The following is a 57,671-nucleotide window of genomic DNA, read 5'->3' as shown; positions in this document are numbered from 1 at the left end:
CGAGGGTGCCGGCATCGCAGCCGATCAGCAGGCCGCCCGGGAAGTGCATGCGGGGCAGGGCGTGCCAGCCCCCCTTGGTGATGGCGCGGGCGCCATAGCTGATGCGTTCACCCCCTTGCAACACGCCGGCGATAAGCGGGTGATGCTTGAGGCGCTGGAATTCGTCGAACGGGCTGAGCCAGGGATTCTGGTAGTTGAGATCGACAATCAGCCCGACCGCCACCTGATCCCCCTCCATGTGATAGAGATAGAAACCGCCGTGACTATTGCCGCCCCCCTGCTTGCCAAGGGGCCAGCCACTGCCGTGCAGCACCTGTCCCGCTTTGCCTTGCCCTGCAGGCAGTTGCCACAGCTCCTTGAAGCCGATGGCATAGTGCTGGGGCTGGGCAGGGCTTGCCAGATTGAATGCGGCGATCAGCTGCTTGCCGAGATGGCCGCGGGCCCCTTCGGCAAAGAGGGTGTAGCGGCCGAGCAGCGCCATGCCGGGCACATGATCAGCTTTTGGATTGCCCGCCCGATCCAGCCCCAGATCGCCGGTGATCACCCCCTTGACCCGGCCCGCTTCCATGATAAGTTCGCTGGCGGTAAATCCCGGGTATATTTCGACTCCCAGTTTTTCCGCCTGTTGGCCGAGCCAGCGGCAGAGATTGCCCAGACTGACCACACGGCAACCCTCATTGTGCATCCGGGGTGGCACCGCCCAGGCGGGGAGTTGCAGGGAACGATGCTCGCTTTGCAGCAGATGCACCTGATCGTCGCTGACCGGCACGCCGAGCGGCGCTTGCTGCCAGCCATCCGGCAGCAGCTCTTGCAAGGCGACGGGATCAAATAGGGCGCCGGAGAGCAGATGGGCGCCAATTTCCGCTCCCTTCTCCAGCAGACAGACAGAGAGAGTGGCATCCTGCTGTTTCAGGGCGATGGCTGCACTGAGCCCCGCCGGACCGCCGCCGACGATGACGACATCAAATTCCATTGCTTCCCGTTCCATCTTGCCTCTGCGCTCTGGTTGGCCTAGGGTAATGCTGGTAGTTTACGTAAACGTAAAGCTGTTGTAAGTAAAACTGAGCAAGAAAAAGCAAAAAATCAGGGAAGAGCGTACTGCAACAAACGCAGAGGCACACTAATGAATTCAATCCAAAGAGACGAGGCATGACCCCATGAAGCTGCTGGTCGCGATCAAACGGGTAGTCGACTACAACGTCAAGATCCGGGTGAAGGGAGACGGCTCCGACGTGGAGCTGGCCAATGTGAAGATGGGGATCAACCCCTTTTGTGAAATTGCGGTGGAGGAGGGGGTCAGGCTGCGGGAAGCCGGGGTTGCCAGCGAACTGGTGGTGGTGACCTTTGGCCCGGACGCTGCCGCCGAGCAACTGCGCCATGGGCTGGCGCTGGGGGCGGATCGGGCGCTGCACTATATAACCGGTGAGAGTGTCACCGATGAGACGCTCGCCCCGCTGACTGTCGCCCGCGCCTTGCACAAGGTGTGTGAGCAGGAGCTGCCGGATCTGGTGCTGCTCGGCAAGCAATCCATCGATTCAGACAACAATCAGGTGGCCCAGATGCTGGCTGCCCTCAATGATTGGCCGCTGGCGACCTGCGCGTCAGCCCTCAAGGTGGAAGCGGGGGAGCTGCTGGTGACCCGCGAAATCGACGGTGGCCTCGAGACCCTGGGCATGCCGTTGCCTGCGGTGGTGAGCGCCGATCTGCGTTTGAATGAACCGCGCTTTGCCTCGCTGCCCAACATCATGAAGGCCAAGCGCAAGCCGCTTGATAGCGCTCCGTTCTCGACACTCGCCGTTGAGGTGGCCAACCAGACCCGTTTGCTCGGGGTGATGGCGCCGCCAGCCCGCAGCGCCGGGATCAAGGTGGGCTCGGTGGACGAGCTGGTGGACAAACTCAAACACGAAGCGAAGGTGCTGCCATGAGCGTGCTGATCATTGCCGAACATCATCAGGGCCATCTGGCCGACAACGTGGCACAACTGGTCACCGCCGCCGGAGCCATCGGCGGTCAGGTTGACCTGCTGTTGCTGGGTCAGGGGCTGACCGAGGCGGGTGAACAGGCGGCAGCCCTCAGCGGCGTCGACAAGGTGTTGCTTGCCGAACATCCCCTGCTGGCCGACGGGCTGCTGGATGGGGTGGACAAGCTGCTGGCCAGCTGGTGCGAAGGTTACAGCCACTGCCTGATGGCGGCGAGCACCATGGGCAAGGCGCTGCTGCCACAGGTAGCGGCTCGGCTCGGGGTGGAGATGCTCTCCGAGGTGACGGCTATCGAGAGCAGCGACACCTTCCTGCGCCCCATCTATGCGGGCAATGCCATTGCCAGAGTGGCAAGCTCGGCGCCCGTCAAGGTGATGACGGTGCGGGCCACCGCGTTTGCAAAGGCGGCGACGGGCGGGCAGGCTCTCATCGAACGCTTGGCCGTGCCCGAATTCGCTGGTCGTACCCGGTTGGTCGAGCGCCGCGCGGTGCGCTCCAGCAGGCCCGAACTGACCGCCGCCCGGGTGGTTGTCTCCGGCGGCCGCGCCCTTGGTTCCAAGGCGCAGTTTGCCCTGATTGAGGCGCTGGCCGACAAGCTGGGCGGCGCCGTGGGGGCATCGCGAGCCGCCGTTGATGCAGGATATGTCGCCAACGATCTGCAGGTGGGGCAGACCGGCAAGGTGGTGGCGCCCGAGCTCTATATCGCGGTCGGCATTTCGGGGGCCATCCAGCATCTGGCGGGGATGAAGGAGTCGAAAGTGATCGTGGCCATCAACAAGGACAGCGACGCCCCCATCTTTCAGGTGGCGGACTACGGGCTGGTGGGGGATCTCTTCACTCTGCTGCCGGAGCTCACCGCCAAACTGTAAATTTGTCAGAAATGGCTGAGCTGTGGTCGTTTATGCGCTCTGCCCGCCATTTCTGTGCATGTTCCCTGCAAGCCCTGACCCGTTCAGGGCTTTTTCTACTGCAAGGGGGAGGCAGAATGACGGTAAAAGGTTGAGCCAGCTCCCAAAAAGCCTTTGATCCGCTGGCTGCTCTTGTGTAAAACCTGACAAGTCATCGATTACTCTCATCCACTCACGGAAAGCGTCATGAGCAAACAGATTTACAACTTCTGCGCCGGCCCCGCCATGCTGCCGGTTGAAGTCATGGAGCGCGCCCAGCGCGAATTTTGTAATTTTCAGGGGCTGGGAGCCTCGGTCATGGAGCTTTCCCATCGTGGCAAGCCCTACATGGCGGTGGCCGAGAAGGCCGAAGCGGATCTGCGCGAGCTGCTGGCGGTGCCGGACAACTACAAGATGCTCTTCATGCACGGTGGCGGCCGCGGTCAGTTCTCCGCCGTGCCCATGAACCTGCTGGGCGGCGCCAACAAGAAGGCGGACTTCCTGCTGACCGGCGTCTGGTCCCAGAGCGCGGTGGATGAAGCCAAAAAGTATGGCGATATCCAGACCTTCCAGGGGGTTGCCAAGAACGAGCAGGGGATCTCTCACCTGCTGCCGACCCCGGCGTTTCGCGCCGATGCGGCTTATGTTCACTACTGCCCGAACGAAACCATTGATGGCATCGAGATGTTCGACATCCCGGCTACCGGCGAGGTGCCGCTGGTAGCAGATCTCTCCTCCACCATTCTCTCCCGTCCTCTCGACGTGAGCCGCTTTGGCATCATCTATGCCGGTGCCCAGAAAAATATCGGGCCGTCCGGGCTTGCCATTGCCATCGTGCGCGATGACCTGCTGGATCAGGCCAGAGCCGATGTGCCCTCGATTTTCGACTACAAGCTCACCGCCAAGAACGACTCCATGTTCAACACCCCGCCCACCTACGCCTGGTATCTGGCCGGTCTGGTGTTCGAGTGGCTCAAGGAACAGGGTGGCCTTGAGGCGATGGAAGCGCGCAACAAGGAGAAGGCCGACTTTCTCTATGACTATATCGATCAGTCGAACTTCTACGGCAATCAGGTGGATGTCAGCTGCCGTTCGCGGATGAACATCCCGTTCCAGCTGAAAAATGCCGAGCTGGACAAGCAGTTCCTGGCCGAATCGGAAGCGGCTGGCCTGCTTGCCCTCAAGGGGCACCGCATCGTTGGTGGCATGCGTGCCAGCATCTACAACGCCATGCCGCTGGAGGGAGTGAAGGCCTTGGTGAGCTTTATGGATGGTTTTGCCAAGCGCCACGGCTGAGAAGAGAGTACTCACATGCTTGCTGGCGGCCTCTCGTGACAACTCGTGAGCCGCTTCCAGCTATTGCAGTGATTCAAGACGCCGGGGATACCCCGGCGTCTTTTTTTCAACAGAACCAGCTCGCTGGCGTTTGCCGTGCGATTTCCCCTGAAAGTGCCCTTGCCGAGCGGGACGCAGGCTGTTAACGTCCGGACAGGCGTTTATTTTTGAGATAGCACAGGAAGTCTATGAATTCGTTGCGTTTGGAACCCATTTCTCGTGTGGTCGGTGAGGTCAATTTGCCCGGCTCCAAGAGTGTCTCTAACCGTGCGCTGCTGCTGGCGGCGCTGGCTCGTGGCACCACCCGTCTGACTAACCTGCTCGACAGCGATGACATTCGTCATATGCTGGCTGCGCTGACCCAGCTCGGGGTCAAGTACAAGCTCTCCGCCGACAAGACCGAGTGTACCGTGCAGGGGCTGGGCCGCAGCTTTGCGGTGAAAGAGCCGGTCAATCTGTTCCTCGGCAACGCCGGTACCGCCATGCGACCGCTGTGCGCCGCGCTGTGCTTGGGCTCCGGTGAATATACTCTGGGCGGCGAGCCGCGCATGGAAGAGCGTCCCATCGGCCATCTGGTGGATGCCCTGCGTGAAGCGGGTGCCCATATCCAGTACCTGAAACACGATGGTTATCCGCCGCTGGTGGTGGATGCCAAGGGGCTGTGGGGCGGCGATGTGCACGTCGATGGCTCCGTCTCCAGCCAGTTCCTGACCGCGTTTTTGATGGCGGCGCCGATGGCGGCCGGTGATACCCGGATCCACATCAAGGGGGAGCTGGTCTCCAAGCCTTACATCGACATCACTCTGCACATCATGAAGCAGTTCGGGGTGGTCATCGAGCACGACAACTACAAGCTGTTCTACATCAAGGGCAACCAGACCTACATCAGCCCGGGTGACTTTCTGGTGGAAGGAGATGCCTCCAGCGCCTCCTACTTCCTCGCGGCGGGTGCCATCAAGGGCAAGGTACGGGTCACCGGTATCGGCAAGCACAGCATTCAGGGTGATATTCACTTTGCCGATGTGCTGGAGAAGATGGGCGCGCGCATCACCTGGGGTGATGATTTCATCGAGGCGGAGCAGGCGCCGCTGCACGGAGTGGATATGGACATGAACCATATTCCCGATGCGGCCATGACCATCGCGGTTGCCGCGCTGTTTGCCGAGGGGCCGACCTCCATTCGCAATATCTACAACTGGCGGGTGAAGGAGACCGATCGTCTGCACGCCATGGCGACCGAGCTGCGCAAGCTGGGCGTCGAAGTGGAGGAGGGGCATGACTTTATCACCGTGACCCCGCCGACCCAGCTCAAGCATGCCGAGATCGATACCTACAACGATCACCGTATCGCCATGTGCTTCTCGCTGGTGGCGCTGTCGGATACCCCGGTCACCATCAATGATCCCAAGTGCACCTCGAAGACCTTCCCGGATTACTTCGACAAGCTGGCCAGTATCAGCCAGCGTGGCTGATCACTGACAAACCCGTCATCACCGACGCTTCGGGCCCGCGCTGAGCGGGCCTTTTTGCCTTCCTCACCAGCATCGTCATTTCTCCTAGCATCATTTCAATAACTTGCAAGATTGCCATATAAAATAGTTTTGTGATTGCTGTAATTTCCTATTTACACATGCCCTGTCGCGGGCTATGTTGAGATTTCCTAATCGCAGTCATCTAGCAGGAAGCCTTGTCATGCAGCATCAAACCGACGACGTTCGTATCAGTGAAATCAAAGAGTTATTACCTCCGGTTGCGGTGCTTGAGAAGTTTCCGGCTACCGAGGTGGCCTCGTCCACCGTTTTTGAATCCCGTCAGGCCATTCACAATATCCTGGCTGGCGAAGATGATCGTCTGCTGGTGGTGATTGGTCCTTGCTCCATCCATGATCCGGTTGCCGCGCTGGAGTACGGCAAGCGCCTCAAGGCGTTGCGCGACGAGCTGAAAGGTCAGCTGGAGATCGTGATGCGGGTCTACTTCGAAAAACCGCGCACCACAGTGGGCTGGAAGGGGCTGATCAACGATCCGTACCTCGATAACAGCTGCAAGATCAACGACGGTCTGCGCATTGGTCGCAAGCTGTTGCTGGATCTCAACGACATGGGGCTGCCGACTGCCTCCGAGTTCCTTGACATGATCACCCCGCAATATGTGGCGGATCTGATGAGCTGGGGCGCGATCGGTGCCCGTACTACCGAATCCCAGGTACACCGCGAGCTGGCCTCCGGTCTCTCCTGTCCGGTGGGCTTCAAGAACGGCACTGACGGCACCATCAAGGTTGCCATCGATGCCATCGGTGCCGCCAGTGCGCCGCACCACTTCCTGTCGGTCACCAAATACGGTCACTCCGCCATCGTGGCGACCCGCGGCAACCCGGACTGTCACATCATTCTGCGTGGTGGTCGTGAGCCGAACTACAGCGCCGCCCACGTGGACGAGGTGGTGAAGGGGCTGGAGAAGGCCGGTCTGCCCCAGAAGGTGATGATCGACTTTAGTCATGCCAACAGCAGCAAGCAGTTCAAGAACCAGATGCTGGTGGCCGAGGATGTGGCCGGCCAACTGCGTGCCGGCAGCAAGGCGGTGTTTGGTGTGATGGTGGAGAGCCATCTGGTGGAAGGCCGTCAGGATCTGGTGGAAGGGTGTGAACTCACCGTCGGCCAGAGCATCACCGATGCCTGCATCGGTTGGGCCGATACCGAAGTGCTGCTGCGCAACCTGGCGGATGCCGTTGCAACCCGTAACGCCCGCTAAAGACCGGATTTCGCAGTCGCAGTGACAAAGAGAAAGTGATAACCAGAGGCCGCTATTGCGGCCTCATCTATTCGTGTTGCGGGGCTTAAGGCTCAGGGCAGGGCATCGGGCCGGAAGCTGGCGCGGATCTGCGGCACCAGGCTTGATGGGTCGAACCCTTTCTCCTCGCCCAGCACCGGATGGAGCAGGGGCTTCTCTTCGATGGGGGTGATATCCCCCGCCAGCAGCTGGCGGGTGGCCTGACCCATCTGGTAGAGCTGGCGCACCGGCGCAAACTGGGTCGCCAGATTGAGGGGATCATCGGCGCGGGTGAAGGCCATCATGGGGATCTGGTAGGTGGCATCGCGTGCCGGCTTGTCACCGTGAATCCCCTTGCCGGCGGACATCAAAAACGGCTGGTGATCGCCAAAGGCCACCACCAGATAGTGCTTGTCCGACTGGTCGAGGGTCTTGAGCAGCCGCTCCAGCGAGGCCATGGCATCCACCACCCCGGTGTAGTAGGTGTTGAGCAGCTGGGTGTCACTCTCGCTCTGGTTCGGGCAGGCGCCGCTGCGCTCCTGCCCCTGATAGCGGGGGCCATCGAAGGGGCCGTGCCCCTGCATGGTGACCGCATAGGCAAACAGCGGTTTGTCATCCTGTTCGCTGCGCTTGAGCAGGTGGTCGATCAGCGCATCATCGGAGATATAGAGTCCCTTGTGCTCAAGGGTGGTGAAGCGTGTGTCGAACCAGCGCTCCTCATAGCCGAGCGCCGGGATCGCCTTGGCGCGGCCCCAGAATTTTTCCACATAAGGGTGGGCGAACAGGGTCTGGTAGCCGCTCTGTCTGGCGCTCTGGGCCAGCCCCGGCACCTGCTGCGAGAGGTAGTAGTAGGGCACCACCCCTTGCTTGAGCAAGCCCACCGGCAGGCCGGTGTTCATCTCGAACTCCGCCAGCACCGTCATGCCGCCGGTGGTGGGGGAGTGGATGGTTTTTTGCCACTGCTGCACGCTGGCGGGCAGGGAGAGGGTGGGAGCCGGGGCGCAGATCCGCCCCTTCCAGTCGAGCCAGAGCGACTCATATTGCAGTACGATCACCAGATCCCAGCGCGGCGCTATGCCCTGGGGCGGATAGCTCAGCTGCGGGGCCAGCTCGTTGATCTGCAAGGGGTAGCGAAACACGCTGCCGCTTTGCAGCATCTCGTCCACCAGATTGAACAGATAGAGGCCAGGACCTGAGCGGATGATGTCCCTGTGGTAGTTGACCGCACGGTCCACGTAGCGAATGTTGGCCCCCAGCAGCTTGTTGCCGGTCTGGGTGGCAAAGACGCACAGGGCAAAGAAGGCGACGGTGGCGGCGGCTGTGCGCAACACCCAGCGCGACAGGGCAAAGCGCCAGCAGAGAAACAGTGCCAGTAAAACGGTGAAGATGGGCAGGATGGGGTGCTGGTCGAGCAGGATCCGCAGCAGCGCCAGCAGGTTGCCAAAATCGTCCCCGCCGAGCGGCACGCCGTAGATGGCGATCTTCATAAAGTTGGCCAGCAGACCTATGCCTGACAGCGCGGTAAAGACCAGCCCCATATAGAGGTTGAAGCCCGCCAGTGCGCAGAGGCTCCAGCCCAGCACCATGCTGCCCCAGGCCAGATAGTAGTGCTCCGGCCGAAAGCCTGACCAGAGCAGAAACTCCCCCAGCTTGAACACCACGAAGCCGTGCAGCAGCACGAAGGTGAGGTTGCCGAGCAGCAGGCTGCCGATGATCCGCCAGCGCAGGCTGCGGCGCAGCTTTGGCAGCACCGTTTTGAGCACGGCGGCGCTCAGGGCCAGCACTAGGGTCAGGCTCACCACCAGATAGGTGAGGTTGAAGCCCTGCTCCGGCAGGGTTTGCAGGATCTGGCTGAAATCACCGCTCTCGGGGCGATCCTTGAGCAGCAGACCGATGCGCAGCTGATAACGGCTGGCCAGTGCATCGTCCGGTGCGCGCAAGGTGCTGTTGAGATCCAGCGAGCAGCGGTTATTGCGGCACACCTGACGCTTATCCACCGCTTGACTGAGCTGGTCGATCCGCTCCCCCTTGTCGTTGAGCAGCTCCACTCGCACCTTGTCCCCCGCTTGCAGCGGCCCCCGCAACAGCCACTGGCTGCGCACCACCAGATAGAGGCCGCGGCTGTCGCTTTTATAGAGCAGGGCGTGGCGGGTGAGGGTGGCCAGCGGATTGTCGGCGGGGCCCAGCACCAGCGGTTGGGCACGGCCCAGCCAGCTGCCGGGATTGATCAGCGGTAATAACAGAGTCAGCAGCAGCAATCCGCCCAGCAGGGCAAGCAGCCCAGAGGGCAGACTCAGGGCACGGGGGCGGCCTGAGGAGGGGCGATTCATATAAGCTCATCCTTTGAGCGAGTAAGGGAGAGATCGTTCATCCGCATAGAGTTTGACCCGATGGTGCGGGCCTTGTTTCAGCTTGTCAATTTAATGACCACTTAATGAATATTTGGTTACAGCTCAACCTTGCAAATTGTGATCCCGATCGAGGGGTTGTTCGGAATATGTGATGAAAGCGTCATCATGGGGTTTTGCCACTGGCTTGGGAGGGAGCTGCTGTTTAGTCTCTCGATAGCGACTGGAGGTACATGTATGAATCCCAAAGTGATGGCACGTCAGGCCAGATTGCTGCGCATGCTGGAGAGCAAGGAAGAGATCCGGATCGGACGCGAGCGCGACTGCCCGCTGCCGCTGGCCCAACTGGTCAAGCTGAAGGATACTCATCCCGCAGTGGTCAAGGTCTATCGCCACGGTCTCACCGCCGAGGTGTTTCACCTCAAGGTGGAGGGGCATCACTGGTGCCTCAAGCGGCGACGTCAGGATTCACTGGTGGCCAACCTCGATGGCAAGACCGCCTTTCTGACCGAGCTGGAGCGGCGGCGTGAAATCGAGGCGCTGCGCGAGCTGCATCCCACCGTCCTCTCCCACGTGGTTTGCACCAGTTTCGGCTCGGCGCGGGCCGGGGTACTGGTCTCCCCCTGGTTGCGGGGTGTGCCGGTCCATCAGCTCAACGAACGCAATCTGGCCCAGATTCTGGAGGTGCAGGGTGAGCTGGCCCGCTGGGGCTGGTTTGACTGGGACCCGAGTCCGGGCAACCTGCTCGATGATGGCGAGCAGATCTGCGTGTTCGACTTTGGCTATATGTGGACCTTCGATCCCCGCTTTGAATACAACTCCAACGGTCTGGTCGATCCGCAGTTCCATGTACCGGAGCGGCTGGAGACCCGCACCCTCTCTGGACTCTGGCTCGATGAGGCCGATCCTCTGCCGCAATTTCGCTACTGGCGTGAACTCTGCCTCAAGTGGGTCAAACGGGAGATCCACCACCTGATCCGCGAAGGGGCCAGCGCGCCCGTGCTGGCCCGCCTGCACGCCCTGCAGGGGGAGTGGAGCGCCGCGCTGGTGAGCGACGAGGCGCTGGTTGCCAACTGGTGGCGGGACATGTATCGCAGCCACCGGCTCGATGTGGCCGATGATCTGAGCGGCCAGAGCTGCGGCCCGCTCACCCTGCGTCGCCTCGACTGGCTGATGCAGGCGGTGACGGATCACTATTCGCTGCTGGTGGACAATCTCTCGCCTCAGGAGACGGAGCTGGGCCAGACCGGGCTGCTGGCCCGCTTACAGCAGCTGCGCCGGGAAGCCGTCGCCTGTCAGTTGCCAGCCACCAGCCTTGCCTGAGCCAATACCTTTGCGGAGTACAAATGAACAGGGCGCCGTGTTGGCGCCCTGTTGCATGGCCGGAATTGCCTCGCGGTGAGGGTCAGTCCAGCAACTCCTGATGGAGGCGGTTGACGATATTGCCCGCCTCGCTCTCCTTGACCAGGAAGCAGAGGTTGTGGGCGCTGGCGCCGTAGCAGATCATCCGGATGTTGTGCTCGCGCAGGGCGTCAAAGACCTGACTGCCCACCCCGCTCACTTCGCTCATCCGGTTGCCGATGAGCGCCACCAGTGCCAGACCGGTTTCCACCTCCACCTTGCAGAGCTGGCCCAGCTCGGCCAGTACCTTGTCGCTCAGGATCGGTTCGCCGTTACTCTGGCTGCCGGTGTGATCCAGCGTCAGTGACACGCTCACCTCCGATGTGGTGATGAGATCGACCGAGATGCGGTGACGGGCCAGAATGCCGAACACTTCGGCCAGAAAGCCGTAGGCGTGGAACATGTTGAGGCTGTGCAGGGTCACCAGCACCTGCTGGCGGCGCAGGGCGATGGCGCGAAACAGCGGGCTTGAATCTGTGCTGGCGCGGATCCAGGTACCACCGGCGGCAGGATCCCTGGCGGAGCCGACAAACACCGGAATGTTCTGGCGCACCGCCGGTTGCAGGGTGGCGGGGTGCAGCACCTTGGCGCCGAAAGTGGCCATCTCGGCTGCTTCGACAAAGCTGATTTCAGGAATGGGGCGGGCGCGGGTGACGAGGCGCGGATCCGTGGTGTAGATGCCGGGCACATCGGTCCAAATCTCGATACTGGCGGCATCGAGCGCTTCGGCGAGCAGGGCCGCACTGTAGTCAGAGCCGCCGCGCCCCAGCGTGGTGGTGCGGCCATCGCCATCGGCACCGATAAAGCCCTGGGTGATGATGAGGCTGTCGCCAAGCTGCGGGCCCAGCGTCTGCTGGCAGAGGGTACGGGTGGTGGCCAGATCGACGGTGGCCTTGCCAAAGCGGCTGTCGGTGCGCATCAGCTGGCGCACATCCTGCCAGTGGGCCTTGACGCCGCGCTGGCGCAGCAGCTCGGTAAAGAGGCGGGTAGACATCAGCTCGCCGCAGGCAATGAGGCGATCGGCCAGCTCCGCATCGGTATGCTGGTGAGCTTGCTGGGCCATGAGGCGAATTTCGTCCAGCTGGCCATGAATGAGGGCGCTCACATCAACGGGGTTGCCGAGATCTGCCAGAATGGCCTGCTGGATCCCGGCCAGTTTGGCCAGCTGCTCGTCGCGGCCCGCTTCGTCCAGCTCCCCTTGTGCCAGGGCGACCAGCAGGTTGGTGACACCGGCGCTGGCGCTCAGTACCACCACCCGGGTGGCGGGATTGGCCAGCACGATATCGGCGCAGTGATTCATGGCCGGGAAGTTGGCGACACTGGTTCCGCCAAACTTGGCGACATTGATCGGGCTCATTGCTTACTCCTGTCTTATTTTAAGATTCCGGTTCCATCGGGCAAAAAAGAGAGGAGGAGGCTGAAAATGGCAGGAATGAACGAAACTATCCCGGCCAGAAGCACTCCACCTGCAGAGCCCATCCCGTACCGCCCCTGACAGGGCGCGGTGGGGGATGATCACTACCGATGACAACCCGGGGGATTCAGCCCCCGCAGCCGACGTTGAGGTCACCAGTCTCCTCACTCGTCTCGGCGCTGCTCCCCCTGACCCAAGTTCACCGGACGCTGGCGTCCTCCCTTGGGCTGCCTGGGCAGCGCTCCTCTTCTGGCTCCACCAGGGCGGTGGAGTGCATTTAGAAATACCCTGCGTTGGATTGCACTGTCAATCGAGTTTGTGAAAAAGTTCAAATTGTCAGCTAACTCAACACAGAATCAATGGCTTAGGCAATGGTCTTTGACAAAACCTTGGAACGGCGCTGCCAGTTGTAGAGACGCTGGCGCGCCACCGGCAGATCTTCCACTTCCAGCGGATCGAAGCCCCGCTCCCGGAACCAGTGGATGGAGCGGGTGGTGAGCACGAACAGGCGGCGAATGCCGAGCCGTTTGGCCCGCTCGGCCACCTTGGCCACCAGCTGATCCCCCCGGTTTGAGTTGCGATAGTCGGGGTGGATGGCGACGCAGGCCATCTCCGCCATCGCCTCTTCCATAAAGCAGTAGAGTGCCGCGCAGCCGATGATGAGGCCATCGCGCTCGATGATGGTGAACTTGTCGATCTCCATCTCCAGCTGCTCGCGGGAGCGGCGCACCAGAATGCCTTCCTCCTCCAGCGGGCGGATCAAATCAAGAATGCCGCCGATATCCTCGATGGTGGCGGCGCGGGCCTGCTCGGCACTTTCCCGCACGATCTGGGTGCCGAGGCCGTCGCGACTGAACAGCTCCTGCAGCATGGCGCCATCATCCTGATAGCTCACCAGATGGGAGCGGGGCACGCCGCCACGGCAAGAGGCAATGGCCGCGCGCAGATAGCGGGCGGTGCCGGACATCTCTTCGCCCGCCTGCTCCAGCTCCACCAGCAGCTCTTCGGCCTGTTCGGGGAAGAGCTCGGAGATGGCTTCGCCGCGTCTGTCCATTACCCCCTGGGTGCTGCTAAAGCAGATGAGCTTGTCCGCCTTGAGGTCGACCGCCACCCGGCGGGCCACCTCTTCCGAGCTCAGGTTAAAGCTCTCGCCGGTGACCGAGCAGCCGATGGGGGAGATCAGCACCAGACTCTTCTGATCGAGCTGGCGGGTGATCCCCTCCACGTCGATGCGGCGCACCCGGCCGCTGTGGCAAAAGTCGATGCCATCATCCACACCCAGCGGCTGGGCGGTGACGAAGTTGCCGCTCACCACGCTGATCCGCGCTCCCTGCATGGGGGTGTTGGCGAGCCCCATGGAGAGCTGGGCGGTTATGTCGTATTGCAGGCCGCCACACACCTGTTTGATGATGGTGAAACTCTCGTCATCGGTGACCCGGATCCGCTTGTGATACTGGGCCTCGATACCGGCGCGGGCCAGCGCTTCATCGTTTTGCGGACGTGAACCAAACACCAGCACCAGGCGTATGCCCAGTGTCTGCAGCAGGGCGATATCGCTGACGATATTGGCGAAGTTGGGGTGGCAGATGGCTTCTCCCCCCATCATCAGCACAAAGGTGGCACCCCGATGCACATTGACATAGGGGGTGGATTGCCGGAAGGCATTGACCAGACTGGGTTCGCGTTCACGCACTTGATATTTCTTCCATAAAAAAACAGCGATTGGCTCAATATATGAAAATTAATTCACAAATCAAGACTAAATATTGATTTTGGCCGTTTCTGGTCTACGAGGGGCGGGTTGGCCGTGCGGATCGGGAAAGGGTGACGGACGGTGCAGACGGCCGCCGGGGCGAGCGGGGAGGGGCCCGCCGGTTGATCCGGCGCGATAAACTGCTATCTTCGATGCTCCTTTTCGTCAGCTGTGTGATTTCACAGGGTTTTATACAAGGACAGAATTCATGGAACAGATTATTTCACCGGCAGATGCCCTGCCGGGACGACGCGAAGCGATGGTGATTGGTCAGCAGCATGCGGTGAATGGCAACCCGACTCAGGGTCCCTGGCCCGAGAACATGGAGATCGCCTGGTTTGGCATGGGTTGCTTCTGGGGCGTGGAGCGCCTGTTCTGGCAGCAGCCGGGCGTCTACTCCACCGCGGCCGGATATCAGGGCGGCGTGACCCAGAATCCCACCTACAAAGAGGTGTGCAGCGGCCTGACCGGTCATGCCGAGACGGTGCAGGTGGTGTTTGATCCGGCAATGATCAGCTACGGCGATCTGCTCAGACTGTTCTGGGAGCAGCACGATCCGGCGCAGGGGATGCGTCAGGGCGGGGACATTGGCACCCAGTACCGCTCGGTGATCTTCTATGGCGACGAGAGTCAGCAGATCATTGCCCAGCAGAGCATGGCGGCCTATCAGCAGGCGATGGCGGCAAGCGGCGACAGCCGTGCCATTACCACCCGCATTCTGCCGCTGGCGCCCTTCTACTACGCCGAGGATTACCATCAGCAATATCTGGAGAAAAACCCGGATGGTTACTGCGGATTGGGTGGCATTGGAGTCTGTTTGCCGCCAAGCCTGAACCGCTGAACAGGTTTGTAGTCGATTTCTTAATAAAAGTGAAAATAAATGGTCGGAGGAGGGAACTTATTGCGACCAGTCGGGACTAACTAGGTAGCGTCCAGGGATCGGATGCAAAGTCCAGACACATTTCTTGCCTTGATAACCGCCTGATGAATGAACGCACTGGCGGGTTGAAAATGATAGCAAGCAGGGCTGCCCACCAAGGCGGCCCTTTTCCTTATCTGCTGTTCTGAAATTTTGCGTTGGGCGGGAAAACCGGACGGCAGATCAGCCGATGGCGCTGTCGAACAGGTTCTTGATGAGATCGATAAACTCGATGAGGAAGGTTTTCTGTTCAGGGGTCGGGGCGCGCAGCCAGACGGCAGAGAGCACCTCTTCCAGATCGGCGACCACGGCGTCGGCCTCCTGCATGATGGCGAAACGCACCTTGGGATCGAGCTGGGGGTTTTGCTCGCAAATGGCCATCAGGTTGCTGGCAACTCGGCCACTGACCAGATCTTCGATGGTATCTTCACCATCGTTCTGCTGCTGGGATTCAAACAATCCCAAACTCTCCACCAGATACTCGATCAGCGAGATATAGCCTTCACTTTCTACCACCATGGTTGCTGCCTCAATACAGTAACAATACGAAAATTAAGCGTATTTTAGTGGCTTGCCCTAGCTTGGCAAGCAGCAGTGCATGCGATGGCGAGTAAAACTGACTCCGCCCCGCTCCACGGACTCCAGCCCGGTCAACGTAAAGCCATGTCGTAAAAATAGCTCATAACTGAAGGCGCTGGCCTCGGTGGTGATGAGGGTCATACCGAGCCCTCTGGCCCCCGCGAGCGCCGTGGTGAGCAGCAGATTGCCCAGTCCCTGGCGCTGATGGTCGGCGCTGACATAGAGCAGACTGAGATGGCCATCGGGGCTCAGGGTGACAAAACCGAGGGGCACATTTGCCAGCTCCGCCACCCAGCCGTGGTGTTCGCGCAGCTGGCTGACAAAGCCCGGATGTTGTGAACCGAGGGCCCACTGCTCCACCTGTTCGGCGCTGTAGTGCTCGGGGCCGCAGCGTCGCACCGCCTGCTCAAACAGGCTCACGAGGGCGGGGATATGTGCCTCACCAAGGGGGACAATGCAAAGTGCTGGACTAAGTGCTGGGGTCATAAGGTTGGGTCGTCAGTGGGGGAGAGGGGACGCGGCGCCTGTGGCCGTTTGGCTTTGGGCAGACCCGCGACAACCCGCTCATAGGAGTGATGCACCCAGCCCTGCCACAGATCATCTGGCAAGGTGCTGTTCAGGGTCACTGTGTTCCAGTGTTGCTTGTTCATATGCCAACCCGGTTTGACCTCGGGGTGGATCTCGCGCAGCAGCAACGCCAGCTCGGGCTCGCATTTGAGGTTGATGGTAAGCGGCTCGGCCTGCCAATCCACCAGCGCGAACATCTTGCCCGCGATGCGGTAGACCAGGGTCTCCGGGCCAAACGGGGTATCTTCGGTGGCGCCCGGCAGGGTCAGCAGAAAGTGGCGCAAACGGGTCAAATCCATGGAAAGTTCTCGCGCAAGGGGTGATCCGGGTCATGTCAGGCGCATATCTATCGGCGGGCCTGTTCTGTTAATATGCGCGCAGCCGAGTATACCCCCCATCACCAAGGGAGCCTATTGGATGTTGTATCACAAGACTTTCGAACTGGGTCCCGAGCGGGATTGGGTGGTGTTTGTCCACGGCGCCGGTGGCAGCTCCTCCATCTGGTTCAAACAGCTGCGCGCCTATCGCGAGCACTTCAATGTGCTGCTGCTGGACTTGCGCGGCCACGGCCAGTCCCACCAGCTGCAACAGGTGGTCAAGGGCCACTACAGCTTTCGGGAAGTGACCGAAGATATCGTTCGGCTGCTCGATCATCTCGATATCCGCCGCGCCCACTTTGTCGGCATCTCCCTTGGCACCATCCTTATTCGTCATCTGGCCGAGCTCTGCCCGGAGCGGGTGAAAAGCATGGTACTGGGGGGCGCCATTTTGCGGCTCGATATCCGCTCGCGGGTGCTGGTGCAGCTGGGCCGACTCGGCCAGCACTTCCTGCCCTATATGTGGCTCTACCGGCTGTTTGCCTTCATCATCATGCCGCGCCAGCACCATCAGGAGTCGCGCAACCTCTTTGTGCGCGAGGCCCGCAAGCTCTGCCAGAAAGAGTTCAAACGCTGGTTCCGCCTCGCCACCGAGGTCAACCCGCTGATGCGTTACTTCCGCGAACGCTCCCTGCCCATTCCCACCCTCTATGTGATGGGAGAGGAGGATCATATGTTTCTGGCACCGGTGCGCGAACAGGTGGCCCGCGATGCCAGCTCCTCATTAGCGGTGATCGAACAGTGCGGCCATGTCTGCAATGTGGAGCAGCCGGAACAGTTTAATCGTCGTACGCTGGCGTTCATTCAATCGCTGGGGGGCGGACGGAAATAAGGATTCATTACGCTGTGCATTCAGGTCATGCTACAGCGGCATTGCAAGCTGGCCGCGAGCAAAGCGCTGCCAACGTGCAATAGATGTCGCTGTCTTGGCGATCGTATAAGCCGCATACTTTCAAGCTACCAGGGGTGATCTGCCCCCCTGATTCTTTATAATGCCCCCCCTTTAAAACCGCTGGACCCAGGTTCGGCGCGCGCAGATGGCTTGCTATGTCATCATGCAGGTCATCAGGATTGAGAAACGGTTATGCATACTCTGGAACAGCTGCGTGCGGGTGAACTGTGCGGTGCCCGCCATCTGAAGCTTTGTGAAAACCTGACGGAGTTCCCCACCGAGATTTTGAGCCTGAAAGAGACGTTGGAGGTGCTGGATTTGACCGGCAACCAGCTGAGCACGCTGCCGGACGAGCTGGCCGGGTTTGGCAAACTGCGCATTATCTTCTGCTCTGAGAACCGCTTTACCGAGCTGCCCGAGGTGCTGGGACGTTGTCCGGCGCTCACCATGGTGGGTTTTAAGGCCAACCGGATTGTTACCGTCTCGGCCAGGGCGTTGCCCGCCGGTTTGCGCTGGCTGATCCTGACCGATAACGCAATTGAGCAGCTGCCTGATGAGCTGGGCCAGTGCGACGCCCTGCAAAAGTTGATGCTGGCGGGCAACCGCCTGCGCGAGCTGCCGAGGAGCCTTGCCAACTGCCGCAATCTGGAGTTGCTGCGCATCGCCGCCAACCGCATCGAACGCTTCCCCGAGTGGCTGCTGTCGCTGCCGCGCCTTGCATGGCTCGCCTACTCCGGCAACCCCTTTAGCGAAGGGGCGGAGGCGCGGGCCATCGATGATGCCCATGTCACGCCGATTGCTTGGGAGACGCTGGCGCTGGGCGAGCTGCTGGGGCAGGGAGCATCCGGCGTTATCCATCGCGCCACCCTTGTGGGTAATACTGCAGATGAAGTGACTCAGGCGAGCGACAGAGGCGATGACAGTCAGGTGGCGGTCAAGCTGTTCAAGGGGGCTGTGACCAGCGACGGGCTGCCCCGCTGCGAGATGGCGGCATCGCTGGCGGCGGGCACTCATCCCAACCTTATCAAGGTGATAGGCAAGGTGGCGGATCACCCCTCCGGCATTCCGGCGCTGGTAATGGAGCTGATCGACCCGGCCTTTGCCAATCTGGCCGGGCCGCCGAGCCTGGACTCCTGCACCCGGGATGTCTATCCCGAGGGGCTGCATCTGAGTGTGCCGGATGCGCTGGCGATGGCCCATGGCATCGCCTCGGTGGCGGGCCATTTGCACCGCGCGGGCATCATGCACGGGGATCTCTACGGCCACAATATTCTGTTTACCCGCGGGTCTGACGCGCCGGCTCGCGCTCTGCTGGGGGATTTTGGCGCCGCTTCCTTGTATGACCGCTGCGACCGCGAGCGGGCCGTGGGCCTTGAGCGACTGGAAGTGCGCGCCTTTGGCTGCCTGCTGGAGGAGCTGTTGGCCCATTGCGATACGCAAGACTTACCGCTTGATGGGTTGCATCAGCTCAAAGCGGCCTGTCTCTCGGAACTCCCCGCCGAACGCCCCGATTTTGCTTATATCGAGCGTCAGCTGGCGTCCGCTCGCGCCACGCTGTCGTGATCTTTCTGGCGTTGGCAGGCACGAGTTGGCCTGCCAATGTCATTCCTTTTATTCATTCATCGCCATACACCCATGACGTTTTTGCATGGGTTGGTATGTCTTGTCCGTCATAAACGTAGCCAATAGCGCCCATTGCGACAGAGAGGCGTACGGCAAGGGGACGTCACGCCATTCGCCCGATAACAAGCAGAGGCTGCGCGGCAAAAAGGGGAGGGCAGAGGGTTGCGCGGTGCCGGTTAAGTTGTGATATTGAGGCATCTTTAGTACAGAAGGGTAATAACGATGGAAGCTGCGTTTTGGCATCAGCGTTGGGAAGAGAACCGGATTGGCTTTCATCAGGCGGACTTCAACCACTGGCTGCAATCCTGGTGGTCAGCCCAGCAAGCGGACGAGCCGGTGCTGGTTCCCCTGTGTGGCAAGTCCCGCGACATGCTCTGGCTGAGCGCTCAGGGCCATCCGGTCGACGGTTTCGAGCTATCGAGCCTTGCCGTCAGTCAGTTCTTCAGTGAAAACCAGCTCGCCGCGACCGTGAGCGAAGTGGGCCCTTATCAGTGCCATCAGGTGGACAGCCTGCGCATTTTTCAGGGAGATTTTTTCGCCGCCCCCAGTCTGGGTCGCCGTTACCGGCTGGTCTATGACCGCGCGGCGCTGATCGCCCTGCCGACCGCGATGCGCCGCCAGTATGCAGCCCTGATCAGCTCGCTGGTCGAGACCGGTGGCCAGATCCTGCTGGTGACCCTTGAATATCAGCCGGAGCAGCAGAGTCAGCCCCCCTTCTCGGTGGGTGAGATGGAGGTGCGAGCCCTGTTCGAACGGGACTTTCGTATCGAGGTGCTGGGGCGCGCCGCCGAAGTGGATCACCCGCGGGTGCTGTCGGGTCAGCTCTCCTACTTCGATGAGGTAGCCTACCGGCTGGTTCGCCGTGGCTAACGGGCAGCTAACGGGCGGGCAAAGGGTGATCTGTGCCGACAAATTGTCGGGCTATGCGCTCTTCGCTACCTCCTTTGACGTAGATCAACGTGACTGACGGGGGGAGTGCCTAATATGAGGCTGTTTCTCAATCACTGTTGGCATTGCAAAGCGAGTATCGGGTCTTTCCCGCTTGCTGATCAGCAACTCAGTGTCTGATTTTCACGCTCATGTTCACTTTTGGCGGCTTTGGTCGCAATTGTTATGGTTTTTCCAGCCGACCCTGATGGGTCGGCTTTTTATTGCCTGCGATTTGCTGTGGGCAGGAAAAACGGGGGATGTCGAGGCCTGATCAGGCCTCGAAGGTGGCGGCATTGAGCCGAAATGCCCGAGGGTCGTCGATAAACTGGCCGGTGATCCGCTCGTCATGTTCGTGCCCCAGACCATAGCTGCAGAGGATCAGTCGATCGGAGGTGCGCGAGCGCAGCTGGGTGATAAAGCGCACCAGATCGGCGCGGCTCAACTTGCCCACCTCGTCGCAGACCCGCTCCCGCTGATCGAACCCCAGATCCTTGTTGCCGATGCTGACCCACAGCCGCTGGCCGCGACTGCGCAGGTTGGCATCCCGCTCGCTCAGCTGGGCTTGCAGCCCCGCCTTGCTCTCCTGCCACTGCTGTTCGGTGAATTCGAGCATGGCCAGTGGGAAGAGGTCGATAAACTCCTCCACCGCATCGAGCAGGATCTGCGGTCCCGCCACCGGCGACTGGATATAGAAGATCAGCCCCGGGTGGCGATTGAGGGGCAGGTTACCGGCGCCCACCACATACCCCAGTTGCTGGCGGGTGCGCAGCTCGTGAAAGAAGGTAGAGGACATGATGTGGTTCGCCAGGGTAAAGCAGGCGAGATCCCGCGCCCGGGTGGTGCGGGACTGGTAGTAGACCAGGAGCGCCGAGTCCTCGTGATCGCAACCCTGCTCGCGAATAAGGGTGCCCCTGTCCTGAATGGAGATGAGCGGACGACGGGTCTCGCCGCTCGGCTTGCTGCTGGTGCCATTGATGTCGCTCAGGTGGCGCTCCATCAGGGCGGCCAGCTCCAGCGCCTCGGCGGCAGTCCAGTCGCCATGCACCAGCGCCTCGACATGCACCTCGCCAAACAGCTGGGCCACGAAGCCGGGCATCTCTTCCAGCTCGACGGTGCGCAGGTGACGCAGCAACTGCTCGAACGGCGGGTTGTTGGGTTGCAGCAAACTGGTGAGCTGGTTAAAGAGCTGGGAGATGGGGCGCGCCTTGGACTGGTTGTCCCAGTTGCGAATGAGCTGCTCCTTGATCTCGGCGAAGCGACCCGGATCCGGATACCCCAGGGTGCGGTTGCCGAGGATCATGTCGAGCAACAGCGGCTGCTTGTCGGCAAAACCGCTCAGGTTGATGGTAAAGCCCCCCTGATGGGCATAGATCTGGTAACCCAGCCCCGCCAGCTCCGCCGGATAGGTGAGGGCGTTGAGGTGGTCGGCCAACAGCTCCACGGCGAGGCGCGCCATGGCGATATTGCGCGGATTTTTGACCGCATGTTCGCTGTCGATGGAGATGTAGAGATTGCCCTTGGGCACGCTGAACAGGTGCTCATGGAGGTGCCAGAGGCGAAAACCGGGGCGATCGATAAGGCAGGCGGGCATGTCGGCGGCAAGCTCGGGCGTGCGCGGATCGAGCCTACTGCTGATAAAGGGGTTGGGCTTGGGTAGCGCCAGCGCCGGATCCGGCTCGCTTTGCTGCCAGCAAATTTTCTCGGCCTCGGTAATGGTCGTCACGCTGTAGGGGGTCTGATACCAGCGGGCCAGCCGATCGGTCGCCACTTCCGGCGCAGTGATGGTGATACGCAAATTGTGCGGGGTGAGCTTGGCGAGGAAGCGGCGGATCAGCCCCTCGTCATATTCGCGCATCATGTAGTCGCCGTAGAGCAGATCCTCTGGTTTGTAGCTAAAGAGGTTGAGCACCAGCCCTGACACCGTATCGAGGGGGCGGCCGCGCTCCTGAAAGCGGAACGCCGATTCGAGCACGGTCCGTTTTTCGTCGTAGCGCCAGCTCTGCAGCCCTTCGCGGCCAATCAGTTTCAGATAGCCAAACAGGGCGGCGAGGATGTCGTCCACATGCTCAAGGCCCAGAGGGGTGAGGCCAAAGTTGACGCCAAAATCCTTGAAGTTGGCGCCGCTGATGCCACCACCTGCCGAGAGCTGGTTGACCCAGCCTTTCGCCTTGAGCAGGGAGAGCAGGCTGCCATCTCCCTCATAACCAATCAGATGGCTCAGGAAGGTGAGGGGCTTTTTGTCGTAAAACTCGTCCACATTGGGCAGGGGGAAGCAGAGCGACAGCTTGCGGGTCTCCTTGACCGGATTGATGTGGATGCGCACGCCGAGATCATCGAGCCGATAGAGCGGCATGGTGAGAGTCGGGGTTCCCAAATTGCGATTCAAAATGGGAGCAAAATAGCGACAGCACCACTGCAACTGGGTATCGATGGATTCCGGCGAGATCATCACCAGCGCCATGCGATCCGCACTGTAGTGGCTTTCGTAAAAACGGATAAGGTCGGAGCGCAGATCCCGTCCCGGCAGATCGGCCAGGGTATCGAGGTTGCCCACCGAGAACTTGGAGAAGGGGTGCGCCGGGTTGACCGTCTCTTTATGCACCTGATAGCTGCGGCGCATGTCGTCCTGCAGCTTGAGGCGATACTCGGAGTCGACCGCGTTGCGCTCCTTTTCCACCCACTCCGGATCAAAGGTGGGGCAGATAAAGAACTGGGAGAAGCGATCCAGCCCTGCTTCGAAGAAGCCGTTGTCGATCTCGAAGAAGAAGTTGGTGAACTCGGTGCCGGTCCAGGCGTTGTTGCTGCCGCCATGACGGCTCATAAATTGCTGGTACTCACCAGGCTTGGGGTAGGTGCAGGTGCCGAGAAACAGCATGTGCTCCAGAAAATGGGCCATTCCCTGCCGGTCAGCGGGATCGTCAAAATGGCCGGTATTGACCGCCAGTGAGGCGGCGGATTTGTCGGTGTCGGGATCACAAATCAACAAGACCCTGAGCCGGTTGGCCAGCTCCAGAAAATGGTATTGCCGATGGTCATTGGGACTGGCATATGGGCTCATTGGCGTGTGACTCACGTTGGATTTATTTGAATTTAAACATGATTATCGACCCCGCTATACCGTCAGGCAAACCCTTTTCTGAGAGGTAGCGCAATTGTTTCCACACCCGTGGCGGGGTAAGATCCCCCGGCTATCAAAACAGGCCCGTTGGGCGAGGTTGTAATGAAGATCTATATCATGCGTCATGGCCAGGCTGGCATGAATGCGAAAACAGATGAACAGCGTCCATTGACCGAGCAGGGTATTGAAGAGTCTATCCAGATGGCCCGCTGGCTGGCGCCTCAGCTGATTGGCCCGCTGGATCGGGTGATCCACAGCAACTATCTGCGGGCACGCCAGACCTGGCAAGCCATATGCAGTGAATTGCCTGACGCAGCAGCCGTTGAAGAGAGTGGCGACATTACCCCTTACGGTGATCCCGCTTTCGTGGCCAGCTACCTTACCACTTTGGCTGAACAACATGACCAGATCCTGATGGTCAGCCATCTGCCGCTAGTGGGTTATCTGGTGCAAAGCCTCTGTCCGGCCGCAGGAGCACCCATGTTTGCCACCTCGGGGATCGCCTGTATCGAGTGGCACGATGGCAAAGGAGCCTTGCTCTGGCTCGAAGGGCCGCATACAATAGGCTAAAAGTTAATAAAAAGTTATAGATTGAATTTTTTGGGAAGAGATGGGCGAGTTTTCCGGATTTTTATAAATATTTTACGGAATTAATTCGCAGAAGCTGCTGTCATACGGATACAACTGCAAGAGGTTGCAAACGATGAGAGTGTTCAAGAAGTACCTGCCACTGATGGTGGCAAAGCATGTCAAAACCTTCTTTAAAGGTCGGATTTACATTCATGGTCGGGGGCGGTTTGATTTCCAATCCGGTTTGTTGCTGATGCCGAATCCGGCGGATATTCCCCATCGCCAGACAGTCACCGAGGTCAACGAGCTGATCTCCAGACTGCACATGGATGCCGCGTGATGCGCTTCTGAACCTGTTTCTGCACTGATATGCCCGCACTTTTGCGGGCATATTTGTTTCTAGCTACTGGCGTTCACCATGTGGCTGTTCAGGCCCACACCTTTGTTTATCTTCCATCGCCCCCTATACTGGCCCGCTGTTGTCTCTTCGGTCTGGATCCTCTCATGCCCTTTGCCTTTCTGTTTCCCTTCTCCTGCATTGCCATCTGGGCTGGCAATGGCATCGTCAGCAAACTGGCGGTTGGTGTGTTGTCCCCGGCAGCCTTGGCCTGGTCGCGCTGGGTGGTGGCTGCGCTGGTATTAAGCCCGTTTCTGGCCCGTCGAGTATGGCGTGCGCGTGCCCGCATTCGTGCCGGCCTTTGGCAGATCGCCATGCTGGCCTCGCTGGGCATGGTGCTTAATCAGACCTTTGGGTACTACGCCGCACAGACCATGGGGGCCACCGAGATGGGATTGATGATGGGGCTGACGCCACTGTTGACCGTGTTACTCAGCATCTGGCTGCTGCGTGAGCGGCCCACCTGGGGCGCCGTGCTGGGGGCGCTGCTCTCCATCTTTGGCTTGTCTATCTTGCTGGGGCAGGGGGATCCGACCCGACTGTTTACCCAGGGTATTCATATCGGCTCTGTCTACATGCTGCTCTCGGCGGGCACTTATGCCCTTTATAGCGTGCTGCTCAAGAAGTGGGATTTGGGGCTCGACAACTGGTCGCTGCTCTACGGTCAGGTGCTCTGCAGTGTGCTGATCCTGACCCCCTTCTTTCTGCTGGTGGATGGTCAGCTGCCAGAGGGGCGTGCGATCTGGCTGATCTTCTATGCGGGGATCCCCGCGTCGGCCCTCTGTCCCTGGCTCTGGATGCAGGGGATCACCCTGCTTGGTGCCAATCGTACCGCCATCTTTATGAATCTGCTGCCAGTGATGACGGCTGGCCTTGCCATCACCCTGCTGGGAGAGCGGCTGACCAGCTATCACCTGATCGGGGGCGGTCTGACTCTGCTGGGGGTTTTGCTGGCTCAGTTGCTGGTGCGTCCGGTGGTGATGGGTCGTCGCCGGGAGGTGTTGGCTCCTTGTCCCGAAGAGTAATCTTGCGTGAAAGCGTAGATGGGCCCAATGGCCCGCTTGGCCGCCAATGAAAAGCGCCTGCAGCAATGCCGGCGCTTTTTTATGGTCACATCTTGCCGAGCCGGTTACTGGGCAACCAGATAGAGCTCCTTGCTGTAGACCACATCCTGCGGGTTAAGGTGGGGATAGCCTTTCACGAAAGGTTTGAGCAACCTTGATTTGACCGAGAAATAGATGGGGGCGATGGGGGCATCCGCATCAATGAGCGCCTCTGCCTGCTGATACAGGGCATTGCGTTCAGCGGGATCCAGCGAGTCGTGGGCCTTGGCCAGCAGGGCGTCGTACTCCTTGTTGAACCACTTGCCGCTGTTGGCGCTGCTGCTGGAGGTCATGATGTCGAGAAAGGTGGAGGCGTCGTTATAATCCCCGTTCCAGCCATAGCGGCTAACCCCGAAATCCCCCTCGTTCAGCGCCGAGACCATGGTCTTCCACTCCATGTTGTTGAGGGTGGCAGTGACCCCTAGGTTGTGTTTCCACATGGAGGAGACGGCCAGCGCAATCTTTTTGTGGCTCTCGTTGGTGTTGTAGAGAATGTCCACTGTGAGTGGCTTGTCCGGACCATAACCCGCTTCGGCCAACAGGGCTTTGGCTTGCTTGATCCGCTCCTCTTTGCTCTGCAGCTGGCTGGCCGGTTTTTTCAATTCAAAACCGTCCACAATGGGGGGCGTGAAGCTATATGCGGCAATTTGTCCCTGCCCCAGGATCTTGTCGGTGATAGTCTCCCGGTCGATGGCGAGCGAGAGCGCCTTGCGTACTTTCGGGTCATCGAACGGTTTGCGCTGGGTATTGAAGACATAGTAATAGCTGGCCAGCGTGGGGACGCTGACCAGTTCTTCCGGGCTCTTGCTCTTGAGCTGTTTGTATTGCTCCAGCGGATAAGTGGTGTAGTGCAGTTCACCGGTGCGATAGCGGTTGTAGGCGGCGGTTTCCGAGACGATCTCCAGATAGATCACCTTGTTCAGGACGGTGTGCTGGTTGTTCCAGTAGTGGGTATTGCGCTCGGCGCTCAGCCGCTCGTTGGGGGTCCACTCCTTGAGTACAAAGGCGCCGTTGGAGACGATATTGCCCGGTTTGACCCAATCCTTGCCGAATTTTTCAATGGTGGCCTTGGGGGCCGGGAACGTGGTGTAGTGGGCCAGCGTTTTTAGGAAGAAGGGAACCGGATTTTTCAGGGTGACCTGCAGGGTGTGGTCATCGAGCGCCTTGATCCCGAGCTCTGACGGGCTCTTCTTGCCCTGTGTCACCTCGCTTGCATTGACCACTCCGGTCAACTCGATAAACCAGGCGTAGTTGGAGGCCGTCTTGGGATCGGCCGCCCGTTGCCAGCCGTAGACATAATCGGCGGCGGTGACCGGTTCACCGTTTGACCACTTGGCCTCGGGCCTCAGCTTGAAGGTGTAGACGGTACCTGTCTTGTCGACGTCGTAGCTGACGGCGCCTGCTGGTTTGATCTTGCCGGTATTATCCAGCTCATAGAGCCCTTCAAACAGATCGTTGACGATGGCACTACCGGCGGTCTCTTCTACCAGCTGGGGGTCGATGGTGGTGGGTTCGGTGCCGATATTGGTCACGTAGATTTGTTGGGCATCCGGCAGCAGCTTGGTACCGGCAGGCACCTGGGCAGCCCAGGCGGGAAGGGCAAACAGTCCGGCTACCATGCCGGCAATGAGAGTCTTGTTCATTGATAATCCTTGAGTTTTATTTGCTTCCAAAGCGAAATCAGTGTGCTGGATTGGCGATCGGATCTCAAGAGGTAATGGCTGAGGGAACGGCAGGCCCATCAGACTCCATTTTTAATGGCCAAAGGCCAGTCAGCTCATGGCTTGCCGCAGGTTATTGCCACGAATTAAGAGGCGAAAAGTTATCGATTGAAACCGAATAAAAAGCGCCTTTTACCATAACGTGAGGCGAAATAGCCTATTTAATAGGCCGCTTAATTCGCTGCAAAAACAAAAAACAGACGTTACATTAGGTTACAAATCAAGGCCGCCGGTGATCGGCATTTTTTTTGCCGATGCCTGCAAACGTTTTCAATGCCAACGAATGCGATCTAAAGGAACAAAAATGCGAAACATGATCACCATGGGTGAGTTCATCGTCAAAAAGCAGGCGGATTATCCTACCGCGACCGGCGAGCTGACTTCGTTGCTCAGCTCGATCCGCCTTGCTGCCAAGGTGGTGAACCGGGAGATCAACAAGGCGGGACTGGCGGATATCATCGGTTCCATGGGCGCTGAAAACGTACAGGGCGAGGTGCAGCAGAAGCTGGATGTTTATGCCAACGAACGCTTCAAGGCGGCGCTCGAAGCGCGCGGCGAGGTGTGCGGCATGGCCTCGGAAGAGGAAGAGGACTTCGTCGCCTTTGACTCACCGCTCTCCAAAAACTCCAAGTATGTGGTGCTGATCGACCCGCTCGATGGTTCCTCCAATATCGACGTCAACGTCTCGGTCGGAACCATCTTCTCCATCTACCGCCGTTTGAGCCCGCAGGGGTCGCCGGTGACGCTGGAGGACTTCCTGCAACCGGGCAACCGTCAGGTCGCCGCCGGTTATGTGGTTTACGGCTCCTCCACCATGCTGGTCTACACCACCGGCTTTGGCGTTAACGGCTTTACCTACGATCCTTCCATCGGCTGCTTCTGCCTCTCCCACGAGAACATCCGCATTCCGGAAGAGGGCAAAATCTACTCCATCAACGAGGGCAACTACATCAAATTCCCGGACGGGGTGAAGAAGTACCTCAAATATTGCCAGGAGCGCGATGAGGCGACCCACAGACCCTACACCTCCCGCTATATCGGCTCCCTGGTCTCTGATTTCCATCGCAACCTGCTCAAGGGCGGCATCTACATCTATCCGTCCGGCACCAACTCGCCGAACGGCAAGCTGCGCCTGCTCTATGAGTGCAACCCGATGGCGTTTTTGGTGGAGCAGGCCGGTGGCAAGGCCTCCGACGGCTTTGGCCGCATCATGGATATCCAACCCACCGCGCTGCACCAGCGTACCCCTTACTTTGTTGGCTCGACCAAGATGGTGGAGCGCGCCGAGGCCTTTATGCGCGAGTTCTCCGCCCATGAGGATCCAGCCAACCAGGGCTGATCGTCAGAGGTGTAGGTTGGTGCTGAGCGCAGCGAAGCCCAACATTTACCGGTGTGATTCCCTCTCCGTTCAGGATAGGGCAGGGTGAGAGGAATGGTTTTCACTGCCCCCCTCATCCCCGACCCTTCTCCCACAAGGGGAGAAGGGAGACGCTAGTCACCAGCCAACATAAACAAAACGGGAGCCGATATGGCTCCCGTTTTAGTTGGCGTTATCTCTCTGGCTCGCCGCCAGCGTTGCAGAGATTCACAGGCTGTTGTTGGCCAGATCAGCCAGCAAACCATCCACCAGTTTCAGGCGCATGGCGCGATCCTGGGTCGGCACCTGGAAACGCAGCCGGGTCGGCCCGTCCATCTTGTAGACCCTTGGCTGGCTGGAGAGCAGCTTGACCAGATAGGCCGGATTGACCTTGGTCTCCTGGGTGAAGTCGAGATAGCCGCCACGCTCGCTCATCTCCACCCGGCGAATGCCAAGGGCGGTGGCACGCTGACGGAAGGCGGCCAGCTCCAGCAGGGTTTTGGTTGCTTCCGGCAAGAGGCCAAAGCGGTCGATCAGCTCCACTTTCAGCTCGCGCAGCTCCTGCTCGTCCGCCGCACTGGCAATCCGCTTGTACATGGAGAGACGCATATTGACGTCCGGGATGTAGTCATCCGGCAGCAGCGCAGGCAGGCGCAGTTCCACCTCGGTGTGCTGGCTCATCAGTTGCTCCAGCGACGGCTCCTTGCCATTTTTCAGTGCCTCGACCGCCTGCTCCAGCATTTCCATGTAGAGGGTGAAGCCGACCGATTCGATCTGGCCGCTCTGATCGTCGCCGAGTAGTTCGCCCGCGCCACGGATCTCCAGATCGTGGGTCGCCAGCGCAAAACCGGCGCCGAGATCTTCGAGCGAGGCGATCGCCTCCAGCCGCTTGGCCGCATCCTTGGTCATCAGCTTGGGGTGGGGGGTGAGCAGGTAGGCATAGGCCTGATGATGGGAGCGGCCAACCCGGCCCCGCAGCTGGTGCAGTTGGGCCAGACCGAGATGATCCGCCCGATCCATGATGATGGTGTTGGCGCTCGGCACGTCGATACCGGTCTCGATGATGGTGGTACAAACCAGCAGGTTGAAGCGCTGATGGTAGAAGTCGGACATGATCCGCTCAAGGTCGCGCTCGCGCATCTGGCCGTGGGCGATGCCGATGCGGGCCTCGGGTACCAGCTCCGCCAGATCGGCGGCGCACTTCTCGATGCTCTCGACATCGTTGTGCAGATAGTAGACTTGACCACCACGCTTGAGTTCCCGCAGTACCGCTTCGCGCACCACCGCCGGTTCGTGCTGACGCACGAAGGTCTTGATGGCGAGCCGCTTGGCGGGTGGGGTGGCGATGATGGAGAGATCCCGCATGCCGGACATCGCCATATTGAGGGTGCGTGGAATAGGGGTGGCGGTGAGGGTGAGGATATCCACATCGGCCCTCAGAGCCTTGATCTTCTCCTTCTGGCGCACCCCGAATCTGTGCTCCTCATCGACGATGAGCAGCCCCAGATCCTTGAAGGTGAGTTCGGATCCGAGCAGCTTGTGGGTGCCGATGATGATATCCACCTTGCCCTCGGCCAATTCCTTCATCACTGCGCTCTGCTCCTTGGCGGAGCGGAAGCGGCTTAGCACCTCGACCCGCACCGGCCAGTTGGCAAAGCGGTCGCGGAAGTTGTCGTAGTGCTGTTGCGCCAGCAGGGTGGTGGGCACCAGCACGGCAACCTGCTTGCCGCCGTGCACCGCCACAAATGCCGCCCGCATCGCCACTTCGGTCTTGCCGAAACCCACGTCGCCGCACACCAGTCGGTCCATGCTCTTGGCCTGACACATGTCCCCCAGCACCGCATTGATGGCGTTGAGCTGATCGTCGGTCTCCTCGAACGGGAAGCTTGCAGCAAATTGGCGATAGGCCTCTTTGTCGTGCTTGAAGGCAAAGCCGGCGCGAGCGGCGCGATGAGCGTAGACATCCAGCAACTCGGCTGCCACGTCGCGCACCTTCTCCGCCGCCTTGCGCCGCGCCTTGCTCCAGGCCTCGCCACCCAGCTTGTGGCTGGGCGGGTTATCAGAGCCGGTGTAGCGGCTGATAAGGTGCAAACTGGTGACCGGCACGAACAGCTTGTCGCCGCCGGCATATTCGAGGGTCAAAAACTCGGTGGGCAGACCACCGGCGTCGATGGTTTCGAGCCCCAGATAGCGGCCGACCCCATGATCCAGATGGACCACCGGCTGACCCTGGGTCAGCTCGCCCAGGTTTCTGATCACCGCATCGGAGCTTAAGTTTTTGCTCTTCTCCCGCGCCCGCTTGCTGCGCACTTTGCCGCCCAGCAGTTCGGTCTCGGTGATCAGCGCCAGTGGATCCTGACCGACCTCCTGCCACAGGAAGCCACGCTCAAGCGGTGCAACCAAGAGGCCGTGGCGATCCTGGCTTGCCATAAAGGCGTCGAGGGAGGGGAACTCTTTAGGTTGCAGCGAGATACGCGCCAGCAGATCGCCGAGCACCTCCCGTCGCCCTTCGGATTCCACCGCAAACAGGGTGCGCCCGGCAAAGCCTTGCAGGAACTGGTTAAGCGCCAGCAGAGGTTGCTCCTTGCTGTGATCGAGTTGCAGATCGGGCAGCGCGGAGATGGGCAGATCGTGCTGACCGGCATCACCGGCGGTGGCGGCCTCTTGCAGCCGCACCGCGCCATATTGGCCGAGGGAGGCAAAGAGCTGCTCCACCGGCAGATAGAGCTGGGCCGGTGGCAGCAGTGGGCGGGTGTTGTCCCAGCGTCTGTCTTCATAGCGCTGGCCGATGTCGTTCCAGAAGCGCTGGGCGGCGGGGTAGATATCCCCCACGGTGAGCAGCAGGGTCTCTTCCGGCAGATAGTCAAACAGGCTGGCGGTCTGGTTGAAGAAGAGCGGCAGATAATACTCGATGCCGGCGGGCCAGCGTCCCTTGCTCACCTCCTGATAGACGGAACCCTCGGCCCGCGACAGCTCGAACTGCTCGCGGAACTGGCCGCGAAACAGTTCGATGGCCGCCTCGTCGGTAGGGTATTCCCGGGCGGGCAGCAGGCTGACCGTCTTGACCGGTTCGCTGGAGCGCTGAGTCTCGGGATCGAATGGGCGGATGGAGTCCACTTCATCGTCGAAGAAGTCGATGCGATAGGGGCTGCTGCTGCCCATGGGGAAGAGATCGAGCAGGGAGCCGCGGGCGGCAAACTCGCCGTGCTCCAGCACCTGATCCACCGCCACGTAACCCGCCTCGGCCAGGCGGCCGCGCAACTGTTGCAGATTGAGGCGCTGGCCGGCCTTAACCATCAGGCTGTATTTGTCGAGATAGACCCGGGGGGCGCAGCGCAACATCAGGGTGGAGATGGGGACAATGAGTACCCCCTTGCTCATCTGCGGCAGCTTGTAGAGAGTCTCGAGCCGCTGGGAGATGATGTCCTGATGGGGGGAGAAGGTGTCGTAGGGCAGGGTCTCCCAATCGGGGAACAGCAATACGGGGGCGGACTGATCGGCTAGCTGCTTGTCTGCCAGCAGCTTGCCTGTCAGCAAATACTGTAGCTCCTGCTCCAGGCGCAGGGCGCTCGGGGTATCGGCGGTGATAAGCAGTACCGGCCCTTTGGCTTCATTGGTGAGACGAGCTGCAATCAGCGAGAGGCTGCTGCCGACCAGCTGGCCGAGCGTGATCTTTTGGCCCGCTTTGGCGGGCAAGGCGGGGAGTGTCATTGGCATGGTTCGATTCTTTTAACGTTGACGTTATCTATCGCTGACGTTCGCTCTGGTTAGCGCTGACGTTCTTGGGCGCGCAGCTTGAGCTGCTTCGATTGCACGTGGAGGCTGGCACGAACCAGCAGTTCACGGTCATCTTCGCGGATCCGCACATAGTCGAGCTGCACATGGGTGCCATGTTCACCGCCGTCAAGCTGTTTGACCTGGCCATAGCAGTAGATGGCGGCCGCCTCTTCCCGCAGGAAAATCTTGAGGCGCACGATCTGGTGCAGGTGCGGCGCATCCCCGTGACCATGATAGGGGTGCAGGTAGGTGAGTTGGCCAGCCCCGAAGCGCAGGGTGTGAAAGCGCTGCTCCGGATGGTCCTGCAGGGAGAGCACATAGCCCATGATCATGTCGATCTTGCGGGACTGCTGATTGACGATCTCGATCAGATCGTGCATCGACTCGTTCTGGTTGCGCAGCAGGCGAGTGGTCACCAGATCGATGGAGGTAATGGCCGAAGAGATCCGAAAGGGCTCCGGCAGCTCAGCGTCCAGCTCCTCCAGCGAGGGGAGGTGGAAGTCGGCCGGCATGGGGATCACATTGACCGGCGTGGCATGAGTGACGCTGAAGAACTGTTCCTGCATGGAGGCTATCCCTTGTTGTCATGGACGGTTTCCCTTTATTATCCGGTATCTTATTTTGTTGGCAACGTACATATCCTTGAAGACCGGACTTTTTCAGCCCCTTTCGCTGGCCATCGGCCTGCGTTATGCAGGCTCGAAGCGCAGCAATCGCTTCGTCTCATTTATCTCCCTGTTCTCTACCTTTGGCATCGCCATCGGGGTCGCCGCCCTGATGGTGGTCATTTCGGTGATGAACGGTTTCGAAGGGCAGCTCAAAGGGCGCATCCTCGGGGTGATCCCCCATGTGGTGGTGACCAATCAGGCTGGCCGTATTGATGCAGACCCGCAAGGCTTGCCGGATCTGGCCAAATTACCCCATGTGGTCGCCTCGGCCCCCATGCTCGACAGCGAAGGGATGCTGCAAAGCCCCGGCCAGCTGACCGGGGTGAGTGTGCAGGGGATCGACCCTGCAAAGTGGCCCAAGGATGACATCCTCCACAGCCAGATGCTGGGGGGGCGCCTCGATACCCTGCAGGCCGGCCACTACCGCATCGTGCTGGGGCAGGGGGTGGCACGTCGCCTCAATGTCTCCATCGGCGATCAGGTTCGCCTGATCCTGACCGAGGGGACCCGCTTCACTCCCTTTGGTCGGGTACCGGCCCAGCGCCTCTTTACCGTCTCCGGTATCTTCGGGGTCGGCGCCGATGTGGATAACCAGATTGCGCTGATCGCACTGGGAGATGCCCAGCGCTTGCTGCGTCTGCCGACAGAAACCGTCGGTGGCATTCGCCTCTGGCTCGATGATCCCTTTGCGGCTGACGAAGTGATCAAGACGCCGCTGCCGGATGGCTTGCTATGGCAGGATTGGCGCCGCGAGCGGGGCGAGCTGTTCCAGGCGGTCGCCATGGAAAAACGGATGATGGGGCTGATGCTGGTGCTGATCATCGCCGTCGCTACTTTCAACATCCTCTCCGCGCTGGTGATGGTGGTGACGGACAAGGAGGGTGAAGTGGCCATCCTGCGCACCATGGGCATGAGTGAATCGGGGATCGTCAAAATCTTCATGGTGCTTGGCGCCTCCAGCGGGGTGATTGGCGCCCTGTTTGGCGGACTGGCGGGCCTGGCGCTCTCCCTGGGTCTCAACCCTCTGCTCAATGCGGTGGGGCTCAACCTCTATATGGCGGCGGGCGGCAGTGGCCTGCCGGTGATTGTCGAGCCGGCTCAGGTCATCACCATTTTGCTGGGCGCCGTGCTGCTGAGCTTCAGTGCCACCCTTTACCCGGCGGCACGCGCCGCACGGGTGAAACCGGCCGAGGCGCTGCGTTATGAGTAATGCCGTGAATAATGCATCTTCTGTTGTGACTGGTGCCCCCGTAGTTGCGGGTGCCAGCGTTGTTACCGAGGCAAGTGGAGCCCCTGTTATGAATGAAGCCGTATCCCGTGAACCTCTGCTGCGCTGCCAGGCGCTCAATCATGTCTATAAAGAGGGGGAGCTGGAGACTCAGGTGCTCAAGGGGATCGATCTCTGCGTCGCGCCCGGTGAAATGCTGGCGGTGGTGGGGAGCTCCGGCTCCGGCAAGACCACTCTGCTGCATCTGATGGGGGCGCTGGACAACCCCTCCAGCGGCGCCGTGCTGTTCAAAGGGGAGGATATCCACCATTGGGACAGCCGTACCCAAGCCCGTTTTCGCAACCGCGAGCTGGGCTTTGTCTACCAGTTCCACCACCTGCTCTCCGAGTTCAGTGCGCTGGAAAATGCGGCCATGCCGCTGCTGATCGCCGGTGAGTCGGTGGCGGTTGCCACCGAAAAGGCGACCAAAATGTTGGGTAGGGTAGGGCTCTCCCATCGCTTGAACCACCGTCCCTCCGAGCTTTCTGGTGGCGAACGTCAGCGGGTGGCGATCGCCCGGGCGCTGGTCAACGAACCGAGCTTGGTGCTGGCGGATGAGCCTACCGGCAATCTGGATCACGCCAGTGCCACGGCGGTGTACGAACTGCTGTGTGAACTGAATCGTGAACTGGGCACTGCGTTTGTGGTAGTGACTCACGACTTGAGCCTCGCGGCCAAGCTCCATCGCCGGGTGACCCTGGTGAGCGGCGTGATGGCGGAGGTTGCCTGATGTTCAAACCGCTGCCCCTCTTTCTGGGCCTGCGTTACAGCCGCTCCCGCCGTCGCAACGGGTTTATCGCCTTTATCTCTGCCTCTTCCCTGATCGGTATTGCCCTCGGGGTGATGGCGCTGATCCTGGGCCTCTCCGCCATGAACGGTTTCGAGCGGGAGCTTAAAGATCGGGTGCTCTCGGTCGTGCCGCAAGGTGAGCTGGACGCCGTCGAGCGGCCGCTGCCGGATTGGCCGCGTCTGCGCGACTACCTGCTGGCCCAGCCGGGCGTTGAGGCGGCCGCGCCGGTCATTCGCCTCAATGGCCTGCTGGAGCATGGCTCTGCCCTCAAGGGGGTGCAACTGCGCGCCGTGCTGCCCGATCTGGAGGCCAATCTGTCGGATGCAGGCAAATACATGACGGGCCGTGGTCTGCGTGAGCTGCAACCGGGTGAACGTGGGGTGATTCTTGGCAAGACCATCGCCGACAAGCTGGGGGTCAAGGTGGGGGATTCGGTCGCCCTGCTGCTGCCGCAAGGGGGCGATCAGGCCGGGATCAAGAATCCTCGGCGCGAAGCCCTGACCGTGGTGGGGCTGCTGGAGATCGGCGGTCAGCTCGACGGCCTGCTCGGCTTTATGCATCTGGCCGATGCACAAGCGATCACCGGCATGGGCAGCGATGTGGAGGGTTTCAGCCTGCGGGTGAGCGATGTGCTTAATGCACAAAATATTACGATCGCCGCCGCGCAGCAGTTCCCCCATCACGTCTATATCCGCAGCTGGATGAACAGCCAGGGTTATCTCTATCAGGACATCCAGATGGTGCGTACCGTCATGTATGTGGTGATGCTGATGGTGGTGGCCGTCGCCTGCTTCAACATCGTCTCCACCCTGGTGATGGCGGTGAACGAGAAGCGCAGCGAAATCGCCATCCTGAAAACCATGGGGGCGAGCCCCGGCCAGATCCGGCTCACCTTCGTCATTCAGGGGATGGTCAACGGCATGGCCGGTGCCCTGCTCGGCGCCCTGCTGGGCGGGCTGCTTTCGAGCAAGCTGACCCAGATCCTGAGCGTTGTCGAAAAGCTCATCGGCCATCGCTTCCTCAATCCGGATATCTATTTCATCGACTTTTTGCCAACCGAGTTGCATATGCAGGATCTGCTCATCGTGACGGGTGCCGCCATCCTGATGAGTCTGGTGGCGACCCTCTATCCCGCCTGGCGGGCGAGCGGTCTGGTACCGTCCCGCGAGCTGGGTCACTGATGGGTTGCATCTAATCCGCTGATAAAGACGAAGAGCCCGCCGGTGTTAAACCGGCGGGCTCTTCTGTTTTCAGGTCATGTAGACTGGCTTAGTGAGCGTTGAGCTCATCGAGCGGCAGGGAGAAGCTGGCCACAAAGGTGTCGATAAAGTAGCGCATCTCATTGCTCATCCGGGCTGCCAGCATGGCTTCAAGGCGCTTGCGAGCCGGTTCGAACTCCCGGTTGCCAGCATTAATCTCTTCGAGGCACTTGGTATAGGCGCAGAGGGTATCGGCATCCTTGACCAGCCTGACCAGCTCGCCATCTTGGGCTGCCGAATCGAGCAGCGGGCGAAAATCCTCTACCAGTTCCGGCGGCAGCATGCCAAGCAGCCGCTGTTCGGCGGCCAGTTCTATCTTCTTGTACTCGCGGGCGATCTCGGGATTGAAGTATTTGACCGGGGTGGGCAGATCGCCGGTCAGCACCTCACTGCTGTCGTGATAGAGGGCCATCACGGCGGCGCGGTCGGCATTCACGCTGCCGCCAAACAGCCGGTTTTTGATGATGCCGAGGGCATGGGCCACCATGGCCACCTGCAGGCTGTGCTCGGCAATGTTTTCCGGCTGGATGTTGCGCATCAGGGGCCAGCGATAGATGAGTTTCATGCGGGCGAGATTGGCGAAAAAGTGACTGGGTAACATGATGGCCTCAACAAAAGAGAATAGAAAAGGGCAGACCCTAGTCTGCCCTTTTTTTCGTTGCTGGGCAGCGTCTGCCCGCGCATTTCCCGCCGTTAGCGGATATAGCGGCCCGATTCAGCCTCCTGATTGGTCACAATCATCTGACCAATGGGCGCCAGGCTGATCAGCGCCAGCTTGAGGTGCTGGATACCGAACGGGATACCGATAATGGTCACGAAGCAGGCCAGCGCGGAAGCGATGTGGCCGATGGCCAGCCAGACACCGATCAGCACAAACCAGAGAATATTGCCAATCAGCCCCAGAGTGCCAGTGCCTATATCACTCTGGCCGGTCATGGTCTTGCGATTGACCGCCTGCTTGCCAAACGGGAAGAAGGTAAAGGTGCCGATCACGAAGCAGGCACGTCCCCAGGGTATGCCGACCAGCGAGATAAAGCAGACAAGACCGGCCAGCCACCAGGCCAGGCCCATAAAGACACCTCCCAGTACAAACCAGAGCAGATTGAACAAGAAGCGGAAAAAGGCCATGTGAGTGACTCCAGAACATCAATTTGGTTGCCACCATAACGAGGGAGGGGTAGGGACGCAATGGTTGATTGGCCCAATCGCCATTTGGCTGGTCAAATTAAGTCGTCGTCCGCAACAGTGGGCTGTTTTTCGGCGAAAAATGGGTAATAAAGCGGCGTTCGGATGAAAAAAGGTGAGCAAACGCAAAATTATCCTCACCGGATGGTTGAACTAGAGGGCCTCTCTCCCCATATAAAGGGCAGTTTTGCACGAATTGTGCTTGCACGCCGCTCAATGTGGGGGATGTGTGGCTCGACTCGACCAAAGTGCGCCGCTATAATGCCGCGTCATATTTTCTCATCACAAAGACATATCGTTGTCTTTATAAACAGGAAGACTCCGGGCTTTGCCCAGGGGCAATAAAGGGTCAGCACACAGTGCTGAGTTGAACGAGGTAGAAGAATGCAAGTTTCTGTAGAGACAACCCAGGGTCTGGAACGCCGTCTTACCATCACTGTACCGGCTGCTACCGTAGACGCCGCTGTGCGTAAAGAATTGAATGGCCTGGCCAAAACTCGTCGCATCGACGGTTTCCGTCCTGGCAAGGCTCCGGTTGCCATCATCAAGAAGATGTTCGGCGCCATGGCTCACGCCCGCGTTGCTGATGAAATGATGCAGAGCAACTTCATCAAAGCCATCATCGAAAACAAACTGAGCCCGGCCGGTGCCCCGACCATGGATCCGAAAGAGATCAAAGAAGGTCAGGATTTCGAATTCACCGCCACTTTCGAAGTGTATCCGGAGTTCGAAGTTGCAGGTCTCGAGACCATCAAGGTTGAGAAGCCGGTTGCTACCGTGAAGGATGAAGATCTGGCCAACATGATCGACACCCTGCGCAAGCAGCACGCTACCTGGGCTGATGCCGATGTTGCCGCTGCAAATGGCATGCGTGTGACCATGGACTTCGTCGGTTCCATCGACGGTGAAGAGTTCGACGGCGGCAAAGCTGAAGGTTTCAACCTGGTGCTGGGCGCTGGCCGTATGATCCCGGGCTTCGAAGACGCCATCTTGGGCAAGAAAGCGGGCGACGAGTTCACCATCGAAGTGACCTTCCCGGCTGATTACCACGCTGAAAACCTGAAAGGCAAAGAAGCCAAGTTCGCTTCCAAGCTGATCAAGGTTGAAGAGCAGCTCCTGCCTGAGCTGACCGAAGAGTTCGTGAAGCGTTTCGGTATCGAAAGCGGTTCTGTTGAAGAGCTGAAAGCCGAAGTGCGCAAGAACATGGAGCGCGAACTGGCTCAAGCCCTGAAAAACAGCGTGAAAGAGCAGGTTCTGAACGGTCTGGTTGAAGCCAACCAAATCGACCTGCCGAAAGCTGCCGTTGCTCAAGAGATCGACGCACTGCGTCAGCAGGCTCTGCAGCGCTTCGGTGGTTTCCAGGGCGGCAACGCTCCCGAGCTGCCGGCTGAACTGTTCCAGGCTCAAGCCGAGCGTCGTGTACGCGTAGGTCTGCTGCTGGGCGACGTGATCCGTACCAACGAGATCAAGGCTGACGATGCCCGTGTAAACAGCATCATCGAGTCCATGGCGACTGCCTACGAAGATCCGAAGGAAGTGATCGAGTACTATCAGAAGAACGAACAGATGCTGAACGGCGTTCGTAACCTGGCAGTAGAAGATCAAGCCATCGACCTGATCCTCTCCAAAGCGCAAGTGACCGAAAAAGAAGTTGCCTTTGACGAAGTGATCAACAAGTCTGGCGCCGCTGCCTAAGAACATTTGACTTAAGGTCAAGACTGTTAAGTATAATGGCTCGTGTGATCTCCACTCGGGCCATTTTATTTTAGGGACAATGCCTTATGTACAAGAACTATAACGATATGACCGATTCTCCCAGCAATGCGCTGGTCCCCATCGTGGTCGAACAGACTGCCAAGGGTGAACGTTCCTACGATATTTACTCCCGTCTGCTGAAAGAGCGGGTGATCTTCCTGACTGGTCAGGTTGAAGATCACATGGCCAATCTGGTGGTTGCCCAGTTGCTGTTCCTCGAGTCCGAGAATCCGGACAAGGACATCTATATCTACATCAACTCGCCGGGTGGTTCGGTGACTGCGGGCATGTCCATCTATGACACCATGCAGTTCATCAAGCCGGATGTCAGCACTGTGTGCATGGGGCAGGCCTGCTCCATGGGGGCCTTCCTGCTGGCCGGTGGCGCCAAGGGCAAGCGTTTCTGCCTGCCTAACGCCCGCGTGATGATCCACCAGCCGCTGGGTGGCTTCCAGGGTCAGGCATCTGATATCCAGATCCACGCCCAAGAGATCCTGAAGATCAAAAATACCCTGAACGAGCGTTTGGCTTTCCATACCGGTCAGGACATGGCTACCATCGAGCGTGACACCGATCGTGACAACTTCATGTCCGCCGAGCAGGCCGTGGCCTATGGTCTGGTCGACGGTGTCCTGAGCCAGCGTAGCTGAGCAGGGTGTCCCGGTCTGTTGTAAACTCAACAGGCCGATCCATCCTCTATTGATAAAACGAGGTTGCTGAATGACAGAGAAACGCAAGGGTGAGGGTGATAAGCTGCTCTACTGCTCTTTTTGCGGCAAAAGCCAGCATGAAGTGCGCAAGCTGATCGCTGGCCCTTCCGTCTACATATGTGATGAGTGCGTCGAGCTGTGCAACGACATCATCCGCGAAGAGATCCGCGAGATCTCTCCCAAGCGCGATGGTAACGAGCTGCCGACCCCTCATCAGATCCGCGCTCATCTCGATGACTATGTGATCGGGCAGGAGTATGCCAAGAAGGTGTTGGCCGTTGCCGTCTACAACCACTACAAGCGTCTGCGCAACAGCGGCGAAAACAGTGGTGTGGAGCTCGGCAAATCCAACATCCTGCTGATTGGCCCGACCGGTAGCGGTAAAACCCTGCTGGCCGAGACTCTGGCTCGTCTGCTGGATGTGCCGTTCACCATGGCCGATGCGACCACCCTGACCGAAGCCGGTTATGTGGGCGAGGACGTGGAGAACATCATCCAGAAGCTGCTGCAAAAGTGCGACTACGACGTAGAGAAAGCCCAGCGTGGCATTGTCTATATCGACGAGATCGACAAGATCTCCCGCAAGTCGGACAACCCCTCCATCACCCGCGATGTCTCCGGGGAAGGGGTACAGCAGGCACTGCTCAAGCTGATCGAAGGGACCATCGCTTCCGTGCCGCCGCAAGGTGGTCGCAAGCATCCGCAGCAGGAGTTCTTGCAGGTTGATACCTCCAAGATCCTCTTCATCTGTGGCGGTGCCTTTGCCGGTCTGGACAAGGTGATCGAGCAGCGTTCAGTGAAGGGAACCGGTATCGGTTTTGGTGCCGAGGTTAAATCCAAGGATGCCAAGGCCACCCTGAGCGAGACCTTCGCCAAGGTAGAGCCGGAAGATCTGATCAAGTATGGTCTCATCCCCGAGTTCATCGGCCGTCTGCCGGTGGTCGCGACCCTGACCGAGCTGGACGAGTCTGCGCTTATCCAGATCCTGAAAGAGCCGAAAAACGCGCTGACCAAACAGTACGCGGCGTTGTTCGATCTGGAAGGTGTTGAGCTGGAGTTCCGTGACGACGCACTCAACGCCATTGCCCGCAAGGCGATGGAGCGTAAAACCGGTGCTCGTGGTCTGCGTTCCATTGTGGAAGCCGTTCTGCTGGATACCATGTATGACCTGCCTTCTCTGGAAGGGGTCAGCAAGGTGGTGATCGACGAGACAGTGATCAAAGGGGACTCCGCGCCCTTGATGATTTACGAAAATCCCGAAACCCAGGCTGCTGCATCAGAGTAAATGTCTGATTTTTAATCGAATGGAAGGGGCTTTTTGCCCCTTTCATGCTTTTTACGGTTTCGGCGATTGAATCTCATCTCTGCGCCCCCATATACTCAGCCAAGCGCTTTGCCAACGGTATAACAAGCCGAGAGGACATATATGAACCTAGAGCGTTCAGAACGCATCGAGATTCCCGTCCTGCCTCTTCGTGACGTGGTGGTTTATCCCCACATGGTCATTCCACTCTTTGTGGGGCGGGAAAAATCCATTCGCTGTCTGGAAGCGGCCATGGAGCAGGATAAGAAAGTTCTGCTGGTGGCCCAGAAGGATGCGTCAACCGATGAGCCGACTGTGGAGGAGATCTTCACCGTCGGGACAGTGGCCAATATTCTGCAGATGCTCAAGCTGCCGGACGGCACCGTCAAGGTGCTGGTAGAGGGTGGGCAGCGTGCCCGCCTGGAGCGGATGATCGACGACAAGGATTTCTTTGTCTGCGAGGCTCAGTACATCCCCTCCCAAGCTATTGAGGAGAAGGATCAGGAAGTGCTGGTTCGCTCCGCCATCGGCCAGTTTGAAGGCTATATCAAGCTCAACAAGAAGATCCCGCCCGAGGTACTGACCTCGATATCGGCGATCGACGATGCTGCGCGTCTGGCTGACACCATGGCGGCCCACATGCCGCTCAAGCTGGAAGACAAGCAGAAGGTGCTGGAGATCGTCTCGGTTTCCGAGCGCATCGAATTCCTGATGGCGATGATGGAGTCGGAAATTGACCTGCTGCAGGTCGAGAAGCGCATCCGTACTCGCGTCAAGAAGCAGATGGAAAAGAGCCAGCGCGAGTATTACCTCAACGAGCAGATGAAGGCCATCCAGAAAGAGCTGGGTGAGCTGGAAGATAGCCCGGATGAGTTTGAAGCCCTCAATCGCAAGATTGAAGAGGCTGGCATGCCGGAAGATGCCCGTGAAAAGGCCCAGGCCGAGCTTGCCAAGCTGAAGATGATGTCTCCCATGTCCGCCGAGGCTACCGTGGTTCGCAGCTATGTGGACTGGATGGTACAGGTGCCGTGGAAGGCGCGCTCCAAGGTCAAGAAAGACCTTGGCAAGGCGCAAGAGGTGCTGGATGCCGATCACTATGGCCTCGAGAAGGTCAAGGATCGCATCCTCGAATATCTGGCGGTACAGGCACGGGTGAACAAGCTCAAGGGCCCTATCCTCTGTCTGGTTGGGCCTCCCGGTGTGGGCAAGACCTCGCTGGGCCAATCCATCGCCAAGGCGACAGGCCGTAAATATGTGCGGATGGCCCTCGGTGGGGTGCGTGACGAAGCGGAGATCCGCGGTCACCGCCGTACCTATATCGGTTCCATGCCCGGCAAACTCATCCAGAAGATGGCGAAAGTCGGCGTGAAGAACCCGCTGTTCCTGCTCGACGAGATCGACAAGATGAGCTCGGACATGCGTGGCGATCCCGCATCCGCCTTGCTGGAAGTGCTGGATCCGGAACAGAACAACAGCTTCAACGATCACTATCTGGAAGTGGATTATGACCTGTCGGACGTCATGTTCGTGGCTACCTCCAACTCCATGAACATCCCGGGCCCCTTGCTGGACCGGATGGAAGTGATCCGCCTCTCCGGTTACACCGAAGATGAGAAGCTCAACATTGCCAAGCAGCATCTGGTTGCCAAGCAGATCCAGCGCAACGGCCTGAAAGAGTCCGAGATCACCATCGAAGATTCTGCCCTGGTCGGAGTGATCCGCTACTACACCCGCGAGGCGGGGGTGCGGAGTCTGGAGCGCGAGATCTCCAAGATTTGTCGCAAGGCGGTCAAGCGCATCCTGCTGGACAAGAGCATCAAGCATGTTCAGGTCAATCAGGCCAACCTCAAGGAGTTCCTCGGGGTGCAGCGTTTCGATTACGGCAAGGCGACCGACCAGAATCAGATTGGTCAGGTATGTGGTCTGGCGTGGACCGAGGTGGGGGGCGATCTGCTCACCATCGAGACCACCAACATGCCGGGCAAAGGCAAGCTCACTTATACCGGTTCTCTCGGTGAAGTGATGCAGGAGTCCATTCAGGCGGCCATGACGGTGGTGCGTACCCGTGCCGAGAAGTTGCGGATCAATGCCGACTTCTACGAGAAGCGCGATATCCACGTGCACGTACCGGAAGGGGCAACCCCGAAAGATGGTCCGAGCGCCGGTATCGCCATGTGTACTGCCCTGGTCTCCAGCTTGACCGGTAATCCGGTTCGTGCTGATGTGGCGATGACAGGGGAGATCACCTTGCGCGGCGAAGTGCTGCCCATCGGCGGTCTCAAGGAGAAGTTGCTGGCAGCCCACCGTGGCGGCATCAAGCGAGTGCTTATTCCGAAAGAGAACGAGCGTGACCTTGAGGAGATCCCGGCAAACGTCAAACAAGACCTTGAAATTTATCCGGTTCGCTGGATTGACGAGGTGCTGGAATTGGCGTTGCAGGACAATCCACAGGGGTTTGAGCGCGTTTCTGTCGTGTAAATGTTGATGCGCCGCAAATTTGGCGCATTCGGCGGGTGGTTAAGGCTTGCATGCGCCCGATAACGGAAGTAGCCTTGACCACCGATCGGGTACTCGTGATGAGTCGCAATGCGTTGTGTGGCGCGGGTTTGCGCCAGATTGTCACTTGCAACTGATCAGGAGGCTTGCTATAAAACCTCCACTTGTTGTGGCCAGGGAAATCAGCGCCGCAGCGGTGTTTGATAAAAGGGGAATATAAGAGTGAATAAATCTCAACTGATTGACAAGATTGCAGACGGTGCCGATATCTCCAAAGCTGCCGCTGGCCGTGCGTTGGATGCCTTCATTGATGCTGTTGGTGAAGCGCTGAAAGAGGGTGACCAGGTTGCTCTGGTTGGTTTCGGTACTTTCGCTGTACGCGAGCGTGCTGCCCGTTCAGGCCGTAACCCGCAGACTGGCGCGACCATCGAAATCGCTGCTGGTAAAGTTCCTGCCTTCAAAGCCGGTAAGGCCCTGAAAGACGCTGTTAACTAAGTCGGTCGCTGATATCCGTCGGCTACCGTCCTTGGTCGCAGACCAGACAAGTTAGAGAGTCTTCTCTCATACTGATTGACCAAGGCGCATCGCAATCGGTGCGCCTTTTTATTGTTTACGCCCATCGAGTTCGGGAGCATAAGTACAAACATGATGTTGGATAAACTACGCGAAGGGGCGCAGGGCAAGGTAGCCAAGGTTATCTTGGGCCTGATCATCCTCTCCTTTGCCTTGGCTGGTGTAGGTAGTTACCTGAACGGCCCGGCCCGTACCGCCCCCGCCACCGTCAATGGCACCGAGATCAGTGCTGCGGCACTGGAAAATGCCTACCGTAACGAGCGCGCCCGCATGGAATCCCAGATGGGAGAGGCATTCAGCCAGCTGGCCGCGAACCCCGATTACATGAAACAGTTCCGCCGTGGCGTGCTGGATCGGCTGATCGATCAGGCGCTGCTGGACAGCAAGGCTCGCGAGCTGGGTCTGCGCGTCAGCGATGAGCAGATCAAGCAAGCCATCGTAGCGATGCCGGAGTTTGCCGAGAACGGCAAGTTCAACAATGACCGTTACCTGCAACTGATCCGTCGTGCCGGCATGACTCCCGAAATGTTCCGTGACTCCCTGCGTCAGGACATGGTGCGTCAACAGTTGATGAGCGCCCTGCTGGGCACCGAATTCTCCCTCAAGGGTGAAGCGGAGCAGCTCGACAAGCTCTACAACCAGACTCGCGATCTGCGTCTGGTGCGTCTGGCTGCCGCCAACTACATGGCTGACGTTCAGGTATCCGACAACGAGCTTGAGCAGTACTACAAGACCAATGGCGCCCGTTTCATGAACGACGAGCAGGTCAAGGTCGACTATCTGCTGCTGGACGCCGCCAACCTCGCCAAAGATATCAAGGTCACCGAGCAGGATGCCCAGGATTACTACGATCAGCACCAGGATCTGTTCCAGCGTGCCGAGCGTCGCCACGTGGCTCACATCCTGATCCCGTTTGGCAAGGACGAGAAAGCGGCCGAGCAGAAAGCAGAAGCCGTTTTGGCCAAAGCCAAGGCGGGTGATGATTTCGCTGCGCTGGCCAAGGCTGACTCTTCCGATACCTTCTCTGCCAAAAAAGGCGGTGAGCTGGACTGGTTCGAGAAAGGGGTGATGGATCCGGCCTTCGAGAAAGCCGCGTTCGCCCTGAACAAGGCTGGCGATCTCTCCGGCGTGGTGAAGAGCCCGTTCGGTTTCCACATCATCAAGCTGCTGGGGGTTGAAGCAGCCCAGACCAAGCCGTTTGCCGATGTGAAAGAAGAGACCATCACTCGTCTGCAAGCTGACAAGGCCAAGGAGAAATTCTTCGCCGAGCAGCAGAAGATGGCTGACAACAGCTTCGAAAACCCGGACTCGCTGGATCTGACCGCTGATGCCATGGGGATGAAGGTTCAATCTTCCGATTTCTTCACCCAGGCGACTGCTCCGGCTCCGCTGAACGATCCCAAGGTGCTTTCCGTAGCGTTCTCCGAACAGCTGCGCGATGACAACACCAACTCCGACGTGATCGAGCTGGCTGACGGCAAGGCGCTGGTGCTGCACATCACTGGTCACAAGCCCAAAGCGGTCAAGCCGCTGGCCGAGGTGAAAGAGCAGGTGATTGCCGCCATCAAGCATGACAAGGCTAGCGAAGTGGCCCGTGGCAAGGCCCAGGGCCTGCTGGACAAGCTGAAGGTAGGTGAGAGCATCACCGCCGATCTGACTGCACTCGGTCTGAAAGTGGAGACCCACAAAGGGGTTGCCCGCTTCGATCGCGAGCTGGATCAGAACCTGATTGCCCAGGCGTTCACGCTGCCCCATCCGATCGACGGCAAGCCGAGCGTGGCTCTGGTTGCCGAGACCAATGGTGACCGCGTTGTGGTTGCGCTGGACAAGGTCAACGTCCCTGCCGCCGCATCCGGTATGGCCGCCATGCTGCAAGCTCAGCTGGGTCAGGGCAAAGCCCAGGTGGATTACAAATCTCTGATCGACGAGTTGCGTAAAGCGGCCAAGATCGAGTACTTCACCAGCGTGGAAGCGACCGTCGAGTAATCGTCAGTTCAATTCAGTGAAAACGGCTCCTTGATGGAGCCGTTTTTTTATCTGTGGGCAAGAGGGGGGATATTCAAGCTCTGCTCTCTGCTCTCTGCTCTCTGCTCTCTGCTCTGTGGCGTGTAGTCACACCACTGCTATACGCCATCTCAGTCGTCTAAATACGGGATATAAAAAAACCGGCACATGAGTGCCGGTTTTGCATTGCGCACTTGCGGGGTTATACCACGCCCTGGGTGCGCAGGTAATCCTCGTAGGTGCCGCCGAAGTCGCGGATGCCATCTTCAGTCAGCTCCAGGATGCGGGTCGCCAGGGAGGAGACGAACTCGCGATCGTGGGAGACGAAGATCAGGGTCCCCTGGTAGAGCTCCAGTGCCATGTTCAAGGATTCGATGGATTCCATGTCCAGGTGGTTGGTCGGCTCATCCATGATCAGGATGTTGGGGCGTTGCATCATCAGCTTGCCGAACAGCATGCGGCCCTGTTCACCACCGGAGAGCACCTTGACCGGCTTCTTGATGTCGTCCTGGGAGAAAAGTAGACGGCCCAGTACGGAGCGTACAGCCTGCTCGTCTTCGTTCTCCTGTTTCCACTGGGCCATCCAGTCGAACACGTTGAGATCAGTGTCGAAATCTTCGGCGTGATCCTGAGCGTAGTAACCGATCTGGGCGTTCTCGGACCACTTGATGGTGCCGGTATCCGGTGCCAGTGCGCCGACAAGGGTCTTGATCAGAGTGGATTTACCGATACCGTTGGTACCCAGAATGGCGACCTTCTCGCCCACTTCCATCATCATGTTGAGGCCCTTGAACAGGGGACCGTCGCCATAACCCTTGGAGACACCTTCCACTTCCAGGATGTTGCGATAGAGCTTTTTGTCCTGCTCGAAGCGGATGAAGGGGTTCTGGCGGCTGGAGACCTTGACGTCCTCAATCTTGATCTTGTCGATCTGCTTGAGACGGGAGGTCGCCTGACGGGACTTGGAGGCGTTGGCGCTGAAACGGGAGACGAAGGATTGCAGATCGGCGATCTGGGCCTTCTTCTTGGCGTTGTCAGCCAGCAGGCGCTCGCGCGCCTGGGTGGCGGCCAGCATGTAGTCGTCGTAGTTGCCCGGGTAAACGCGCAGCTCGCCGTAGTCCAGATCCGCCATGTGGGTACAGACAGAGTTCAGGAAGTGACGGTCGTGAGAGATGATGATCATGGTGCTTTCACGTTCGTTGAGCACCTGCTCCAGCCAGCGAATGGTGTTGATATCCAGGTTGTTGGTCGGTTCGTCCAGCAGCAGGATATCGGGGTTGGAGAACAGCGCCTGTGCCAGCAGCACCCGCAGTTTCCAGCCCGGCGCCACTTCGCTCATCGGGCCGTTGTGCTGCTCGAGCGGAATGCCGACACCCAGCAGCAGCTCGCCTGCGCGCGCTTCGGCGGTGTAGCCGTCATACTCGGCAACCAGACCTTCCAGCTCGGCGGCCTTCATATAGTCTTCATCGGTGGCTTCGAGGTTGGCGTAGATGGCATCGCGCTCGGCGATAGCCGCCCACAGCTCGGTGTGACCCATCATGACCACATCCAGTACGCGCATATCTTCGTAGGCGAACTGATCCTGACGCAGCTTACCGATGCGCTCGTTGACGTCCAGGCTCACATTACCGCCAGTGGGCTCCAGATCACCACCGAGGATCTTCATAAAGGTGGACTTGCCACAGCCGTTGGCGCCGATAAGGCCATAGCGGTTGCCGCCGCCAAACTTGACGTTGATGTTCTCAAACAGCGGCTTGGCGCCGAACTGCATGGTGATGTTGTTGCTACTTAACAAGGTATGTGTCCCGATTGGTCTGTCAAATGGCGCGCATTATGGCACAGATCCCTCGAAAGTTTTAGCGAGAAGTGTGATCTTGATCGGGGCAAGCGGGGCGTGCAGCCGATTGATGGGCAATAAAAAAAGCCGGCATGAAGCCGGCTTTTGCGTGATGGTTGCCTGTTAGTGGGAAGTGGCGCCAGAGGCACCCAGCCCGGTTTGGGAGCGAACGAACTGCGGCAGGAACTTGGCATGTTCGTCGGCGGCGTTCTGGGAGCTGTCGGTGATTGAGAAGAACCAGATCCCGACAAAGGCCAACCCCATGGAGAAGAGGGCAGGGTATTCGTAGGGGAAGATGGCCTGGGCATGGCCCAACACTTTCACCCACACGGTCGGACCCAGGATCATCAGGGTCACTGCGCTCGCCAATCCCAGCCAGCCACCGTAGACGGCGCCACGGGTGGTCAGGCGTGACCAGAACATGGAGAGGAACAGCACCGGGAAGTTGCAGCTGGCGGCGATGGAGAAGGCCAGACCGACCATGAAGGCGATGTTCTGCTTCTCGAACAGGATCCCCAGACCAATGGCAACCACACCCAGCACCAGAGTCGTCATCTTGGAGACGCGCAGTTCATCGGTCTCGTTGGCCTTGCCCTTCTTCAACACGCTGGCATAGAGGTCATGGGAGACCGCAGAGGCACCGGCCAGGGTCAATCCGGCGACTACCGCCAGAATGGTGGCAAATGCCACGGCAGAGATGAAGCCGAGGAACAGACTTCCACCCACTGCATCAGCCAGGTGGACGGCTGCCATGTTGGTGCCGCCCAGCAGGGCGCCGGTGGCATCCTTGAAGGCCGGATTGGTGCTTACCAGCAGGATGGCGCCAAAACCGATGATGAAGGTGAGAATGTAGAAGTAACCGATAAAGCCTGTGGCGTAGAACACCGATTTACGCGCCTCTTTGGCATCGCTCACAGTGAAGAAGCGCATCAGGATGTGGGGCAGGCCGGCGGTACCGAACATCAATGCCAGACCGAGCGAGATGGCGGAGATGGGGTCGGAGACCAGCCCGCCCGGGCTCATGATGGCGGAGCCTTTCTCGTGCACTTTGACCGCTTCGCTAAACAGGGCGCCGATGTCGAAGTTGACTGACTTCATCACCATGATGGCCATGAAGCTGGCACCGGAGAGCAGCATCACTGCCTTGATGATCTGAACCCAGGTGGTAGCCAGCATGCCGCCAAACAGCACGTAGAGCACCATCAGGATACCGACCAGCACCACGGCCACATGGTATTGCAGGCCAAACAGCAGCTCGATCAGTTTGCCGGCACCGACCATCTGGGCGATCAGGTAGAGGGCGACCACCACCAGCGAACCGCAGGCGGAGAGGGTGCGCACTTCAGTCTGTTTGAGACGATAGGAGGCGACATCGGCGAAGGTGTATTTGCCGAGATTGCGCAGCCGTTCGGCGATCAGGAACAGAATGATGGGCCAGCCCACCAGAAAGCCGATGGAGTAGATAAGGCCGTCATAGCCGGAGGTGTAGACCAGCGCGGAGATCCCGAGGAAGGAGGCGGCGGACATATAGTCACCGGCGATGGCCAGACCGTTCTGGAAGCCGGTGATACGGCCACCGGCAGCATAGTAGTCGGAAGCCGAGCGGTTGCGCTTGGAGGCCCAGTAGGTGATGAACAGGGTAGCGGCCACAAAGACCACGAACATCACGATGGCCGACACATTGAGGGGTTGGCGTTGTACTTCGCCGGTCAGCGCATCCGCTGCCAGCAGGGGGGAGGAGGCCAGTGAGGTCAACAGCAGCAACTTGCCTTTCATGATTGCACCCCTTTGAGGATCTTCTGGTTCAGTTCATCAAACTCGCCGTTGGCGCGAAAGACATAGACGCCGGTCAACACGAAGGAGGAGAGGATCAATCCTACCCCGACAGGAATGCCGCGAGTAATGGTCGACCCTTCGCTCAAGGGGGTGCCGAGCCAACCGGGGGCAAAGGCGATGAGCAGAATAAATGCCAGGTAGAGTCCCAGCATCAGAGCCGAGAGGGCCCAGGCAAAACGCTGGCGCTTGGCGACCAGCTCCTGGAAGTTGGGATCTTGCTGGATCCTCAGATAGCTTTGCTGTTCCATTGCAGTTCTCCATGACATGAGTGTCAGCGGTGGATGGGGTAACCCCGACGAGCAGGCAATCTGCTCATGTAAGCAAAATGTGAATTAAATGTTATTTCTCGACAATTAGACTTTGGGATAAGCCAGTGGCGAGCCGCAGGTCAGGCGCAGGTAGATAAGCGCGGCCGTGGTGGCATCGGCAAGGGCATCGTGGGCGGGCAGGGCGGGCAGCGCCAAGTGACGGCAGATGGCACTCAAGTGGAGGTCAATCGCAGCATCGGGGTAGCGGCGATAGAGGTGGTCGTGATAGAGCTGGCTTACCTCGATCCCTCGCTGGGGCAGGGTCAATCCCCACAATTTCTGGCAGGCAAGATTGAGAATGCGCAGGTCGTAGGCGATGTGATAGCCCACCAGTTCGCGCGGGCCGATATAGTCGAGTAGCAGGCGCAGCGCGGCTTCCAGCTCCATCCCCTGTTGCAGATCCTGATGGCGCAGACCGTGGATCACCACAGATTGGCTGGTCAGGCTGGCCGGTGGCTGTACTTTGATGGCGAGGGCCTCACCGGTCAGCAGCCGGTTGCCCTGAATGCGCACCGCCCCGATGGAGACGATCTCGGCCTGCTCGGGATCGAGACTGGTGGTCTCGAAATCGAGGGCGACCTGTTCATCTTTCGGTGGGGTGGCAAAGAGCGGCGCGAACTCGCCCGTTCGGAACGCACGGCCATACCAGTAGCGTCGAGCGCGGCTCAACATGACTATTGTCTCAGACGAAAGTGCAAGGTGAGCCACTGCTGGAATTTCTTCACCTGATGCAGCGCCTGACGCAACAGATCCCGCTCGCTGTGGCTAAGCTCGCTTGTCTGCACCCGACTATTGCCCCCCTTTAGCTGGCTGCGCAGCCTCAGCCGAATAAAGAGCCGGAACGCCTCCGCCAGATTGCTGCCATAGTCGGCACTGAGCCGCTCGGCGGTCACAAGCGCGTCGATGCGCCCCAGGGTCGAGGTTTCCAGTATGCCCTCCTCAAGGGCCAGCATGCGGATACCGTGTACCAGTGGAAACAGGCCGCCTCGCTTCAGATCCAGCCCTTCAGGTGGCTGCTCCAGCCTGCCAAACAGGGTGAGGGGGGCATGAAAGGCCACCGCCGGTCGCACCATCTCCGCCAGCAGATCCCGCCTGTCCGCCAACTGCTCGCGCAGCGCTCTGGCAACCGGCAGATGGAGCTGACGGTCCCCCGCGATGGGGTGAGCATCGGCCAGGGTGGCGAGCCAGAGCAGCTCATCCTCTTTTGCCGTGGTGCAGGCGCTGGCAATGGCGCTTTGCCACTCGCTGCCCATTTTCACCCAGGCCGGATTGTTCACCATCACCTGCCCGGGGCACAGCGGGTAGCCGAGTCGTTCCAGCAGGGCGCTGAATTCGGCCAGATCGGCTGCCTGGGTGGGCCATGTCAGCCCCTCTGGCAGGATCAGGGCGTTGTCCTGATCGGTTTTGAGGATCTGCTCGCCGCGCCCCTCCGAGCCCAGCATCAGCAGGCAAACCTTATCCTGCACCTCGGGGGGGATCACCAACGCAAAGGCTTTGGCGATCAGCTGCTCGTTGATGGTGGCGATGAGCTTCATCAAAAAGGCGGTGTGGATCCCTTGGGCAAACAGTGAGCGGGTCAATTGCTGCTGTTCGCGGGCCACCGCCTCCAGCGCGGGCAGGCTGTCGGCACGTGCGATACGCAACGTCAACACGTGGGAGTGGGTCGAGAAGAGCCCCAGCACCTGGGTCAGTTGCAGGATCCCCGCCACTTCGTTGCCGCGCCATACCACCAGTCGCTTGATGCGATGGCGGGTCATCAGCAGCAGGGCATCAAACAGATAGCTCTCCAGCGGCAGACCAATCAGGGGCGTGGGAGTCAGCACCGAGAGGGGGGCCGTCAGCGGCAATCCCTTGAGGGTCAGGGCGTGGAGCAAGGTCTTGCGGGTTGCCAGCGTGAGGGAGCCGTCGTGGGCCGGGTAGAGCAGGCAATCGGTTCCCTTGCTCACCATGGCTTCGGTCGCCGCCAGCAGTGACAGCTTGCTGTCGACGATAAGCGGTGCCTGCAGGTGGCCGGGTTCGATGCGGGTCAGGATAAATTCCGCCAGATTCTTCTGACCCAGCTGTTCGCGCTGCTCTTGCTGGCGCTGACGCTCGGCCAGATTGGCGGTGAAGTAGCTGGCAAACTGCGGATCCTGCTCACAGAGCGACAGAAAGGTGTGGCGAGGAATGAGCTGACAGAGGCTATCTTCCAGCGCGGTGAAGCGGTGGCGGCAGCGGCCATCAAACTGGGCGCGCACATCGAACAGGTCATCGACCCCGTAATCACCAAACTGGTGGTGAGGAGCAGACTCTTCCACGGCTCCCTTGATGATGAGATAGAGGCCGGGAGGCTCGTCCCCCTCCTTGAGCAGCAGATCCCCGGCCCGAAAATAGCAGAGCGAGAGGTGACGGGAGAGCCGCTCGCGCGCCTCCTCGTCCAGTCGGTCGAACGGTGGTCTGGCAAAATTGAACAGGGTTGACATGACAGCGTCCTCTGCTGGCTTGCGGCACTCATGCAGCTCCCAGTGTGACAAAGGGAGGGGGAGGCGACCAGCCGACTTTAGTCTCAGCTGTACCGCCTGTTCACACTCTGATAACGTGGTGGTATGACCAGTGAGTCAGTTTCAGGGATCAAGGGGAGGACAAGGGAGATGGAAAAACCAAGGATCAAGTGCGAGATCCACGACGGGATTGCCGAAGTGATGCTGACGCGGGGGGACAAACTCAATGCGCTGGACCGCGCCATGTTCAGCGCCATCGATGAGACATTGACGCAGCTCGCCCGGCACAAGGGGCTGCGGGCGGTGATCCTGCATGGCGAGGGGCGAGCCTTCTGCGCCGGGCTGGATGTGAAATCCATGCTGAGACAGCCGGTAGCGGCGCTCGATATTCTCAAGCGTGAAGCAGACGAGGCGACCAATCTGGCCCAGCGGGTTGCCTATGGCTGGCACCAGCTGCCGGTGCCGGTGATTGCGGTGACCCAGGGAGTCTGTTTTGGCGGTGGCTTGCAGATTGCGCTCGGCGCCGATTTTCGCTTCAGCACCCCCGATTGCCGCTTCTCGGTGATGGAGATCAAGTGGGGCATCATTCCCGACATGAGCGGTAGCGTCACCATGCGCAACCTGATGGGAGTGGATACCGCCATGGAGCTGGCCATGAGCGGGCGCGAGCTGGATGCCATCGAGGCCAAATCCCTCGGGCTGGTGAGTCGGGTCTGCGCCGATCCGCTGGTGGAGGCGCGGGAGTTTGCCCGCACTCTTATCACCAAGTCGCCGGATGCACTGGCGGGGATCAAGCAGCTCTACAGTCAGGCCTGGGCCCGCAGCGATGAGGCGATGCTGAAAGAAGAGACCCGCTTGCAAAAGCAGATCCTGGGGCGACCCAATCAGTGGCGGGCCACCCTTAACAGCCTGTTTCGCTGGCGCCTGCCCTTCGGGCCGCGCCGCAATCCGCTCTGAGATGAGGTGACAGGAAAAAGAAATGGCAGCCGAGGCTGCCATTTTTATCGAACGGTTATTTCGTGTCGGTTTAGGAGATCTTGCGATCCTGATCCGGCTCGAACTGATGGCCCGATTTCTCCCGCTCCAAGTTCTCTTCGGAGCGTTTGCCCACCCAGTAATCGGCGTTCTTGATGCCGAGCTTCTCCGGGTGGAATACGGGGTCAATCCCTTGTGCCTGCTGCGCTTCATAATCCTTCAGACAGGTGAAGGCGGTTTTTTGCAGCAGCAGGATGGCGATGATGTTGAGCCATGCCATCAGGCCGACCCCGATATCACCCATGCCCCACGCCAGATCTGCCGTCTTGACGGTGCCGTAGACAGTGGCAGCCATCAGCGCAATCTTCAGCAAGAAGGTGAGCCAGGGGCGATTTATCTTGCGGTTGATGTAGGCGATGTTGGTTTCGGCGATGTAGTAGTAGGCAACGATGGTGGTGAACGCGAAGAAGAACAGCGCGATGGCCACGAAAATGCTGCCAAAGCCCGGCATCATGCTCTCCATGGCGGTCTGCACATAGCCCGGGCCTGCTGCGATACCGGCAATACCCGTGTAGATGGCGGCGCCGTCCGGCCCTTGTACGTTATAGAGGCCGGTGATCAGCAGCATAAAGCCGGTGGCGGAGCAGACGAACAGGGTGTCGATATAGACGGAGAACGCCTGCACCAGACCCTGCTTAGCCGGGTGACTCACTGCCGCAGCAGAGGAGGCGTGCGGCCCGGTACCCTGACCCGCTTCGTTGGAGTAGACCCCGCGTTTTACCCCCCACATGATGGCCAGACCCAGAATGGCACCGAAACCGGCATCCAGACCGAAGGCGCTCTTCCAGATCAGCAGGATCACGCCCGGCAGCTGGCCGATATTGAGGGCGATGATGACGCAAGCCACGATGATGTAGCCCAGCGCCATAAAGGGTACTACGGTACTGGCGAAGTTGGCGATGCGCTTGACGCCACCGAAGATAATAAAGCCGAGCAGCAGCGCCAGACCGGCGGCTGTGACGTTCGGATCGATATTAAAGGCGGTCTGCAGGCTTGAACCGATGGAGTTGGCCTGCACGCCCGGCAGCAGCACGCCGCAGGCGAATACGGTCGCGATGGCGAAGGTCCAGGCGTACCACTTCATGCCAAGCCCTTTCTCGATATAGAAGGCCGGGCCGCCGCGGTATTCACCGTTGATCTTCTCTTTGTAAACTTGACCCAGAGTGGACTCCACGAAGGCGGAGCTGGCGCCGAGGAAGGCAACCATCCACATCCAGAACAGGGCGCCCGGGCCACCGAAGGTGATGGCGGTGGCCACACCGGCGATGTTACCGGTACCCACGCGACCTGCCAGGGTCATGGCCAGCGCCTGGAAGGAGGAGACACCGGCATCGGTGCTCTTGCCATCAAACATCAGGCGCACCATCTCTTTCATATGACGCAGTTGCAAAAAACGGGTGCGCAGGGAGAAGTAAAGACCGACCCCCAGACACAGGTAGATGAGCGCAGGGCTCCAGATTACACCATTGATGGCATTGACGATTTCATTCATGTACAACAACTCCTTTGTTGTGTTTGTGGCGCTGTCTTGGCGAGATCTTGGCCTCGCTCTCTGTCACAGTTAGGGGCTCATTTGTTAACAGTTTGAGGTAAGCAAACGAGGGTGGCTCCGAGTGGTTTGGCAGGGCGCAAACCCGCGCCATGCATGGGAGGTAACATATCGAGTTGCATCCATTCTTCCCAGCTAAAAATGTTGTCTTGTTGCAAATTTGTGAATTGACAAGGGTGGGGGGATAATGGCAGGCAGCGTTTTCTATGAGTAAAGATGAGATCCTCCTTGTTGATCTGCGCCAGACAATGTGACGGGCGTAACACAATGGAAAGCAAACATGAGGCCAACAATGAAAAATGATCCTGAGACGTTGACGATCCGTCCCCCTGAGGCCGACGACGGGAGCGCCATCGCCCACCTGTTCAGCCAATTGGGGTATCCTGCCGAAGGCGCTGACGTGACGGCGCGCCTGTTGGCGCCGGATCCCGCGAGCGTTGTGCTGCTCGCCTCCCTGGCCGACAGAGTGGTCGGTGTGCTGGTGTGGCACAAACTGGCACCGCTGCATGTTGCACCAGCTTGGGGCCTGATCTCGGCGCTGGTTGTCGATGAAGGGGCAAGAGGGGCGGGAGTGGGCGCAGCCCTGCTCAAGGGCGCCGAAGCGATAGCGCGGGCCGCAGGTTGCGCCCAGCTGGAGCTATCCAGTAGCCTCAAGCGCGAGGCGGCCCACCGTTTCTATCTGGCGCAGGATTATCAGGAGCGGCCGAAACGGTTCGTCAAACTGTTGTAACCTGTTGTTTGCATCAAAAGAAGGAGTAGGCGTGCTGGGATGGTTCAAATGGCTGGGTGGTCGCCCGCAAACGCCCATGAGTGAGGATGAGTTGGCGCTGTGGCGTCAGGCGCTGGCGGCTGTGCCCATCTTGCAAGGGCTCAGCGACACCGAGCAGACAATGCTTATCGGCTTGGGGCAACAGCTGCTCAAGCGCAAGACCCTGACCCTGATCGGGGTCGAGCTCAGCCGCCGTCAACAGGCGGTGCTGGCGCTGCAGGCGGCGTTGCCTATTCTGCACCTCGGCCTTGACTGGTATCGCGGCTTTCACGAAATCATCATCATTCCCGAGCCCGTGACCCGGCGTCAGGAAGTACAGGATGAGTTCGGGCTGGTGAGCGAGTTTGAAGAGGAGAACGCTGGCGAATCCTGGCCGCAAGGGCCGCTGGTGCTGGCCTGGAGCGAACTGCAGCAGGATGGCGACTGGGACGGCTTTAATCTGGTGATCCACGAGCTGGCCCACAAACTCGATATGCTGGGTGGTGAGGCGGACGGTGCGCCGCCGTTGCCGGGGCAGATGAGCAGCCTGCTGTGGCAACAGGCCTTTCAGAGCGCCTTCGATGCGCTCTGCCAGCAGCTTGATCGGGACGAGGTAACCGCTATCGATCCCTATGCGGCTGAACATCCCGCGGAGTTTTTCGCCGTTAGCTGCGAATGTTTCTTTACCGATCCGCTGCGGCTGCAGCAGGTTTATCCCGCGGTATACCGGCAACTGAGCCAGTTCTTTAGCCAGGATCCCGCCCTACGTTTCCCCGTGACCCGCTTGCTGGCGGGGGAGGTGGACGCCGGGTCACTTAGCTGATAACCGATCGGTTGAATGGTTATTCGAGATAGCAAAAAGGCACCCGAGGGTGCCTTTTTTACAATCTGAGTGGCTTGCCTATCAGGCAGCGGCTTTCAGCTGTACGGCGGCGGCTTTCTTGTGATCGCCGATCGGCATCACGGTGCGGCCGAACTGCTCGTTGATCACGGTGGCCATGGCCAGGTAGATGGCGCTGGCGCCACAGATGATGCCTTCGAAACCGGCGATGGTGCCGATCAGGGTGCTGCCGGTGAAGTCACGGGCGGCCAGCAGGAAGAACAGCACGGTCAGGGAGGCGAACACGAACTGCTTGGCGCGCGGGTAGTTGATGGTGCCAACCAGCATGAACAGGGTGAACATGCCCCACATCAGCAGATACCAACCCATGTAGGCGTGCGGAGTGGCTTCGGCCAGACCCATGGTCGGCATGATCAGCAGGAACACCAGGCTCAGCCAGAACAGGCCGTAGGAGGTGAACGCGGTCACACCGAAGGTGTTGCCACGCTTGTACTCCATGATGCCAGCAATGATCTGGGCGATGCCGCCGTAGCACAGGCCCATGGCCAGGATCATGGCGCTGATGGGGAAGAAACCTGCGTTATGGATGTTCAGCAGGATGGTGGTCATACCGAAACCCATCAGACCCAGAGGGGCAGGGTTGGCCAATTTTTCGCTCACGTGGCGTTCTCCAAAAATAGAGGTGGGGGTTAACAAAAGACGCGCGATTTTAGGCAGGCTGTGGCGCGCCCGCAAGGGGGCAATGGGGATAAATCGTAAAAAAACTACGTGATTATTTGCATCAGAGGCCAAATGCTCACCAAGGCAGGCTGTTTGGTGAGCAAAAGGTGTCAAAATAGTTGAGGGGTTGTATTTTTATTACGCTTTTTACGAAGTGCGGCGGCGTCACTGATCCAGTGTCAGGATCACTTTGGCTTCCTTGTCCTCTTCCTTGACCTGGCTGTCGAGCACGAACAGCCGCTCCGGGGCGATCCCCTGGCTGTCGACCAGAAACTCCTTGGTGTTTTGCGCCCGGCGCATGGCGAGATTGCGCAGGGATTTGGCGGTGATGAGCTGCTGATCACGCAGCAGGATCACCGCCTGGGCTCGCAGTGCCGTGCTCTCTTCATCCAGATGGAGGCGGTCCGCCAGATCTTCCAGATCTTCGCCAAAGCGCTCTTCATAGGCCTGGGCCAGCGCCTCTTGCAGGGCGGGGTCCTGTTCCAGCAGGTCGA

The 57,671-nt window shown here is 59.4% G+C and carries 47 protein-coding genes and 1 riboswitch (2 of these 48 only partly in view); of the genes, 26 read left to right on the top strand and 21 right to left on the bottom strand.

Features of this window, described 5'->3' with window-relative positions; genetic code table 11:
* On the bottom strand, positions 1-988 hold the 5' portion of the coding sequence (locus G5137_RS01280; protein WP_421254790.1) for an electron transfer flavoprotein-ubiquinone oxidoreductase. It extends 656 nt beyond the left edge of the window; the window shows 988 of its 1,644 coding nt (coding positions 1-988); its start codon is at positions 986-988; its stop codon lies off the left edge, out of view.
* Between the two features lie 169 nt (positions 989-1,157).
* On the opposite strand from G5137_RS01280, the gene G5137_RS01275 reads away from it, so the two are divergent.
* The 5 genes from G5137_RS01275 (at position 1,158) to aroG (ending at position 6,949) form a co-directional block, all read left to right on the top strand.
* Positions 1,158-1,925, top strand: a complete 768-nt coding sequence (locus G5137_RS01275; RefSeq protein ID WP_421254789.1) for an electron transfer flavoprotein subunit beta/FixA family protein — start codon at positions 1,158-1,160, stop codon at positions 1,923-1,925.
* A complete protein-coding gene (locus G5137_RS01270) occupies positions 1,922-2,848 on the top strand; it encodes an electron transfer flavoprotein subunit alpha/FixB family protein (RefSeq protein WP_421254788.1) in 927 nt (308 codons plus the stop codon). The genes G5137_RS01275 and G5137_RS01270 overlap by 4 nt, the downstream gene beginning before the upstream one ends.
* A gap of 225 nt (positions 2,849-3,073) precedes the next feature.
* Positions 3,074-4,162 carry a 3-phosphoserine/phosphohydroxythreonine transaminase gene (gene serC, locus G5137_RS01265; protein WP_421254787.1) on the top strand — a complete coding sequence of 363 codons (1,089 nt, stop codon included), beginning with the start codon at positions 3,074-3,076 and terminating at the stop codon, positions 4,160-4,162.
* A gap of 227 nt (positions 4,163-4,389) precedes the next feature.
* On the top strand, positions 4,390-5,673 hold the full coding sequence (gene aroA / locus G5137_RS01260) for a 3-phosphoshikimate 1-carboxyvinyltransferase (RefSeq protein ID WP_247822662.1): 1,284 nt from the start codon (positions 4,390-4,392) through the stop codon (positions 5,671-5,673).
* 220 nt (positions 5,674-5,893) lie between these two features.
* Positions 5,894-6,949, top strand: coding sequence for a 3-deoxy-7-phosphoheptulonate synthase AroG (gene aroG, locus G5137_RS01255; RefSeq protein ID WP_144713523.1), 1,056 nt, complete (start codon positions 5,894-5,896; stop codon positions 6,947-6,949).
* Positions 6,950-7,041: 92 nt separating this feature from the next.
* Here aroG and G5137_RS01250 read toward each other — a convergent pair whose 3' ends face one another.
* Positions 7,042-9,297, bottom strand: a complete 2,256-nt coding sequence (locus tag G5137_RS01250; protein WP_421204784.1) for an LTA synthase family protein — start codon at positions 9,295-9,297, stop codon at positions 7,042-7,044.
* Between the two features lie 255 nt (positions 9,298-9,552).
* Between G5137_RS01250 and G5137_RS01245 the strand changes: the two genes are divergently transcribed.
* Positions 9,553-10,638 carry a hypothetical protein gene (locus tag G5137_RS01245; RefSeq protein ID WP_421254786.1) on the top strand — a complete coding sequence of 362 codons (1,086 nt, stop codon included), beginning with the start codon at positions 9,553-9,555 and terminating at the stop codon, positions 10,636-10,638.
* Positions 10,639-10,720: 82 nt separating this feature from the next.
* Here G5137_RS01245 and lysC read toward each other — a convergent pair whose 3' ends face one another.
* Positions 10,721-12,073 (bottom strand): lysine-sensitive aspartokinase 3, encoded by a 1,353-nt coding sequence (gene lysC / locus G5137_RS01240; protein ID WP_421254785.1) that lies wholly within the window; start codon positions 12,071-12,073, stop codon positions 10,721-10,723.
* Positions 12,074-12,163: 90 nt separating this feature from the next.
* A riboswitch (Lysine riboswitch) is annotated at positions 12,164-12,387 on the bottom strand.
* 107 nt (positions 12,388-12,494) lie between these two features.
* Positions 12,495-13,823: an amino-acid N-acetyltransferase gene (argA, locus tag G5137_RS01235; protein WP_005345063.1), complete on the bottom strand. Its 1,329-nt coding sequence runs from the start codon at positions 13,821-13,823 to the stop codon at positions 12,495-12,497.
* 268 nt (positions 13,824-14,091) lie between these two features.
* Here argA and msrA point away from each other — a divergent pair, with 268 nt between their 5' ends.
* Positions 14,092-14,724: a peptide-methionine (S)-S-oxide reductase MsrA gene (gene msrA, locus G5137_RS01230; RefSeq protein ID WP_421204785.1), complete on the top strand. Its 633-nt coding sequence runs from the start codon at positions 14,092-14,094 to the stop codon at positions 14,722-14,724.
* A 261-nt stretch (positions 14,725-14,985) separates the two neighbouring features.
* Here the strand turns inward: msrA and G5137_RS01225 are convergent, their stop codons facing one another.
* Genes G5137_RS01225 through G5137_RS01215 form a run of 3 tightly spaced genes read right to left on the bottom strand, consistent with a single transcriptional unit; the run spans position 14,986 to position 16,247 of the window.
* The gene (locus G5137_RS01225) at positions 14,986-15,321 is read right to left on the bottom strand and encodes a DUF3802 family protein (protein ID WP_411240392.1); all 336 of its coding nucleotides are present in this window, start codon (positions 15,319-15,321) and stop codon (positions 14,986-14,988) included.
* A 57-nt stretch (positions 15,322-15,378) separates the two neighbouring features.
* Positions 15,379-15,867, bottom strand: coding sequence for a GNAT family N-acetyltransferase (locus tag G5137_RS01220; RefSeq protein ID WP_216953801.1), 489 nt, complete (start codon positions 15,865-15,867; stop codon positions 15,379-15,381).
* The gene (locus G5137_RS01215) at positions 15,864-16,247 is read right to left on the bottom strand and encodes an MmcQ/YjbR family DNA-binding protein (RefSeq protein WP_201983749.1); all 384 of its coding nucleotides are present in this window, start codon (positions 16,245-16,247) and stop codon (positions 15,864-15,866) included. Before G5137_RS01215 ends, G5137_RS01220 begins: the two co-directional genes overlap by 4 nt.
* A 118-nt stretch (positions 16,248-16,365) precedes the next feature.
* Here G5137_RS01215 and G5137_RS01210 point away from each other — a divergent pair, with 118 nt between their 5' ends.
* The 3 genes from G5137_RS01210 (at position 16,366) to G5137_RS01200 (ending at position 19,710) form a co-directional block, all read left to right on the top strand.
* A complete protein-coding gene (locus G5137_RS01210) occupies positions 16,366-17,157 on the top strand; it encodes an alpha/beta fold hydrolase (RefSeq protein WP_005333728.1) in 792 nt (263 codons plus the stop codon).
* Between the two features lie 252 nt (positions 17,158-17,409).
* The gene (locus tag G5137_RS01205; RefSeq protein ID WP_421254784.1) at positions 17,410-18,780 is read left to right on the top strand and encodes a leucine-rich repeat-containing protein kinase family protein; all 1,371 of its coding nucleotides are present in this window, start codon (positions 17,410-17,412) and stop codon (positions 18,778-18,780) included.
* 282 nt (positions 18,781-19,062) lie between these two features.
* Positions 19,063-19,710, top strand: coding sequence for a thiopurine S-methyltransferase (locus G5137_RS01200; RefSeq protein WP_005337003.1), 648 nt, complete (start codon positions 19,063-19,065; stop codon positions 19,708-19,710).
* 331 nt (positions 19,711-20,041) lie between these two features.
* Here the strand turns inward: G5137_RS01200 and G5137_RS01195 are convergent, their stop codons facing one another.
* The gene (locus tag G5137_RS01195) at positions 20,042-22,828 is read right to left on the bottom strand and encodes an insulinase family protein (protein ID WP_421254783.1); all 2,787 of its coding nucleotides are present in this window, start codon (positions 22,826-22,828) and stop codon (positions 20,042-20,044) included.
* A gap of 162 nt (positions 22,829-22,990) precedes the next feature.
* On the opposite strand from G5137_RS01195, the gene sixA reads away from it, so the two are divergent.
* From sixA to G5137_RS01180, 3 genes are all read left to right on the top strand, one after another.
* Positions 22,991-23,458: a phosphohistidine phosphatase SixA gene (gene sixA / locus G5137_RS01190; RefSeq protein WP_021230584.1), complete on the top strand. Its 468-nt coding sequence runs from the start codon at positions 22,991-22,993 to the stop codon at positions 23,456-23,458.
* A gap of 133 nt (positions 23,459-23,591) precedes the next feature.
* Complete coding sequence (locus G5137_RS01185) at positions 23,592-23,798, top strand: DUF1107 domain-containing protein (RefSeq protein ID WP_005336998.1); 207 nt, start codon at positions 23,592-23,594, stop codon at positions 23,796-23,798.
* A gap of 164 nt (positions 23,799-23,962) precedes the next feature.
* Positions 23,963-24,880, top strand: coding sequence for a DMT family transporter (locus G5137_RS01180; RefSeq protein WP_266133916.1), 918 nt, complete (start codon positions 23,963-23,965; stop codon positions 24,878-24,880).
* Between the two features lie 104 nt (positions 24,881-24,984).
* Here G5137_RS01180 and G5137_RS01175 read toward each other — a convergent pair whose 3' ends face one another.
* Complete coding sequence (locus G5137_RS01175) at positions 24,985-26,601, bottom strand: peptide ABC transporter substrate-binding protein (RefSeq protein WP_064336240.1); 1,617 nt, start codon at positions 26,599-26,601, stop codon at positions 24,985-24,987.
* Between the two features lie 382 nt (positions 26,602-26,983).
* Here G5137_RS01175 and fbp point away from each other — a divergent pair, with 382 nt between their 5' ends.
* Entirely contained in the window at positions 26,984-28,018 is a 1,035-nt protein-coding gene (gene fbp / locus G5137_RS01170) for a class 1 fructose-bisphosphatase (RefSeq protein ID WP_005336993.1), read from the top strand.
* A 246-nt stretch (positions 28,019-28,264) separates the two neighbouring features.
* Here the strand turns inward: fbp and mfd are convergent, their stop codons facing one another.
* Both mfd and G5137_RS01160 read right to left on the bottom strand, forming a co-directional pair.
* Positions 28,265-31,747 carry a transcription-repair coupling factor gene (mfd, locus tag G5137_RS01165; protein ID WP_421254875.1) on the bottom strand — a complete coding sequence of 1,161 codons (3,483 nt, stop codon included), beginning with the start codon at positions 31,745-31,747 and terminating at the stop codon, positions 28,265-28,267.
* Positions 31,748-31,803: 56 nt separating this feature from the next.
* Positions 31,804-32,379, bottom strand: coding sequence for a hypothetical protein (locus G5137_RS01160; RefSeq protein ID WP_064336238.1), 576 nt, complete (start codon positions 32,377-32,379; stop codon positions 31,804-31,806).
* Positions 32,380-32,455: 76 nt separating this feature from the next.
* On the opposite strand from G5137_RS01160, the gene G5137_RS01155 reads away from it, so the two are divergent.
* The 3 genes from G5137_RS01155 to lolE all read left to right on the top strand — a co-directional run bounded on the left by G5137_RS01155 (position 32,456) and on the right by lolE (position 35,719).
* Complete coding sequence (locus G5137_RS01155) at positions 32,456-33,691, top strand: lipoprotein-releasing ABC transporter permease subunit (RefSeq protein ID WP_040068101.1); 1,236 nt, start codon at positions 32,456-32,458, stop codon at positions 33,689-33,691.
* An 88-nt stretch (positions 33,692-33,779) separates the two neighbouring features.
* Positions 33,780-34,478: a lipoprotein-releasing ABC transporter ATP-binding protein LolD gene (lolD, locus tag G5137_RS01150; protein ID WP_005336988.1), complete on the top strand. Its 699-nt coding sequence runs from the start codon at positions 33,780-33,782 to the stop codon at positions 34,476-34,478.
* Positions 34,478-35,719 carry a lipoprotein-releasing ABC transporter permease subunit LolE gene (lolE, locus tag G5137_RS01145; protein WP_421254782.1) on the top strand — a complete coding sequence of 414 codons (1,242 nt, stop codon included), beginning with the start codon at positions 34,478-34,480 and terminating at the stop codon, positions 35,717-35,719. The genes lolD and lolE overlap by 1 nt, the downstream gene beginning before the upstream one ends.
* Before the next feature lie 88 nt (positions 35,720-35,807).
* On the opposite strand, the gene yfbR is transcribed toward lolE, so the two are convergent.
* Together yfbR and G5137_RS01135 are read right to left on the bottom strand one after the other, a co-directional pair.
* Positions 35,808-36,398 carry a 5'-deoxynucleotidase gene (gene yfbR, locus G5137_RS01140; RefSeq protein WP_421172170.1) on the bottom strand — a complete coding sequence of 197 codons (591 nt, stop codon included), beginning with the start codon at positions 36,396-36,398 and terminating at the stop codon, positions 35,808-35,810.
* A 92-nt stretch (positions 36,399-36,490) separates the two neighbouring features.
* Complete coding sequence (locus G5137_RS01135) at positions 36,491-36,925, bottom strand: YccF domain-containing protein (protein ID WP_005336982.1); 435 nt, start codon at positions 36,923-36,925, stop codon at positions 36,491-36,493.
* 441 nt (positions 36,926-37,366) lie between these two features.
* Between G5137_RS01135 and tig the strand changes: the two genes are divergently transcribed.
* The 6 genes from tig to ppiD all read left to right on the top strand — a co-directional run bounded on the left by tig (position 37,367) and on the right by ppiD (position 45,805).
* Entirely contained in the window at positions 37,367-38,677 is a 1,311-nt protein-coding gene (tig, locus tag G5137_RS01130; protein ID WP_421254781.1) for a trigger factor, read from the top strand.
* A gap of 86 nt (positions 38,678-38,763) precedes the next feature.
* Positions 38,764-39,387 (top strand): ATP-dependent Clp endopeptidase proteolytic subunit ClpP, encoded by a 624-nt coding sequence (gene clpP / locus G5137_RS01125; RefSeq protein WP_005336979.1) that lies wholly within the window; start codon positions 38,764-38,766, stop codon positions 39,385-39,387.
* 70 nt (positions 39,388-39,457) lie between these two features.
* A complete protein-coding gene (gene clpX / locus G5137_RS01120; protein ID WP_005336977.1) occupies positions 39,458-40,732 on the top strand; it encodes an ATP-dependent protease ATP-binding subunit ClpX in 1,275 nt (424 codons plus the stop codon).
* A gap of 141 nt (positions 40,733-40,873) precedes the next feature.
* Positions 40,874-43,228, top strand: a complete 2,355-nt coding sequence (gene lon, locus G5137_RS01115) for an endopeptidase La (RefSeq protein WP_421254780.1) — start codon at positions 40,874-40,876, stop codon at positions 43,226-43,228.
* A gap of 240 nt (positions 43,229-43,468) precedes the next feature.
* Positions 43,469-43,741 (top strand): nucleoid-associated protein HU-beta, encoded by a 273-nt coding sequence (gene hupB, locus G5137_RS01110; protein ID WP_005315375.1) that lies wholly within the window; start codon positions 43,469-43,471, stop codon positions 43,739-43,741.
* 150 nt (positions 43,742-43,891) lie between these two features.
* Positions 43,892-45,805: a peptidylprolyl isomerase gene (gene ppiD / locus G5137_RS01105; RefSeq protein WP_201981452.1), complete on the top strand. Its 1,914-nt coding sequence runs from the start codon at positions 43,892-43,894 to the stop codon at positions 45,803-45,805.
* Positions 45,806-46,025: 220 nt separating this feature from the next.
* On the opposite strand, the gene G5137_RS01100 is transcribed toward ppiD, so the two are convergent.
* The 5 genes from G5137_RS01100 to G5137_RS01080 all read right to left on the bottom strand — a co-directional run bounded on the left by G5137_RS01100 (position 46,026) and on the right by G5137_RS01080 (position 52,266).
* Entirely contained in the window at positions 46,026-47,618 is a 1,593-nt protein-coding gene (locus G5137_RS01100) for an ABC-F family ATPase (RefSeq protein ID WP_421254779.1), read from the bottom strand.
* Positions 47,619-47,783: 165 nt separating this feature from the next.
* Positions 47,784-49,436: a cation acetate symporter gene (locus tag G5137_RS01095; RefSeq protein WP_216963106.1), complete on the bottom strand. Its 1,653-nt coding sequence runs from the start codon at positions 49,434-49,436 to the stop codon at positions 47,784-47,786.
* A complete protein-coding gene (locus G5137_RS01090; RefSeq protein ID WP_040068110.1) occupies positions 49,433-49,744 on the bottom strand; it encodes a DUF485 domain-containing protein in 312 nt (103 codons plus the stop codon). Before G5137_RS01090 ends, G5137_RS01095 begins: the two co-directional genes overlap by 4 nt.
* 105 nt (positions 49,745-49,849) lie before the next feature.
* Complete coding sequence (locus G5137_RS01085) at positions 49,850-50,476, bottom strand: 3'-5' exonuclease (protein WP_421254778.1); 627 nt, start codon at positions 50,474-50,476, stop codon at positions 49,850-49,852.
* A 2-nt stretch (positions 50,477-50,478) separates the two neighbouring features.
* Positions 50,479-52,266 carry a putative nucleotidyltransferase substrate binding domain-containing protein gene (locus G5137_RS01080; protein WP_421254777.1) on the bottom strand — a complete coding sequence of 596 codons (1,788 nt, stop codon included), beginning with the start codon at positions 52,264-52,266 and terminating at the stop codon, positions 50,479-50,481.
* A gap of 168 nt (positions 52,267-52,434) precedes the next feature.
* Between G5137_RS01080 and G5137_RS01075 the strand changes: the two genes are divergently transcribed.
* Positions 52,435-53,241 (top strand): crotonase/enoyl-CoA hydratase family protein, encoded by an 807-nt coding sequence (locus G5137_RS01075; protein ID WP_216953774.1) that lies wholly within the window; start codon positions 52,435-52,437, stop codon positions 53,239-53,241.
* Positions 53,242-53,311: 70 nt separating this feature from the next.
* On the opposite strand, the gene G5137_RS01070 is transcribed toward G5137_RS01075, so the two are convergent.
* Positions 53,312-54,811: an alanine/glycine:cation symporter family protein gene (locus G5137_RS01070; protein ID WP_100645999.1), complete on the bottom strand. Its 1,500-nt coding sequence runs from the start codon at positions 54,809-54,811 to the stop codon at positions 53,312-53,314.
* Positions 54,812-55,160: 349 nt separating this feature from the next.
* Here G5137_RS01070 and G5137_RS01065 point away from each other — a divergent pair, with 349 nt between their 5' ends.
* On the top strand, positions 55,161-55,598 hold the full coding sequence (locus G5137_RS01065) for a GNAT family N-acetyltransferase (protein WP_204483368.1): 438 nt from the start codon (positions 55,161-55,163) through the stop codon (positions 55,596-55,598).
* Between the two features lie 76 nt (positions 55,599-55,674).
* Positions 55,675-56,439 (top strand): zinc-dependent peptidase, encoded by a 765-nt coding sequence (locus G5137_RS01060; RefSeq protein ID WP_421254874.1) that lies wholly within the window; start codon positions 55,675-55,677, stop codon positions 56,437-56,439.
* Between the two features lie 81 nt (positions 56,440-56,520).
* Here G5137_RS01060 and G5137_RS01055 read toward each other — a convergent pair whose 3' ends face one another.
* Both G5137_RS01055 and G5137_RS01050 read right to left on the bottom strand, forming a co-directional pair.
* Positions 56,521-57,117: an acetate uptake transporter gene (locus G5137_RS01055; protein ID WP_005336948.1), complete on the bottom strand. Its 597-nt coding sequence runs from the start codon at positions 57,115-57,117 to the stop codon at positions 56,521-56,523.
* A 225-nt stretch (positions 57,118-57,342) separates the two neighbouring features.
* Positions 57,343-57,671, bottom strand: partial view of a DUF748 domain-containing protein gene (locus G5137_RS01050; protein ID WP_421254776.1) — the final stretch only. It continues 2,674 nt past the right edge of the window; the window shows 329 of its 3,003 coding nt (coding positions 2,675-3,003); its start codon lies beyond the right edge, outside the window; its stop codon occupies positions 57,343-57,345.

It is taken from the genome of Aeromonas sp. 600282 (assembly GCF_049175755.1).
Classification (GTDB): domain Bacteria; phylum Pseudomonadota; class Gammaproteobacteria; order Enterobacterales; family Aeromonadaceae; genus Aeromonas; species Aeromonas veronii_A.
The sequence above is the reverse complement of the archived record's forward strand: the minus strand, read 5'-3'. Positions and strand labels throughout refer to the sequence as shown.

What these genes read in the sequence shown, in the direction of transcription:
- G5137_RS01275 (WP_421254789.1), top strand. Translation starts at nt 1,158, where the DNA reads ATGAAGCTGCTGGTCGCGATCAAACGGGTAGTCGACTACAACGTCAAG.
- G5137_RS01270 (WP_421254788.1), top strand. Translation starts at nt 1,922, where the DNA reads ATGAGCGTGCTGATCATTGCCGAACATCATCAGGGCCATCTGGCCGAC.
- serC (WP_421254787.1), top strand. Translation starts at nt 3,074, where the DNA reads ATGAGCAAACAGATTTACAACTTCTGCGCCGGCCCCGCCATGCTGCCG.
- aroA (WP_247822662.1), top strand. Translation starts at nt 4,390, where the DNA reads ATGAATTCGTTGCGTTTGGAACCCATTTCTCGTGTGGTCGGTGAGGTC.
- aroG (WP_144713523.1), top strand. Translation starts at nt 5,894, where the DNA reads ATGCAGCATCAAACCGACGACGTTCGTATCAGTGAAATCAAAGAGTTA.
- G5137_RS01250 (WP_421204784.1), bottom strand. Translation starts at nt 9,297, where the DNA reads ATGAATCGCCCCTCCTCAGGCCGCCCCCGTGCCCTGAGTCTGCCCTCT.
- G5137_RS01245 (WP_421254786.1), top strand. Translation starts at nt 9,553, where the DNA reads ATGAATCCCAAAGTGATGGCACGTCAGGCCAGATTGCTGCGCATGCTG.
- lysC (WP_421254785.1), bottom strand. Translation starts at nt 12,073, where the DNA reads ATGAGCCCGATCAATGTCGCCAAGTTTGGCGGAACCAGTGTCGCCAAC.
- msrA (WP_421204785.1), top strand. Translation starts at nt 14,092, where the DNA reads ATGGAACAGATTATTTCACCGGCAGATGCCCTGCCGGGACGACGCGAA.
- G5137_RS01225 (WP_411240392.1), bottom strand. Translation starts at nt 15,321, where the DNA reads ATGGTGGTAGAAAGTGAAGGCTATATCTCGCTGATCGAGTATCTGGTG.
- G5137_RS01220 (WP_216953801.1), bottom strand. Translation starts at nt 15,867, where the DNA reads ATGACCCCAGCACTTAGTCCAGCACTTTGCATTGTCCCCCTTGGTGAG.
- G5137_RS01215 (WP_201983749.1), bottom strand. Translation starts at nt 16,247, where the DNA reads ATGGATTTGACCCGTTTGCGCCACTTTCTGCTGACCCTGCCGGGCGCC.
- G5137_RS01210 (WP_005333728.1), top strand. Translation starts at nt 16,366, where the DNA reads ATGTTGTATCACAAGACTTTCGAACTGGGTCCCGAGCGGGATTGGGTG.
- G5137_RS01205 (WP_421254784.1), top strand. Translation starts at nt 17,410, where the DNA reads ATGCATACTCTGGAACAGCTGCGTGCGGGTGAACTGTGCGGTGCCCGC.
- G5137_RS01200 (WP_005337003.1), top strand. Translation starts at nt 19,063, where the DNA reads ATGGAAGCTGCGTTTTGGCATCAGCGTTGGGAAGAGAACCGGATTGGC.
- G5137_RS01195 (WP_421254783.1), bottom strand. Translation starts at nt 22,828, where the DNA reads ATGAGCCCATATGCCAGTCCCAATGACCATCGGCAATACCATTTTCTG.
- sixA (WP_021230584.1), top strand. Translation starts at nt 22,991, where the DNA reads ATGAAGATCTATATCATGCGTCATGGCCAGGCTGGCATGAATGCGAAA.
- G5137_RS01185 (WP_005336998.1), top strand. Translation starts at nt 23,592, where the DNA reads ATGAGAGTGTTCAAGAAGTACCTGCCACTGATGGTGGCAAAGCATGTC.
- G5137_RS01180 (WP_266133916.1), top strand. Translation starts at nt 23,963, where the DNA reads ATGCCCTTTGCCTTTCTGTTTCCCTTCTCCTGCATTGCCATCTGGGCT.
- G5137_RS01175 (WP_064336240.1), bottom strand. Translation starts at nt 26,601, where the DNA reads ATGAACAAGACTCTCATTGCCGGCATGGTAGCCGGACTGTTTGCCCTT.
- fbp (WP_005336993.1), top strand. Translation starts at nt 26,984, where the DNA reads ATGCGAAACATGATCACCATGGGTGAGTTCATCGTCAAAAAGCAGGCG.
- mfd (WP_421254875.1), bottom strand. Translation starts at nt 31,747, where the DNA reads ATGACACTCCCCGCCTTGCCCGCCAAAGCGGGCCAAAAGATCACGCTC.
- G5137_RS01160 (WP_064336238.1), bottom strand. Translation starts at nt 32,379, where the DNA reads ATGCAGGAACAGTTCTTCAGCGTCACTCATGCCACGCCGGTCAATGTG.
- lolD (WP_005336988.1), top strand. Translation starts at nt 33,780, where the DNA reads ATGAATGAAGCCGTATCCCGTGAACCTCTGCTGCGCTGCCAGGCGCTC.
- lolE (WP_421254782.1), top strand. Translation starts at nt 34,478, where the DNA reads ATGTTCAAACCGCTGCCCCTCTTTCTGGGCCTGCGTTACAGCCGCTCC.
- yfbR (WP_421172170.1), bottom strand. Translation starts at nt 36,398, where the DNA reads ATGTTACCCAGTCACTTTTTCGCCAATCTCGCCCGCATGAAACTCATC.
- G5137_RS01135 (WP_005336982.1), bottom strand. Translation starts at nt 36,925, where the DNA reads ATGGCCTTTTTCCGCTTCTTGTTCAATCTGCTCTGGTTTGTACTGGGA.
- tig (WP_421254781.1), top strand. Translation starts at nt 37,367, where the DNA reads ATGCAAGTTTCTGTAGAGACAACCCAGGGTCTGGAACGCCGTCTTACC.
- clpP (WP_005336979.1), top strand. Translation starts at nt 38,764, where the DNA reads ATGTACAAGAACTATAACGATATGACCGATTCTCCCAGCAATGCGCTG.
- clpX (WP_005336977.1), top strand. Translation starts at nt 39,458, where the DNA reads ATGACAGAGAAACGCAAGGGTGAGGGTGATAAGCTGCTCTACTGCTCT.
- lon (WP_421254780.1), top strand. Translation starts at nt 40,874, where the DNA reads ATGAACCTAGAGCGTTCAGAACGCATCGAGATTCCCGTCCTGCCTCTT.
- ppiD (WP_201981452.1), top strand. Translation starts at nt 43,892, where the DNA reads ATGATGTTGGATAAACTACGCGAAGGGGCGCAGGGCAAGGTAGCCAAG.
- G5137_RS01095 (WP_216963106.1), bottom strand. Translation starts at nt 49,436, where the DNA reads ATGAAAGGCAAGTTGCTGCTGTTGACCTCACTGGCCTCCTCCCCCCTG.
- G5137_RS01090 (WP_040068110.1), bottom strand. Translation starts at nt 49,744, where the DNA reads ATGGAACAGCAAAGCTATCTGAGGATCCAGCAAGATCCCAACTTCCAG.
- G5137_RS01085 (WP_421254778.1), bottom strand. Translation starts at nt 50,476, where the DNA reads ATGTTGAGCCGCGCTCGACGCTACTGGTATGGCCGTGCGTTCCGAACG.
- G5137_RS01080 (WP_421254777.1), bottom strand. Translation starts at nt 52,266, where the DNA reads ATGTCAACCCTGTTCAATTTTGCCAGACCACCGTTCGACCGACTGGAC.
- G5137_RS01075 (WP_216953774.1), top strand. Translation starts at nt 52,435, where the DNA reads ATGGAAAAACCAAGGATCAAGTGCGAGATCCACGACGGGATTGCCGAA.
- G5137_RS01070 (WP_100645999.1), bottom strand. Translation starts at nt 54,811, where the DNA reads ATGAATGAAATCGTCAATGCCATCAATGGTGTAATCTGGAGCCCTGCG.
- G5137_RS01065 (WP_204483368.1), top strand. Translation starts at nt 55,161, where the DNA reads ATGAAAAATGATCCTGAGACGTTGACGATCCGTCCCCCTGAGGCCGAC.
- G5137_RS01060 (WP_421254874.1), top strand. Translation starts at nt 55,675, where the DNA reads ATGAGTGAGGATGAGTTGGCGCTGTGGCGTCAGGCGCTGGCGGCTGTG.